Annotated in this window: 60 protein-coding genes, 1 tRNA gene, 2 rRNA genes and 1 pseudogene; 49 read left to right on the forward strand and 15 right to left on the reverse strand. The window is 71.4% G+C overall.

Translation table 11 applies throughout. The annotated features are described in order from the left end of the window. The 3 genes from IRX98_RS18660 to IRX98_RS18670 form a co-directional block, all read left to right on the forward strand. A 23S ribosomal RNA gene (locus IRX98_RS18660) occupies positions 1-102 on the forward strand; the annotation flags it as partial. Between the two features lie 161 nt (positions 103-263). Next, a 5S ribosomal RNA gene (gene rrf / locus IRX98_RS18665) occupies positions 264-381 on the forward strand. A gap of 198 nt (positions 382-579) precedes the next feature. Next, entirely contained in the window at positions 580-942 is a 363-nt protein-coding gene (locus tag IRX98_RS18670; RefSeq protein WP_224279322.1) for a single-stranded DNA-binding protein, read from the forward strand. Here IRX98_RS18670 and IRX98_RS18675 read toward each other — a convergent pair. Continuing rightward, a complete protein-coding gene (locus IRX98_RS18675; RefSeq protein ID WP_224279324.1) occupies positions 917-2,035 on the reverse strand; it encodes a DUF1015 family protein in 1,119 nt (372 codons plus the stop codon). The genes IRX98_RS18670 and IRX98_RS18675 overlap by 26 nt on opposite strands. Positions 2,036-2,110: 75 nt before the next feature. On the opposite strand from IRX98_RS18675, the gene IRX98_RS18680 reads away from it, so the two are divergent. The 9 genes from IRX98_RS18680 to IRX98_RS18720 are packed head-to-tail and all read left to right on the forward strand — an operon-like array spanning position 2,111 to position 11,200. Continuing rightward, a complete protein-coding gene (locus IRX98_RS18680; RefSeq protein ID WP_224279326.1) occupies positions 2,111-3,103 on the forward strand; it encodes an HAD-IIA family hydrolase in 993 nt (330 codons plus the stop codon). A gap of 10 nt (positions 3,104-3,113) precedes the next feature. After that, positions 3,114-3,380, forward strand: a complete 267-nt coding sequence (locus IRX98_RS18685; protein WP_224279329.1) for a hypothetical protein — start codon at positions 3,114-3,116, stop codon at positions 3,378-3,380. A 5-nt stretch (positions 3,381-3,385) separates the two neighbouring features. Continuing rightward, complete coding sequence (locus IRX98_RS18690; protein WP_224279331.1) at positions 3,386-4,225, forward strand: TlyA family RNA methyltransferase; 840 nt, start codon at positions 3,386-3,388, stop codon at positions 4,223-4,225. A 32-nt stretch (positions 4,226-4,257) separates the two neighbouring features. Then, on the forward strand, positions 4,258-5,172 hold the full coding sequence (locus IRX98_RS18695; protein ID WP_235745956.1) for an NAD kinase: 915 nt from the start codon (positions 4,258-4,260) through the stop codon (positions 5,170-5,172). Next, positions 5,126-6,937: a DNA repair protein RecN gene (recN, locus tag IRX98_RS18700; protein WP_308045459.1), complete on the forward strand. Its 1,812-nt coding sequence runs from the start codon at positions 5,126-5,128 to the stop codon at positions 6,935-6,937. The genes IRX98_RS18695 and recN overlap by 47 nt, the downstream gene beginning before the upstream one ends. 15 nt (positions 6,938-6,952) lie before the next feature. After that, positions 6,953-8,149, forward strand: coding sequence for a putative cytokinetic ring protein SteA (gene steA / locus IRX98_RS18705; protein WP_224279334.1), 1,197 nt, complete (start codon positions 6,953-6,955; stop codon positions 8,147-8,149). Continuing rightward, positions 8,146-9,036 carry a copper transporter gene (locus tag IRX98_RS18710; RefSeq protein ID WP_224279337.1) on the forward strand — a complete coding sequence of 297 codons (891 nt, stop codon included), beginning with the start codon at positions 8,146-8,148 and terminating at the stop codon, positions 9,034-9,036. The genes steA and IRX98_RS18710 overlap by 4 nt, the downstream gene beginning before the upstream one ends. A gap of 11 nt (positions 9,037-9,047) precedes the next feature. Beyond that, on the forward strand, positions 9,048-10,739 hold the full coding sequence (gene pyrG, locus IRX98_RS18715; protein WP_224279339.1) for a CTP synthase: 1,692 nt from the start codon (positions 9,048-9,050) through the stop codon (positions 10,737-10,739). Between the two features lie 2 nt (positions 10,740-10,741). After that, complete coding sequence (locus IRX98_RS18720) at positions 10,742-11,200, forward strand: hypothetical protein (protein WP_224279340.1); 459 nt, start codon at positions 10,742-10,744, stop codon at positions 11,198-11,200. Positions 11,201-11,280: 80 nt separating this feature from the next. Here the strand turns inward: IRX98_RS18720 and pepN are convergent, their stop codons facing one another. Continuing rightward, positions 11,281-13,755 carry an aminopeptidase N gene (pepN, locus tag IRX98_RS18725; protein WP_224279341.1) on the reverse strand — a complete coding sequence of 825 codons (2,475 nt, stop codon included), beginning with the start codon at positions 13,753-13,755 and terminating at the stop codon, positions 11,281-11,283. A gap of 19 nt (positions 13,756-13,774) precedes the next feature. Between pepN and IRX98_RS18730 the strand changes: the two genes are divergently transcribed. From IRX98_RS18730 to der, 14 genes are all read left to right on the forward strand, one after another. After that, positions 13,775-14,407, forward strand: coding sequence for an NUDIX domain-containing protein (locus IRX98_RS18730; RefSeq protein ID WP_224279342.1), 633 nt, complete (start codon positions 13,775-13,777; stop codon positions 14,405-14,407). Positions 14,408-14,485: 78 nt separating this feature from the next. After that, the gene (gene ald / locus IRX98_RS18735; protein ID WP_224279343.1) at positions 14,486-15,601 is read left to right on the forward strand and encodes an alanine dehydrogenase; all 1,116 of its coding nucleotides are present in this window, start codon (positions 14,486-14,488) and stop codon (positions 15,599-15,601) included. After that, a complete protein-coding gene (gene xerD / locus IRX98_RS18740; RefSeq protein WP_224279344.1) occupies positions 15,598-16,530 on the forward strand; it encodes a site-specific tyrosine recombinase XerD in 933 nt (310 codons plus the stop codon). Before ald ends, xerD begins: the two co-directional genes overlap by 4 nt. A 47-nt stretch (positions 16,531-16,577) precedes the next feature. After that, entirely contained in the window at positions 16,578-19,202 is a 2,625-nt protein-coding gene (locus IRX98_RS18745; RefSeq protein WP_224279345.1) for a DEAD/DEAH box helicase, read from the forward strand. Between the two features lie 367 nt (positions 19,203-19,569). Then, positions 19,570-20,475 carry a ParA family protein gene (locus IRX98_RS18750; RefSeq protein WP_308045466.1) on the forward strand — a complete coding sequence of 302 codons (906 nt, stop codon included), beginning with the start codon at positions 19,570-19,572 and terminating at the stop codon, positions 20,473-20,475. Then, positions 20,460-20,807: a hypothetical protein gene (locus IRX98_RS18755; protein WP_224279347.1), complete on the forward strand. Its 348-nt coding sequence runs from the start codon at positions 20,460-20,462 to the stop codon at positions 20,805-20,807. Before IRX98_RS18750 ends, IRX98_RS18755 begins: the two co-directional genes overlap by 16 nt. Next, positions 20,804-21,700 carry a segregation and condensation protein A gene (locus IRX98_RS18760; RefSeq protein WP_224279349.1) on the forward strand — a complete coding sequence of 299 codons (897 nt, stop codon included), beginning with the start codon at positions 20,804-20,806 and terminating at the stop codon, positions 21,698-21,700. The genes IRX98_RS18755 and IRX98_RS18760 overlap by 4 nt, the downstream gene beginning before the upstream one ends. Then, positions 21,697-22,437, forward strand: coding sequence for an SMC-Scp complex subunit ScpB (gene scpB, locus IRX98_RS18765; protein WP_224279351.1), 741 nt, complete (start codon positions 21,697-21,699; stop codon positions 22,435-22,437). The genes IRX98_RS18760 and scpB overlap by 4 nt, the downstream gene beginning before the upstream one ends. Continuing rightward, a complete protein-coding gene (locus IRX98_RS18770) occupies positions 22,434-23,237 on the forward strand; it encodes a pseudouridine synthase (RefSeq protein ID WP_224279353.1) in 804 nt (267 codons plus the stop codon). The genes scpB and IRX98_RS18770 overlap by 4 nt, the downstream gene beginning before the upstream one ends. 25 nt (positions 23,238-23,262) lie before the next feature. Then, a complete protein-coding gene (gene aroH / locus IRX98_RS18775; protein WP_224279355.1) occupies positions 23,263-23,640 on the forward strand; it encodes a chorismate mutase in 378 nt (125 codons plus the stop codon). Continuing rightward, on the forward strand, positions 23,633-24,718 hold the full coding sequence (locus IRX98_RS18780) for a prephenate dehydrogenase (protein WP_224279357.1): 1,086 nt from the start codon (positions 23,633-23,635) through the stop codon (positions 24,716-24,718). The genes aroH and IRX98_RS18780 overlap by 8 nt, the downstream gene beginning before the upstream one ends. An 11-nt stretch (positions 24,719-24,729) precedes the next feature. Next, positions 24,730-25,413 carry a (d)CMP kinase gene (gene cmk, locus IRX98_RS18785; RefSeq protein ID WP_224279360.1) on the forward strand — a complete coding sequence of 228 codons (684 nt, stop codon included), beginning with the start codon at positions 24,730-24,732 and terminating at the stop codon, positions 25,411-25,413. Continuing rightward, a complete protein-coding gene (locus IRX98_RS18790) occupies positions 25,410-26,141 on the forward strand; it encodes a lysophospholipid acyltransferase family protein (RefSeq protein ID WP_224279362.1) in 732 nt (243 codons plus the stop codon). Before cmk ends, IRX98_RS18790 begins: the two co-directional genes overlap by 4 nt. Positions 26,142-26,158: 17 nt before the next feature. Then, a complete protein-coding gene (gene der, locus IRX98_RS18795; protein ID WP_224279364.1) occupies positions 26,159-27,514 on the forward strand; it encodes a ribosome biogenesis GTPase Der in 1,356 nt (451 codons plus the stop codon). 27 nt (positions 27,515-27,541) lie between these two features. On the opposite strand, the gene IRX98_RS18800 is transcribed toward der, so the two are convergent. Continuing rightward, positions 27,542-28,216, reverse strand: a complete 675-nt coding sequence (locus IRX98_RS18800; protein WP_308045471.1) for a M23 family metallopeptidase — start codon at positions 28,214-28,216, stop codon at positions 27,542-27,544. Positions 28,217-28,402: 186 nt separating this feature from the next. Here IRX98_RS18800 and IRX98_RS18805 point away from each other — a divergent pair. Beyond that, positions 28,403-28,476: transfer RNA gene (locus IRX98_RS18805), tRNA-Pro, on the forward strand. On the opposite strand, the gene IRX98_RS18810 is transcribed toward IRX98_RS18805, so the two are convergent. Then, complete coding sequence (locus IRX98_RS18810; protein ID WP_224279366.1) at positions 28,468-28,863, reverse strand: Rossmann-fold NAD(P)-binding domain-containing protein; 396 nt, start codon at positions 28,861-28,863, stop codon at positions 28,468-28,470. The genes IRX98_RS18805 and IRX98_RS18810 overlap by 9 nt on opposite strands. A 248-nt stretch (positions 28,864-29,111) precedes the next feature. On the opposite strand from IRX98_RS18810, the pseudogene IRX98_RS23780 reads away from it, so the two are divergent. Beyond that, positions 29,112-29,348, forward strand: a pseudogene (locus IRX98_RS23780) (winged helix DNA-binding protein); the annotation flags it as partial. Between the two features lie 13 nt (positions 29,349-29,361). Next, positions 29,362-29,574: a winged helix DNA-binding protein gene (locus IRX98_RS18820; protein ID WP_224279451.1), complete on the forward strand. Its 213-nt coding sequence runs from the start codon at positions 29,362-29,364 to the stop codon at positions 29,572-29,574. Here IRX98_RS18820 and IRX98_RS18825 read toward each other — a convergent pair. From IRX98_RS18825 to IRX98_RS18850, 6 genes are all read right to left on the reverse strand, one after another. Beyond that, positions 29,571-30,164 (reverse strand): DUF6518 family protein, encoded by a 594-nt coding sequence (locus IRX98_RS18825; RefSeq protein ID WP_224279368.1) that lies wholly within the window; start codon positions 30,162-30,164, stop codon positions 29,571-29,573. The genes IRX98_RS18820 and IRX98_RS18825 overlap by 4 nt on opposite strands. A 119-nt stretch (positions 30,165-30,283) precedes the next feature. Further along, a complete protein-coding gene (locus tag IRX98_RS18830) occupies positions 30,284-31,258 on the reverse strand; it encodes a DUF5996 family protein (RefSeq protein ID WP_224279370.1) in 975 nt (324 codons plus the stop codon). 22 nt (positions 31,259-31,280) lie between these two features. Continuing rightward, positions 31,281-32,012, reverse strand: a complete 732-nt coding sequence (locus IRX98_RS18835; protein ID WP_224279372.1) for a flavodoxin family protein — start codon at positions 32,010-32,012, stop codon at positions 31,281-31,283. Between the two features lie 8 nt (positions 32,013-32,020). Continuing rightward, complete coding sequence (locus IRX98_RS18840) at positions 32,021-32,335, reverse strand: GNAT family N-acetyltransferase (protein ID WP_224279374.1); 315 nt, start codon at positions 32,333-32,335, stop codon at positions 32,021-32,023. Between the two features lie 151 nt (positions 32,336-32,486). Further along, a complete protein-coding gene (locus IRX98_RS23635) occupies positions 32,487-33,644 on the reverse strand; it encodes a helix-turn-helix transcriptional regulator (RefSeq protein ID WP_224279376.1) in 1,158 nt (385 codons plus the stop codon). After that, on the reverse strand, positions 33,641-35,227 hold the full coding sequence (locus IRX98_RS18850) for an AAA family ATPase (protein ID WP_224279378.1): 1,587 nt from the start codon (positions 35,225-35,227) through the stop codon (positions 33,641-33,643). The genes IRX98_RS23635 and IRX98_RS18850 overlap by 4 nt, the downstream gene beginning before the upstream one ends. A 291-nt stretch (positions 35,228-35,518) precedes the next feature. Here IRX98_RS18850 and IRX98_RS18855 point away from each other — a divergent pair, with 291 nt between their 5' ends. The 6 genes from IRX98_RS18855 to IRX98_RS18880 are packed head-to-tail and all read left to right on the forward strand — an operon-like array spanning position 35,519 to position 40,759. Continuing rightward, a complete protein-coding gene (locus IRX98_RS18855; protein WP_224279380.1) occupies positions 35,519-36,397 on the forward strand; it encodes an ABC transporter ATP-binding protein in 879 nt (292 codons plus the stop codon). Positions 36,398-36,447: 50 nt separating this feature from the next. Next, positions 36,448-37,167, forward strand: a complete 720-nt coding sequence (locus IRX98_RS18860; protein WP_224279382.1) for an ABC transporter permease — start codon at positions 36,448-36,450, stop codon at positions 37,165-37,167. A 54-nt stretch (positions 37,168-37,221) separates the two neighbouring features. Next, positions 37,222-38,061, forward strand: coding sequence for an alpha/beta fold hydrolase (locus tag IRX98_RS18865; protein WP_224279385.1), 840 nt, complete (start codon positions 37,222-37,224; stop codon positions 38,059-38,061). A gap of 4 nt (positions 38,062-38,065) precedes the next feature. Next, positions 38,066-38,473, forward strand: coding sequence for a DUF4260 domain-containing protein (locus IRX98_RS18870; RefSeq protein WP_224279387.1), 408 nt, complete (start codon positions 38,066-38,068; stop codon positions 38,471-38,473). Then, positions 38,466-39,500, forward strand: a complete 1,035-nt coding sequence (locus tag IRX98_RS18875; protein ID WP_224279445.1) for an extracellular catalytic domain type 1 short-chain-length polyhydroxyalkanoate depolymerase — start codon at positions 38,466-38,468, stop codon at positions 39,498-39,500. Before IRX98_RS18870 ends, IRX98_RS18875 begins: the two co-directional genes overlap by 8 nt. Further along, the gene (locus tag IRX98_RS18880; RefSeq protein WP_224279389.1) at positions 39,497-40,759 is read left to right on the forward strand and encodes a glutaminase; all 1,263 of its coding nucleotides are present in this window, start codon (positions 39,497-39,499) and stop codon (positions 40,757-40,759) included. Before IRX98_RS18875 ends, IRX98_RS18880 begins: the two co-directional genes overlap by 4 nt. A gap of 11 nt (positions 40,760-40,770) precedes the next feature. Here the strand turns inward: IRX98_RS18880 and IRX98_RS18885 are convergent, their stop codons facing one another. Then, a complete protein-coding gene (locus tag IRX98_RS18885) occupies positions 40,771-41,676 on the reverse strand; it encodes an alpha/beta hydrolase family protein (RefSeq protein ID WP_224279391.1) in 906 nt (301 codons plus the stop codon). 98 nt (positions 41,677-41,774) lie between these two features. On the opposite strand from IRX98_RS18885, the gene IRX98_RS18890 reads away from it, so the two are divergent. Both IRX98_RS18890 and IRX98_RS18895 read left to right on the forward strand, forming a co-directional pair. Further along, positions 41,775-42,329, forward strand: a complete 555-nt coding sequence (locus IRX98_RS18890; protein ID WP_224279393.1) for a TetR/AcrR family transcriptional regulator — start codon at positions 41,775-41,777, stop codon at positions 42,327-42,329. Positions 42,330-42,502: 173 nt separating this feature from the next. Further along, on the forward strand, positions 42,503-43,981 hold the full coding sequence (locus IRX98_RS18895) for a phospholipase D-like domain-containing protein (protein WP_224279395.1): 1,479 nt from the start codon (positions 42,503-42,505) through the stop codon (positions 43,979-43,981). A gap of 9 nt (positions 43,982-43,990) precedes the next feature. On the opposite strand, the gene IRX98_RS18900 is transcribed toward IRX98_RS18895, so the two are convergent. From IRX98_RS18900 to IRX98_RS18915, 4 genes are all read right to left on the reverse strand, one after another. Next, positions 43,991-44,917 carry a threonine/serine dehydratase gene (locus tag IRX98_RS18900; RefSeq protein ID WP_224279397.1) on the reverse strand — a complete coding sequence of 309 codons (927 nt, stop codon included), beginning with the start codon at positions 44,915-44,917 and terminating at the stop codon, positions 43,991-43,993. A 19-nt stretch (positions 44,918-44,936) separates the two neighbouring features. Then, positions 44,937-45,197, reverse strand: coding sequence for a hypothetical protein (locus tag IRX98_RS18905; RefSeq protein ID WP_224279399.1), 261 nt, complete (start codon positions 45,195-45,197; stop codon positions 44,937-44,939). A gap of 87 nt (positions 45,198-45,284) precedes the next feature. Further along, positions 45,285-46,022, reverse strand: coding sequence for an SLC13 family permease (locus IRX98_RS18910; RefSeq protein WP_224279401.1), 738 nt, complete (start codon positions 46,020-46,022; stop codon positions 45,285-45,287). A 5-nt stretch (positions 46,023-46,027) separates the two neighbouring features. Continuing rightward, positions 46,028-47,512, reverse strand: a complete 1,485-nt coding sequence (locus IRX98_RS18915; RefSeq protein WP_224279403.1) for a sulfatase family protein — start codon at positions 47,510-47,512, stop codon at positions 46,028-46,030. Positions 47,513-47,751: 239 nt separating this feature from the next. On the opposite strand from IRX98_RS18915, the gene IRX98_RS18920 reads away from it, so the two are divergent. The 12 genes from IRX98_RS18920 (at position 47,752) to IRX98_RS18975 (ending at position 55,971) form a co-directional block, all read left to right on the forward strand. Continuing rightward, a complete protein-coding gene (locus IRX98_RS18920) occupies positions 47,752-49,125 on the forward strand; it encodes a hemolysin family protein (RefSeq protein WP_224279405.1) in 1,374 nt (457 codons plus the stop codon). Then, a complete protein-coding gene (locus IRX98_RS18925) occupies positions 49,115-50,179 on the forward strand; it encodes a hemolysin family protein (RefSeq protein WP_224279407.1) in 1,065 nt (354 codons plus the stop codon). Before IRX98_RS18920 ends, IRX98_RS18925 begins: the two co-directional genes overlap by 11 nt. 20 nt (positions 50,180-50,199) lie before the next feature. Then, positions 50,200-50,799 (forward strand): cardiolipin synthase ClsA, encoded by a 600-nt coding sequence (gene clsA / locus IRX98_RS18930; protein WP_372456097.1) that lies wholly within the window; start codon positions 50,200-50,202, stop codon positions 50,797-50,799. After that, positions 50,792-51,697 (forward strand): DUF881 domain-containing protein, encoded by a 906-nt coding sequence (locus tag IRX98_RS18935; RefSeq protein WP_224279409.1) that lies wholly within the window; start codon positions 50,792-50,794, stop codon positions 51,695-51,697. Before clsA ends, IRX98_RS18935 begins: the two co-directional genes overlap by 8 nt. After that, positions 51,694-52,026, forward strand: a complete 333-nt coding sequence (locus IRX98_RS18940; RefSeq protein WP_224279411.1) for a small basic family protein — start codon at positions 51,694-51,696, stop codon at positions 52,024-52,026. Before IRX98_RS18935 ends, IRX98_RS18940 begins: the two co-directional genes overlap by 4 nt. After that, on the forward strand, positions 52,019-52,294 hold the full coding sequence (locus IRX98_RS18945) for a hypothetical protein (protein ID WP_224279413.1): 276 nt from the start codon (positions 52,019-52,021) through the stop codon (positions 52,292-52,294). Before IRX98_RS18940 ends, IRX98_RS18945 begins: the two co-directional genes overlap by 8 nt. Before the next feature lie 69 nt (positions 52,295-52,363). After that, entirely contained in the window at positions 52,364-52,792 is a 429-nt protein-coding gene (locus IRX98_RS18950) for a DUF881 domain-containing protein (protein WP_224279415.1), read from the forward strand. Positions 52,793-52,858: 66 nt separating this feature from the next. After that, positions 52,859-53,245: a glycine cleavage system protein GcvH gene (gcvH, locus tag IRX98_RS18955; protein ID WP_224279417.1), complete on the forward strand. Its 387-nt coding sequence runs from the start codon at positions 52,859-52,861 to the stop codon at positions 53,243-53,245. A gap of 130 nt (positions 53,246-53,375) precedes the next feature. Continuing rightward, a complete protein-coding gene (locus IRX98_RS18960; protein ID WP_224279419.1) occupies positions 53,376-53,888 on the forward strand; it encodes a zinc-ribbon and FHA domain-containing protein in 513 nt (170 codons plus the stop codon). 3 nt (positions 53,889-53,891) lie between these two features. Then, positions 53,892-54,632 (forward strand): transcriptional regulator FtsR, encoded by a 741-nt coding sequence (gene ftsR, locus IRX98_RS18965; protein WP_224279421.1) that lies wholly within the window; start codon positions 53,892-53,894, stop codon positions 54,630-54,632. Between the two features lie 43 nt (positions 54,633-54,675). Next, positions 54,676-55,146 carry a bifunctional nuclease family protein gene (locus IRX98_RS18970; protein ID WP_207081427.1) on the forward strand — a complete coding sequence of 157 codons (471 nt, stop codon included), beginning with the start codon at positions 54,676-54,678 and terminating at the stop codon, positions 55,144-55,146. A 255-nt stretch (positions 55,147-55,401) separates the two neighbouring features. Next, on the forward strand, positions 55,402-55,971 hold the full coding sequence (locus tag IRX98_RS18975; RefSeq protein WP_308045490.1) for a MerR family transcriptional regulator: 570 nt from the start codon (positions 55,402-55,404) through the stop codon (positions 55,969-55,971). Positions 55,972-56,019 lie beyond the last annotated feature (48 nt).

Below are 56,019 nucleotides of genomic sequence, written 5' to 3' on the forward strand. Positions count from 1 at the left end.
GTAAGTGGGTAAGGCCCCCCACAGAACATGGGGTTGATAGGCCGGAGGTGTACAGCAGTAATGCCCAGCCGACCGGTACTAATAGGCCGAGGGCTTGTCCCAACACCGTACAAGAACACACACAATGATCTGTACGACCCACACGCGCACACGTAACGAACACAGCTATGAAGCTTGTTCGCGTCCACTAGGCAGTTCCCAACCAACACACCCAACCCAAAACCAGCCGAGCTGGTCGGGGGTGTGGATGAGGTTGAAAGAGTTACGGCGGCCATAGCGAAACGGGAAACACCCGGTCCCATACCGAACCCGGAAGTTAAGCCTTTCAGCGCCGATGGTACTGCAACCGAGAGGTTGTGGGAGAGTAGGACGCCGCCGGACATACATTGTGAAAGTGGGGTCACCTTCGGGTGGCCCCACTTTTGCGTTCCCAAAGGCATCAAGTCGCCTGGAGGCGTAGTGGTCGTGGGCCATGTGTTGTCCACAGGCAGCCCTCTAGCGTTCCTGTCCACAGGGACGGCGCCATCGCCGAGCCGTTGTCGGCCGGCAGGAGAATGGTGTGGTCGCAGGAGGTGCACTGTGACCAAGACACAGACGAAGGACCCGGGCGACATCGATGTCGCCCTCAACGACGTACGACTGGTGGGTCGACTCACCAGCGCGCCCACGACCGTGGAGCTCCCGAGCGGTGACGCCGTGATCACGTTCCGGGTCTCGGTGCCCAGGGCTGGCGCTGTCACCGGTCAACGCGTGGACTCGGTGCCCTGCGCTGCGTGGAGTGCCCGTGTGCGCCGCAGCGTGCTCACCTGGCGGGTCGGTGACCTCGTCGAGGTCGAGGGCGCCGTGCGGTGCCGCTTCTACCAAGCAGGCGGGGCAACCCGCTCGCGAGTGGAGGTCGAGGCGTCGGCCGCGCGGATCATCCGCCGGTCACCGGGCGCATGAGCACTCCCAGGCTGGGCTTGGGCTGGAACGACGTTGCCTTCTCCGGGAGGAGGTCGCCGGACTCGACCAGGGCTCGCACCTGCTCGAAGTCGGGGCTGGGCAGGAGGACTGCCGGTGCAGCCTGACCTGCTGCAGCCAGCGCTTCGTCGACGGTGTGGTGGTGCACCACGCGGAGGTCCGGTCGGCGCAGGCGCGGAAGGACGGCGTCGTGCACCCAGGAGACCGGGGCATGCTGGGGGAGCGCCGGCGGCGTCACCACGTGCCAGGTCCCTCCGTCGGTCAGCACGAAGTGCGTGCTGTCCAGTGCGAGCAGTGCCTGGTGGCGCCCATGAGGAGTCACGCGTGCGCCTGCCGCTCGCGAGGAGTCGAGGAGATCGTCGAGCGTGGTGCCCGGGAAGGTCCGGTGGATGGCCCCGAGGAACAGGGGAGTGTCGTCCTGGTCGACGAGCATGGCCAGGCCCGTGTCCCACGACGTACCGGGGTGCTCCTCCTGCAGGCGCAGGTAGGCGGCGTACCGGTGGTGACCGTCGGCGAGGAGGCAGCGCGTCGTCGCGAGGAGTCCGGCGATCGCTCCGAGGGTCTCCGGGTCGCGGATCGCCCAGATGCGCTGGCGCTGGCCAGTGCGGTCGAGGTAGCGCCAGTCGGGTGCGCCCTGACTGACAGACGTGACGATCTCCCGAAGCTCGGAGCGGCCGTGGTGCACCAGCAGGATCGGGGCAGGGTTCAGGTCCATCTGCAGCATCCGGTCGGCGAGCTCGCCGGCCTGCTCGGGGTGGATGGCCTCGTGCGGCCACACGGCGCGCTCGTCGAAGGTCTCCGCTCGACGCGCCATCGACAGCGCGCCGACGAGGCCGCGCACCGTCAGGCCACCGACGGTGTACTCGTGGAGATAGATCGCGGGTGCGCTGTCGGCCGTGGCGCGACCCTGCGCGATCCACTGCTCCAGACGGGCTGCGACGTCGCGGTAGGGTCGCGCCAGCGCCCTGGCCGACGCGGGATCCCCGACCCGCTCGGGGGCCAGCATCACCGCACGGAACGGCAGGAGCTCGAGCGGCGTCGCGACGTACGGCGGCACGACGCTGGCGGGTTCCATCGGAGCATCGTAGGGGGACGCTCGTCACAGCCCGGAGAGGGGTGCAGCATGCTCGAGGAGTGCAGGACTCCGATCGTGGACACGTATGACCTGGTGATGTTCGACCTCGACGGTGTGGTCTACGTCGGGACCGATGTCATCGAGGGCGTCGCGGAGAAGGTGGATCGGATCCGCGCCAGCGGTCGGCACGTCGCGTTCGTGACCAACAACGCCGCCCGCACCCCCGACCAGGTGGCGGAGAAGCTCGTCGGGATGGGTGTCCATGCCGAACCAGCCGACGTCGTGACGTCTGCTCAGGCGGCTGCCCGCGTGCTTGCGGACGCCCACGGGGAAGGCGCGAGGATCCTCATGCTCGGAGGGGACGGTCTCCGAGCGGCGCTCGTCGAGGCGGGTCTCGAGCCGGTCGAGGATCCGGATGGTGCGGTCGCGGTGGCCAGCGGCTACGGACCGGACGTGCGGTGGCGCGACATCATGCGCGTGGCGAGCCTGGTCCGCGACGGGCTGCCCTACGTGGCGAGCAACGCCGACATGACCATCCCCACCGCCTACGGCCTGGCACCCGGGCACGGCGTACTGGTGCAGACGATCACCGGCTTCGCCGGCGTCGAGGCCACCGTGGCAGGCAAGCCAGAGAAGCCGCTGATGGAGGAGACGGTCCTGCGTGTCGGCGGGGACCGGCCGATCATGGTCGGGGACCGGCTCGACACCGACATCGAGGGCGCGCACGCGATCGGCGTACCGAGCCTGCTGGTGCTCACCGGTGTGACGTGGCTCGAAGAGCTCGCCACCGCAGGCTCGGAGCTGCGGCCGACCTACATATCACCCGACCTGGCGGGGCTGTTCGAGCCCCATGCCGCGCCCGCGGTCGACGGGAGTCGCGCCGAGCTGGGCGGCTGGTCCGGGAACGTGGTGGACGGCCGGCTGGAGGTCGACGGCACAGGGAGCGACGCCGACTGGTGGCGCGTGGCCGCGACGGCGTGCTGGCTCTACCTGGACCATGCCGGCGAGCCTGCTGACGTCACCGACACGGTGCCTCCCGGACCGGCCCGACGCCTCGGCGCCGAGTAGGGTCGCACCCATGGACGAGCAGCGCGGCGCCCCGGCGTACGAACTGGGCGCGAACGTCGCGGACGAGCGCGTCGACGTCGTCGCCCACCGTGAGGCGCCGAGCTACGAGCCGACCGGGGTCGACGCCGTGGACCGGGTCCTGGCCGACGTCGCCGCAGCGGTCGGCTCGCCGCTGCGCGAGCACGTGCGGATCTTCGAGCAGGCGCACGAGCAGCTGCGTCGTGCCCTCGACGCACAGCCCGCGTCCGCGGGGCAGCCCGACGACGAGGGTTCCTGACACCCGTGCCCCCACGACGACTTCGCCTCGACCAGGAGCTCGTCCGCCGCGGTCTGGCCCGATCGCGCGAGCACGCCAGCGAGCTGGTGGCGGCCGGCCGCGTGAGGGTCTCCGGCGCTGTGGCGACCAAGCCTGCGACCGGCGTGACCACGGACGTGGCCATCGTGGTGCGCGAGGACCCGACGTCGGTCGACTACGTCTCGCGCGGTGGGCACAAGCTCGCAGGAGCGCTCGAGGCCTTCGCGGCCCACGGCGTCAGCGTGGACGGCAAGCGGTGCCTCGACGCCGGCGCCTCGACCGGCGGGTTCACCGACGTGCTGCTGCGGGCCGGTGCGCGGGAGGTGGTCGCGGTCGACGTCGGCTACGGCCAGCTGGCCTGGTCGTTGCAGAGCGACGAGCGCGTGCAGGTGCACGACCGCACCAACATCCGCGACCTGACCCTCGATCTCATCGGCGACCCGGTCGACCTCGTCGTCGGGGACCTCTCCTTCATCTCGCTGGCCCTGGTGCTCGACCCGTTGCTGTCGGTGACCCGCAGCGACGGCGAGCTGGCGCTGATGGTCAAGCCACAGTTCGAGGTGGGCAAGGAGCGCGTCGGCAAGGGCGGCGTCGTACGTGATCTCGGACTCCGGGCCGAGGCGGTCACCGCTATCGCGGACCTCGCGGCTGCGCGCGGCTGGGGCGCCGTCGCGGTGACGGTCAGCCCGCTGCCGGGACCGTCGGGCAACGTCGAGTTCTTCCTGCTGCTACGCCACGGTCCGGCAGCGATCGGCGCCGACGACATCACGGCGGAGGTGCAGCGCGCCGCCTCACTGGGGGTGGCGGGTGAGAGGGTGGTCCCGTGACCGTCGAGAGCCCCGTACGCCGCGTGCTGGTGATGGCCCACACCGGACGGGCGGACGTACGTGACGTTGCTCGTGCGTGTGTGCAGCAGCTGACCGAGCACGGGATCGCCGTACGCCTGCTGGCGGACGAGGCGGCCGACCTCGGCCTCGCCGACGCCGACGGCCTCGTCGAGACGACCCTGCCCGACCACGTGCCCGGGGAGGGCTGCGAGCTGGTGCTCGTCATCGGTGGGGACGGGTCGATCCTGCGGGCCGCCGAGCTGACCCACGAGACCAGCACGCCACTGCTCGGCGTCAACCTCGGCCACGTCGGGTTCCTCGCCGAGGCCGAGCAGGAGGACGTCGAGTCCACGATCGCCGCGATCGTCGAGCGCAACTACACCGCCGAGGACCGGCTGACGCTGGACGTGCGGGTCAAGGTCGGGCAGGACACCCTGTTCTCCACCTTCGCCCTCAACGAGGCCAGCGTCGAGAAGGCGGCCCGGGAGCGCATGCTGGAGGTCGTCGTCGAGGTCGACGACCGTCCCCTGTCGCGCTGGGGCTGCGACGGCGTGGTGTGCGCGACCCCCACGGGTTCGACCGCCTACAACTTCAGTGCCGGCGGCCCTGTCGTCTGGCCCGAGGTCGAGGCGCTGCTGATGGTGCCGCTGAGCGCGCACGCGCTCTTCGCCCGACCCATGGTGGTGGCGCCCACGTCCGTGCTCGCGGTCGAGGTGCTGGCCAACACCGAGGGCTCGGGCGTGCTCTGGTGCGACGGCCGACGGACCGTCGACCTGCCGCCCGGTGCTCGCATCGAGGTGCGCCGCGGTGCCCGCCCGGTCCGTCTTGTCCGCCTGCACCAGGCGCCGTTCACCGATCGGCTGGTGGCGAAGTTCGGGCTGCCGGTCGAGGGCTGGCGAGGTGCGGCGGAGCGTCGCCGCCGCGACGGCGGTGACCACGATGCTTGAGGAGCTGCGGATCAGCTCGCTGGGCGTCATCGACTCCTCGACCCTCGAGCTCGGGCCCGGCCTCACGGTGATCACCGGTGAGACCGGCGCTGGCAAGACCATGGTCGTCACCGCCCTCGGGCTGCTGCTCGGCGGCCGTGCGGACCCCGGCGCCGTCCGCTCCGGGATCGCGCAGGCGCGCGTCGAGGGCGTGGTGTCGACCAGCGACCTGTCCGGCTTCCGGGAGGCCGTCGAGGAATCCGGGGGCATCGTCGAGGACGACCGGGTCGTGCTGGCCCGCAACGTCGCAGCGCAGGGACGTTCGCGCGCGTGGGTCGGCGGAGCATCGGTACCCGTCACCACGCTGGCCGAGATCGCCGAGCCGCTCGTCGCCGTGCACGGCCAGTCCGACCAGCACCGCCTGTTGAAGTCCGGTGCGCAGCGCGCCTCGCTCGACCGGTTCGCCGGTGACGCGCTCGCGAGGACCGCGGCCGACTACGCCGGGTGCTACGCCGAGCTCGCTGCGACCGAACGCACCCTCGCCGAGGTGATCGGGTCCGCCCACGAGCGAGCCCGCGAGGCCGACCAGCTCCGTTTCGGGCTCGGCGAGGTCGAGGCGGTCGACCCGAGGCCGGGCGAGGACCTGGAGCTCGCCGCCGAGGAGACGCGCCTCGGCTTCGCCGACACGCTCCGCACCGCAGCCGAGACTGCCCGCGAGGCACTCTCGAGCGAGGACGGCGCACCCGACGCGATGGGCACCACGAGCGCTGCCCGCCAGGCCCTCGACGGTGTCCGTCAGCACGACGCGACCGCGGGGGAGCTCGCCGACCGCATCGCCGAGCTCGGTCACCTGCTGGTCGACGTCGCGGGCGACGTGGCGTCGTACGCCTCGAGCCTGGAGACCGACCCGTCACGGCTCGCGCACGTGTCCGAGCGCCGGGCCGCGCTGACCGCCCTGACCCGCAAGTACGGCGAGACCATCGACGAGGTGCTGGAGTGGGCCGAGGACGGCGCCAAGCGGCTGCTCGACCTCGAGGACGCCGACGGCAGCATCGCCGAGCTGGAGGCTCGACGCGACCGCCTGCGCGCAGAGCTGGGTGCGCTCGCCTCGAAGCTCAGCAAGCAGCGTACGAAGGCGGCGGTGCGCCTCGGCAGGGCCGTCAGCGACGAGCTCACCTCGCTGGCCATGCCGCACGCGGTCGTGAGCATCGCGGTGACGCAGTCCGAGGTGGCGGCGCCGGGCGTCCCGTCCGGTCCGGTGCTGGACGTGGACGGACGCTGGCTGCGCGCGACCTCCTCCGGCGTGGACGAGGTGGAGTTCCTGCTCGCCGCCAACACCGGCGCCGACCCGCGGCCGCTGCACAAGGGAGCGTCCGGCGGTGAGCTGTCGCGCGTCATGCTCGCCCTCGAGGTGTCGCTGGCCGAGACCGGCTCGGTGCCGACCTTCGTCTTCGACGAGGTCGACGCCGGCGTGGGCGGCAAGGCCGCCATCGAGGTCGGGCGTCGCCTCGCTGCGCTGGCCCACTCCTCGCAGGTGCTCGTGGTCACACACCTGCCGCAGGTGGCGGCGTACGCCGACCGCCACGTGGTCGTGCACAAGTCCAGCGACGGCTCGGTCACCACCTCGGGCCTGGTCGCCCTCGACGAGGACGCGCGCGAGCGCGAGCTGTCGCGGATGCTGGCCGGCGTGGAGGACTCCGACAGCGCCCGCGCCCATGCCCGCGAGCTGCTCGCCGCCGCCGCGCCCGACCGGGCGTGCCTCCCTGAAGGGCAGGGTCGCGGCTGAGAGCATGGCGCGGTCATGAAGTTCGCAGTGCGCTCCCGCCCAGCCCCCGCTCTCCCCGGTGTCCACGGCCCGGCCAGGATCCACCGCCGCACGGCCAGCCTGCTCGGGCGCCTGCACGTCGGTGACGTCGCGGTGCTCGACCACCTCGACATGGATCGCGACACCGCGCAGGCGTTGATCGACGCCGGCGTGGTCGCCGTGGTGAACAGCGGCCCCATGGTGTCGGGCCGGTTCCCCAACCTCGGACCCGAACGGCTGGTCGAGGCCGGCGTCCTCGTGGTCGACAACGCGGGTCCGGAGGTCTTCGACCGGCTCCGGGACGGCACCGACGTCCGCATCGACGCAGGTGTTCTCCACGCCGGCGACACCCTCGTCGCGACCGGGCGCGAGGTGACCGCCGACCTGGTCCGCTCCGAGATGGGGCGCGCCCGCAGCGGGCTGAGCGCCCAGCTGGAGAGCTTCACCCACAACAGCACCGAGTTCCTGCGCCGCGAGCAGGACCTGCTCCTCCACGGCCACGGCGTGCCGCGGACCGCGACGGACATGGCGGGGCGGCCCGTGGTGGTCACGGTGCGCTCGCACGGCTGGCAGGACGAGCTGCGCGGCATCAAGCCCTTCGTGCGCGAGCAGCGCCCCGTCCTCGTCGGTGTCGACCACGGGGCGGATGCCCTCGTCGAGGCCGGCCACCGTCCCGACGTCGTGGTCGTCAGCGGCGCCGACGACCTGCCCAGCGCTGCCGTGCTCCGCAAGGCCCGCGACGTGGTCGTCCTGGTCGAGCGAGGTGCGCCACGCAGCGCGACCGAGCAGCTCGAGCGGCTCGGCATCCGGCCGTTGCGCTTCGAGACCACCGCCACCGCGGAGGACGCAGCCCTGCTGCTCGCCTCGGCCCGCGAGGCCTCGCTCATCGTCGGCGTCGGCATGCACGCCACGCTCGACGAGTTCCTCGACCGCCGTCGCGCCGGCCTGGCGAGCACCTTCCTGACCCGGCTCAAGGTCGGACCCGACCTGGTGGACGCGAGCGCCGTCCCGCAGCTCTACGACGGCGCCGTACGGCCACGGCACCTCGTCGGCGCTCTTGTCGCCGGCGTGCTCGCCGTGGCCGCCGCGGTGTCCGTCACCCCCGTCGGCCAGCAGTGGGTCGACGACCTCTCGCCGGCCGTCACGAGCAGCACGACCGACCTGATCGACAACGTCCGAGGAATTCTCCCGTGATCACCCTGCGTCACCACGTCCTGACCATCGTCGCCGTCTTCCTGGCGCTGGCCGCCGGCATCGTCCTCGGGGGAGGCCCGCTGTCCGACGTGGGCACCACGGTGACGGCCGCGAGCCGCGACGACGCCGCGCCGGCCGACGACGGAGGCAAGGCGGACTACTCCGAGCGCTTCGTCTCCACGCTCGCACCCCCGGTGATCGCCGGGCGCCTCGCGGACCGATCGGTGGCGGTCGTCACCGTCCCTGGTGCTGACGAGCAGCTCGTGACCGCGCTGACCGAGCAGGTCGGCGCTGCCGGTGGCACCGTGAGCGCCCGCTACGACCTGGGCGCGGACCTCCTGGACCCCGACCAGAAGTCGCTGGTCGACACCCTCGGCAGCCAGCTGCTCACCCAGCAGGCCACCGACGACGTCGCCGCCGACGCGTCGACGTACGACCGGATCGGCCAGCTGCTCGGCCTCGCGATCGCCACGAAGGAGGCCGAGGGCCAGGACGTGAGCGGCAAGGCGCGTGCCGTGCTCGACGCCGTCAGCGGCGCCGGCCTCATGGCCGAGCAGGCAGACGTCGAGCGTCGAGCGCCCCTGGTGCTGCTGGTGCTGGGCACCGACGCCGGGGACGAGGGCTCCGACGCCGTGCTCGCCGGACTGGTCGACGGCCTCGCGGCACAGGCGGCCGGTGTCGTGGTCGCCGGGGTGACCGCGGACGGGGGAGAGGGCCAGCTCGGACGGCTGCGCGCCGACCCCGCCACCGCCTCGGTCGCGAGCGTGGACGGCATCGACACCGCTGCCGGCCGGGTCACCGCGATCATGACCCTCCAGCGCTCGCTGACCACACCCGGCGGCGCCTTCGGTGCGTCGGGTGCCGACGGACCCGTCCCACTCGGGTAGGATCGAAGCCCGTGAAGAGCCGCACGCCGACCAAGCACGTTTTCGTCACTGGAGGCGTCGCCTCCTCCCTCGGCAAGGGGCTCACCGCCTCGAGCCTGGGCCAGCTGCTGAAGTCGCGCGGTCTCCGCGTGACGATGCAGAAGCTGGACCCCTACCTGAACGTGGATCCGGGCACGATGAACCCGTTCCAGCACGGGGAGGTGTTCGTCACCAACGACGGCGCCGAGACCGACCTGGACATCGGGCACTACGAGCGCTTCCTCGACACCGACCTCAACCAGATCGCCAACGTGACGACCGGTCAGGTCTACTCCACGGTGATCGCCAAGGAGCGCCGCGGGGACTACCTCGGCGACACCGTCCAGGTGATCCCGCACATCACCAACGAGATCAAGGACCGCATCCTCGCGATGGGCGGACCCGACATCGACGTGGTGATCACCGAGATCGGCGGCACCGTCGGCGACATCGAGTCGTTGCCGTTCCTCGAGGCCGCCCGCCAGACGCGGCACGAGATCGGTCGCGACAACTGCTTCTTCATCCACGTCTCGCTCGTGCCCTACATCGGGCCGTCGGGTGAGCTGAAGACCAAGCCCACCCAGCACTCGGTGGCCGCCCTGCGCTCCATCGGCATCCAGCCCGACGCGATCGTGTGCCGCGCGGACCGCGAGCTGCCCGACAGCATCAAGCGCAAGATCGCGCTGATGTGCGACGTCGACGACGACGCCGTGGTCACCGCGGCCGATGCTCCGTCGATCTACGACATCCCGAAGGTGCTGCACCGCGAGGGCCTCGACGCCTACGTCGTACGCCGTCTCGACCTGCCGTTCCGCGACGTCGACTGGACCACCTGGGACGACCTGCTGCGTCGCGTGCACCACCCCTCGGAGGAGGTCACGGTCGCGCTGGTCGGCAAGTACATCGACCTGCCGGACGCCTATCTCTCGGTCAGCGAGGCGCTGCGCGCCGGCGGCTTCGCCCACGAGGCCAAGGTCAACATCCGCTGGGTCGCCTCCGACCTGTGCGAGACCGACGCGGGCGCCGCCAAGCAGCTCGGCGACGTCGACGCGGTGCTGGTGCCCGGCGGCTTCGGCGTGCGCGGCATCGAGGGCAAGCTCGGGGCACTGCGCTACACCCGCACCCACGGCATCCCCACCCTCGGCCTGTGCCTCGGCCTGCAGTGCATGGTGATCGAGTACGCCCGCGACGTGGCCGGCCTGACGAGTGCCGGGTCGACCGAGTTCGACCCCGACACGGCCGAGCCGGTGATCTCCACGATCGAGGAGCAGAAGAAGTTCGTCGACGGCGCCGGCGACCTCGGCGGCACCATGCGCCTGGGCCTCCAGAAGGCCGAGCTGCTCGAGGGCAGCGTCGTGCGGGCGGCGTACGGCGCGGACGTGATCGAGGAGCGTCACCGCCACCGCTACGAGTTCAACGACGCCTATCGCCAGACCCTCGCCGACGCCGGTCTCGTCTTCTCCGGCATCAACCCCGAGCTGGGCCTGGTGGAGTTCGTCGAGCTCCCTGCCGACGTGCACCCCTACTACGTCGCGACCCAGGCGCACCCCGAGCTGCGTTCGCGCCCCACCCGTCCGCACCCGCTCTTCGCGGGCCTCGTCGGCGCCGCGATCGAGCGGCAGCGCTCCGAGCGGTTCCCGCTCGACGAGTCGGGGCTGCGCCGCAAGGACGACGCGGAGGACTGAGGGTGCTGGAGGCGGCGGGGACCTACCGCCGCACCGACCTGGAGCGACGCGACCAGCAGGTCTCGTGGGAGCGCCCCGACAAGGCGTTCTTCGCCGCGGGCGCGTGCCACGTGCTGGCGTGGGCGTGCCTTGAGGTGCACGCCGGCAGGTCCCTGCGCCTCGCTGCGATCCGGACGCCGGGCGCCCAAGAGGTCTGGCACACGTACGCAGTCTGGGGAGACCACGCGTTCGACGCCTCGGGCTGGCACCTCGAGCGGGAGCTGCTGAGGGCGAACGAGGCGTTCGAGGGCCGTGCCCTCGAACGGGTGCCGGTCGAGGCCTCCTTCGAGGACTTCTGCGTCGAGCACCACCACCGGCCGCCGCGAGACTTCTGGGCCGACCCGCGGCCGCGCGCGCAGGACTACGTGCGACGCTTCGTGCCGCCGTGGGGGCGCGACGAAGTGCCCGGTCAGTGCGCCTGAGCGCGAGGAAGTGCCCGGTCAGTGCGCGTGAGCGCGAGGAAGTGCCCGGTCGGAGGGCCTGAGCGCGAGGAAGTGCCCGGTCAGCGCTGGCGGGCCTGCAGGATCCGGCCCAGCACGAACGAGTTCGAGCGCAGCTGGTTGCGGGCGTACGCCATCAGGCTGGTGTCGTCGGCGGCCGCCTCGGCGGCGGCGAGGAAGTCCGCGTCGCCTGCACCGAGGGGGTACATCGCGCGGATCGTCAGGCCCTGGTTGAGCAGGCCGCCCTTGAGCGTGTGCAGCTCCTCGAGGTAGCGGTGGGTGAACGGCGCGAGCAGCTCGGCCTGGCCGGGGCGCCAGAAGGTCGAGCCGAGCACGAGCGTCTCGCGGCTCGCCGGGACGGTGTAGTCGACGAAGAAGGCCTGCCAGACCTCCTCCTTGGCCTCGAGGTCGGGCCGCGCGGCGAGGACCGCGAGGCGGCGCATGCCGGCGTCGGGGTCGGGGTCGGCCTCGAGCAGGCGCGCGACGCGGTCCTCGTCGTAGTCGCCGAGCTCGGAGCGGCGTACGGCCATGCGCCAGGCGAGGTCGAGGTCGGTGGCCTTCTCGGCGGCGGCCTCCAGGACCGACCAGTGGTCGTCGGTCGAGGCGGAGGCGGCCAACGTCCGCAGCGCCGCCTGGCGGGCGTCCGGCACGTCGACCAGACCGACGACGGCGTCGGCGAGCCCGCGGAGCAGGTCGGGCGACTCGGCAGCGGGGGCCCAGCGATCGGCGACGATCAGGGCCTGGCTGAGGAAGGGCTCGATCAGCGCGGGGCTGGTCTCGGCCCGCAGCGCGGTCGTGAGAGCGGCGGCGACGTCGCGCGGCGCGACGTCGCCGAGCAGCAGCAACTGTCCTGCCGTGGCGGCCACGAGCGCCCGGTCGAGCGGGTCGTCGAGCTGGTCGATGCGGTGCAGCATGTGCTCCAGCGAGGTGGCGTCCGGCTTGATCGCTGCGAAGGTGTAGTCGCCGGCGTTGACCAGGCGCAGGTCACCTGGGGGGAGCTGCACGGGGGTGCGCAGGCCGTCGACCTCGTGCGAGGACCGACCCACGGGCGCGAGGGTGTCGCCGGACGTGTCGAAGACCGCGATGTCGAGCCGGTGCGGGCGCGGCTCCTGCCCGTCGGTCGTCTCGACCACCAGCTCGTCGTCGACCAGCGAGATGACGTCGGTGCCGGCCTCGTCGAGCCAGGCCTTGGTCCAGGCGGACAGGTCGCGCCCGGAGGCGCGGGAGTAGCAGTCCATCAGGTCGTCGAGACGCGTGTTGGAGAAGGCGTAGCGGCTGAAGTAGTCGCGCAGACCCTCGACGAAGGCGTCCTCGCCGATGAAGGCCACGAGCTGGTGCAGCACGCTCTGGCCCTTGACGTAGGTGATCGCGTCGAAGTTCGACATCGCGGCAGAGACGTCCGGCACGTCGCTGCGGATCGGGTGGCGCGCCGGGCTCATGTCCATCTCGTAGGCGGTGCGCTTGGACACCGCCAGGAAGGTCGCCCACTGGTCGGTGAACTCGCTGGACCCGGCCATGCCCCAGTTGGCCGCCCACGACGCGAACGCCTCGTTCAGCCAGAGGTCGTCCCACCACTGCATGGTCACCAGGTCGCCGAACCACATGTGCGCCATCTCGTGGAAGATGAACTCGGCGCGGACCGCGCGCTGCGCGTGGGTCGGGGGCGTGCGGAAGAGCTGGCCGTCGCCGTAGGTGACGCAGCCCCAGTTCTCCATCGCACCGCCGAGGTTGGGCACGAACACCTGGTCGTAGCGCTCCTGCGGGAACGGGTATCCGAAGCGCTCGCCGAAGAACGCCAGGCCCTGACGCGTGAGGGTGACCATCTCGTCGAGGTCGCGCTCGAGGATCGGCACGAGCGACTGGCGGCAGTAGAAGCCGAGGTCGTAGCCGTCGTGCTGGCGGCGCACCTCGTGGAAGGGGCCCGCGTTGACCACGACGACGTACGTCGACAGGCGCGGGGTGTCGGGGAACGTCCAGGTCCGCGTGTCGGAGGCGTCGGCGTCCTCGACCGACTCCGGGGCACCGTTCGAGGTCACCAGCCACGAGGAGGGTGCGGTGACGACGAAGCGGTGCGGCGCCTTGAGGTCGGGCTGGTCGAAGCACGCCCACACCCGGCGCGCCTCGTCGGGCTCGAGGCTGGTCCAGACGTAGACGAGCTCGTCGGTCGGGTCGACCGTGCGGAGGATGCCCTCGCCGGTCGCGGTGTTGGTCGTGCTGGCCTCGACCACCAGGACGTTGTCGGCGGCCAGGGAGGGCAGGGGCAGCCGCCCGTCGGCGACCGTCGTGACGTCGAGGTCCTCACCGTTCAGGGTCGCGCGCGCGACGTCCATCGCGACGTCGACGAAGGTCGACGCGCCGGGCTCGGAGCAGGTGAAGGTGATGGTGCTGACCGAGGCGAAGACCTCGCCCTCCAGCAGGCCCGTCATGTCCACCGCGATGTCGTAGCGCTGGACGTCGAGGAGGCCCGAACGGGTGGCTGCTTCGTGCTTGGTGAGCGTCGACAACGTCATGAGGGTGACCGTACTCACTGTGTCCATCCGCGCTAGCGTGCGGGTCATGGACACCCCGACCGGCGCCCGGCCCGCAACTCCTCCTGCCGAGCTGCCCGCGGACCGGCCGATGTCCTGGCCCGTGGTCTCCAGCCGCTACCTCCACCGCGACGACTGGGTGGTGGCGCTGCGTGAGGACGTCATCACCCGTCCCGGGCACCCCGAGCAGTTCAGCCGGATCAGCCTCGAGCACCCGGGCGCGGTGATCGTGATGGCCGTCGACGAGCACGAGCGGGTCAGGTGCCTGCGGCAGTACCGGCACACCAGCGGCCACGAGTTCGTCGAGCTGCCGGCCGGCCTGCGCGACGCCGCGGACGAGCCCCCCGTCGAGACGGCGAAACGTGAGCTGCGCGAGGAGGTCGAGCTCGAGGCGAGCGACTGGCGGCTGCTGCTGAGTACGTGGTCCAGCGCAGGGATCAGCGACGAGGTCCACGACATCTTCCTCGCGCGCGGGCTCTCGCACGCGCCTCGCGGCGACTTCGAGATGCGGCACGAGGAGGCCGAGATGGAGGTCTTCTGGACCCCCGTCACCGACCTGCTCGAGGCGGTGCTGCAGGGCAGGGTCCGGCAGGGTCCGCTCGCCCAGGCCGTGCTCGCCTACGAGGTGCTCCGGCAGCGGGGGACCCTGGAGGCGCACTGACCTCCCGCGGGAGTAGTCTCGCTCCCGCTGTGAGGGGCGACACACAGTCGTGCGCCCCCGGACCATGAGGAGCTAGGCATGAAGGTCGGCGTACCCAAGGAAGTCAAGAACCGCGAGTACCGCGTGGCCCTGACCCCGATCGGCGTGCACGAGCTGGTCCAGCACGGTCACGACGTCGTGGTCGAGAAGTCCGCCGGCCAGGGCTCGCAGATCCCCGACGAGGAGTACGTCGCCGCCGGTGCCACGATGCTGGACACGGCCGACGACGTGTGGGGCAGCGCCGACATGATCCTCAAGGTCAAGGAGCCCGTCGCCGAGGAGTACCACCGGATGCGGGAGGGCCAGACCCTCTTCACCTACCTCCACCTCGCCGCCGACAAGCCCCTGACCGAGGAGCTCATGGCGCGCAAGGTCACCGCGATCGCCTACGAGACCGTGCAGCTGCCCTCCGGCGGCCTGCCGCTGCTCTACCCGATGTCGGAGGTCGCGGGCTGCCTCGCACCCCAGGTCGGGGCGTACTCGCTCATGAAGGCCAACGGAGGCCGCGGCGTCCTCATGGGCGGCGTCGGCGGCGTGGCCAACGCCAAGGTCGTCATCATCGGTGCCGGCGTCTCCGGCCAGAACGCCGCCAACATCGCGCTCGGCATGGGCGCGGACGTGACGCTCCTCGACACCGACCTCGACAAGCTGCGGATGTCGTTCTGGCGCTACAACAACCGGGTGCACGGCCTCGCCTCCTCCAAGCTCGCGATCGAGCAGCAGGTGATGGAGGCCGACATGGTGATCGGCGCGGTGCTGATCCCCGGCGCGGCGGCGCCCAAGCTGGTCAGCAACGAGCTGGTCTCACGGATGAAGCCGGGCTCGGTGCTCGTCGACATCGCGATCGACCAGGGCGGCTGCTTCGAGGACTCCCACGCCACCACGCACGACGACCCGACCTACGAGGTCCACGACTCGGTCTTCTACTGCGTGGCCAACATGCCCGGCGCGGTGCCCAACACCTCGACGTACGCCCTGACCAACGCGACCCTGCCCTACGCCGTCGGGCTGGCCGACAAGGGCTGGGCGCAGGCCCTGCGCGACGACCCGAGCCTGGCGCTGGGCCTCAACACCCACGACGGGCAGCTCACCAACGCGCCGGTCGGCGCCGCCGTCGGCCTCGACTCGGTGGGCCTCGACAGCGTCCTGGCGTGAGCCCTGGGGTCACGCTGCGGCGGGCGGTGCGCACGTACCTCGACCACCTCGCGGTCGAGCGCGGGCTGGCCGCCAACACGCTCAGCTCCTACCGGCGTGACCTGGGGCGCTACGACGAGTTCCTGACCCGCGAGGGCATCGACGACCTGGACGCGATCACCGAGGCCACGGTGGCCGCGTTCCTGGTCAGCCTGCGCGAGGGCAGCGACGCCCACCCGCCGCTGAGCGCGACCTCGGCCGCGCGCACCGTCGTGGCCGTCCGCGGCTTCCACAAGTTCGCCGTCTCCGACGGGCTCGCGCTCGCCGACCCGGCGGCGGCGGTGAAGCCCCCCACCCCGGCCAAGCGGCTGCCCAAGGCGCTGCCGCTGTCGGACGTGGAGGCCATCCTGGAGGCGGCGGGCGCACCCGACACGGTGCTCGCCCTGCGGGACCGCGCGCTGCTGGAGGTGCTCTACGGCACGGGCGCGCGGATCTCCGAGGCGGTGGGCCTCGACGTCGACGACCTCGACCAGGTGGACGGCACGGTCCTGCTGCGAGGCAAGGGCGGCAAGGAGCGGCTGGTGCCCGTCGGCGGCTACGCCCGTGACGCGGTGGAGGCCTACGTCACCCGGGCGCGACCCGAGCTCGTCGGCACCGGCCGGGGAGGTCCGGCCCTCTTCCTCAACTCGCGGGGCGGGCGGCTCTCACGCCAGAGCGCGTGGGCGGTGCTGGTGAAGGCCGCCGAGCGGGCCGGCGTGACCGCCTCGGTGTCTCCGCACACGATGCGCCACTCCTTCGCCACGCACCTGCTCGACGGGGGCGCGGACGTCCGCGTCGTGCAGGAGCTGCTCGGGCACGCCTCGGTGACCACGACGCAGGTCTACACGCTCGTCACGGTGGACAACCTGCGTGAGGTCTTCGCGACCGCGCACCCCCGCGCGCGGGACTGACCGGCTCCGGCCCCCGCCGGCCGGGGCGCAGGTGGTTGGATCGACGCATGCCGGACGCCGTACGCCTCGACACCCGGGTGCCGACGGGCGCCGACCCGGACGCCGTCTACGACGCCTTCACCGGCTGGGTCGTCGACCAGGGGCTGGACCTCTACCCGCACCAGGACGAGGCCGTCATCGAGCTGCTCGGTGGCAACCACGTGATCCTCGCGACGCCCACCGGGTCGGGGAAGTCGTTGGTCGCCATCGGCGCCCACGTGGCGGCGCTGGCGGAGGACAAGGTCAGCTTCTACACCGCGCCCATCAAGGCGCTGGTGAGCGAGAAGTTCTTCGCCCTCATCGAGGTCTTCGGTGCCGACAACGTCGGCATGCTCACCGGTGACGCGGCGGTCAACCCCGACGCCCCGATCATCTGCTGCACCGCCGAGGTCCTGGCCAACATCGCGCTGCGCGAGGGCCGCGGCGCCGACGTCGGCCTCGTGGTGATGGACGAGTTCCACTTCTACTCCGAGCACGACCGCGGCTGGGCCTGGCAGGTGCCGCTGCTGGAGCTGCTCGACGCCCAGTTCCTGCTGATGTCGGCCACCCTGGGCGACGTCTCCTTCTTCGTCGAGGACCTCGGGCGGCGCACCGGTCGCGACACCGCCGTCGTGGACGACGCCGAGCGCCCTGTGCCGCTGAGCTTCCGCTGGTCGATGGAGCCGCTCGACGACACCCTCGAGGAGCTCGTGACGACCGGTCAGGACCCCGTCTACGTCGTGCACTTCACCCAGGCGGCCGCCGTCGAGCACGCGACCAACCTGCTCAAGTCGCGTCTCGCGGCCAGCGGCGGGGGACTGAAGGTCGACAAGGACGCGATCGCCGAGCGCATCGGTGGCTTCCGCTTCGGCGCGGGCTTCGGCAAGACGCTGTCGCGGATGGTGCGCAGCGGCATCGGCGTGCACCACGCGGGCATGCTGCCGAAGTACCGCCGGCTCGTCGAGACGCTCGCCCAGGCCGGGCTGCTCCGGGTCATCTGCGGCACCGACACGCTCGGCGTGGGCATCAACGTCCCGATCCGCACCGTGCTCTTCACCGGCCTGGCCAAGTTCGACGGCACCAAGCAGCGGGTGCTGAGGACCCGCGAGTTCCAGCAGATCGCCGGCCGCGCCGGCCGCGCGGGCTACGACACGGCCGGCTACGTCGTCGTACAGGCACCGGACTTCGTGATCGAGAACGAGCAGGCCAAGGCCAAGTCGGCCGCGCGGGTCGCGGCGGGGAAGAAGAAGTCCAAGGCCCAGCTCAAGAAGGCCCCCGAGGGCACGGTGGTGTGGACCGAGCAGACCTTCGACAAGCTCGTCGCGGGCGTCCCGGAGCGGCTGACCAGCCGGATGAAGGTCGACAACTCGATGCTCGTCAACGTCGTGTCGCGCGAGGAGGACGCCTTCGCGGTGATGCGTCGCCTGGTCACCGACAACCACGAGGAGCGCCGCGCCCAGCTCCGGCTCGCCCGACGAGCCCTGCGCCTGTCGCGCTCGCTCGTGCGCACGGGCATCGTCACCCGGCTGCCCGAGGTCGACCGGTTCGGGCGCCGCTACGTCCTGGCCGTCGACCTGCCCGAGGACTTCGCGATCAACCAGCCGCTCGCGCACTTCGCGCTCGCTGCCTTCGACGTGCTCGACCCCGAGTCGGAGACCTACGGCCTCGACGTCGTCTCGATCGTCGAGTCAGTCCTCGAGGCGCCCCGGCAGATCCTGATGGCCCAGCAGCACGCCGCACGCGGCGAGGCGATCGGGGAGATGAAGGCCGACGGCCTGGAGTACGACGAGCGGATGGCGCTGCTCGAGGAGATCACCTGGCCGCAGCCGCTGCGCGAGCTCCTCGAGGCGCTCTACGCGACCTACCAGCAGACCCATCCCTGGCTCCCCGACGACGCCCTGGGGCCCAAGTCTGTGGTGCGGGAGATGTGGGAGAACGGGATGGGGTTCACCGACTTCGTCGGCCGCTACCAGCTCGCCCGCTCCGAGGGCCTGGTGCTGCGCTACCTCACCGACGCCTACCGGACCCTGCGCCACTCGGTCCCCGAGGCGCACCGCGCTCCCGAGGTGGAGGACGTCATCGAGTGGCTGGGGGAGACGGTGCGCCAGACCGACTCCTCCCTGCTCGACGAGTGGGAGGCGCTCTCGGATCCGGCGCACGTGCCGGGCGCCGTCTCGCACCACGAGCCGCCGCCCCCGCCTCGCCCCCTCACCCGGCAGGAGCGCCCCTTCCGGGTCATGCTGCGCAACGCGATGTGGGCGCGCGTCGACGCGGTCTCGCGCGACGACCTCGACGTCCTGGTCCGCCTGGAGCGGGCGGCGGCCGACCGCACCGACCCGCCGCGACAGGTCGTCGTCGGACGGTCCGTGTGGGACGCGGCGCTCGAGGCCTACTACGCCGAGCACGACCGGGTGCTCACCGACGGCGACGCCCGCGGCCCGGACCTGCTGGTCGTGGGCGAGGAGCGCACCGGTGAGCCGGTGGGGGCCGAGGAGGGCACCGAGGCGCGGCTGCGCGACGTACGCCAGACGATCCACGACCCCGAGGGCGACCACGACTGGGTGATCGAGGCCGTCGTCGACTGCGACGCCACCGACAGCGCCGGCGAGCTGGTGCTGGCGACGGTCGCGATGCGGCGCCTCGGCGACCTCTGAAAGGGCCGTCGAGGGCTTCCGGCGAGTTCGCACAGGTTTGTGCACAGGCGGCCTCCGCCTGTGCAGGGGACCGTGGCTCCGTGCACAGATCTGGTCCGCGGCCTGTGGGACCGGGGCCCGGTGTTGTGGGGTGTCCGCGACGGACCTAGAGTCGCGCCGAGCCGTTCTCGGAACTGTCGACGTGTCGACAAAATTCGGGGCCTTCGGCGTGATCCAATCGAAGCCCAGGTCGACGTGTGGAGGAGCGGACATGAGCGGTGCGGGACGTCCCGGTCAGGGCTTCGGCAGCAGTGCCTCCGAGATGCCTCCTCTCGTCCGACCACCCCAGCCGCAGCAACCCGCCCCTCCATCTCGAGACGAGTACGACGTGACCCAGCCGATCCCCTTCGAACGACCGATCGCCGAAGCGGACACCCAGCCGTCCGCCGTCGTGCCGCTCGGTCCCACGGGGCGCCCGATGCCGGTCTTCCCCGACCCGGCCCCGCTGACCGTTCGCGGCCGCGCGCGGGTGGTGTCGATGTGCAACCAGAAGGGCGGTGTCGGCAAGACCACCACCACGATCAACCTCGGTGCGTCGCTGGCCGAGTTCGGGCGCAAGGTGCTGCTCGTCGACTTCGACCCGCAGGGGTCGCTGTCGGTGGGCCTGGGGCTCAACCCCCACGAGATGGACGCCACCATCTACAACCTGCTGATGGACCGCGAGACGACCCTCGACGAGGTCGTGGTGCCCTCCGGCATCGCGGGCATGGACCTGCTGCCGTCCAACATCGACCTGTCGGCCGCCGAGGTGCAGCTGGTGCACGAGGTGGCGCGCGAGCAGACCCTCCAGCGCGTGCTGGCGCCGGCGCTCGAGCACTACGACGTCATCCTCATCGACTGCCAGCCCTCCCTCGGCCTGCTCACGGTCAACGCCCTCACCGCCTCCGACGGCGTGATCGTCCCGCTGGAGTGCGAGTACTTCGCGCTGCGCGGCGTGGCGCTGCTGAAGACCACGATCGACAAGGTCCGCGAGCGGCTCAACCCCAAGCTCGAGATCGACGGCGTCCTCGGCACGATGTTCGACGGGCGCACCCTCCACAGCCGCGAGGTCATGGAGCGTCTGGTCTCGGCGTGGGGCGACACCGTCTTCCACACCGTCATCCGGCGCACGGTGAAGTTCTCCGACGCCACCGTCGCGGGCGAGCCGATCACGTCGTACGCGTCGTCGTCGACCGGTGCCGACGCCTACCGCCAGCTCGCGAGGGAGGTGCTCACCCGGTGGCCCGCCGAGTGAGCATGCCGGCCGCGGACGACCTGTTCCGGCCGACCTCCGACGCCGAGAAGGCCGCCGCCGAGCGCCCGCGCCGCGTGCGGGCGGTCGCCGACGAGGCCGAGGCCGGTCCCAAGCGGCCGAGCGGGCGGATCCGCCACGACGAGAAGATGACCGTCTACGTCACCGCCGACGAGCTCCTCGACATCGAGCACGCCCGGCTCACCCTGCGCCGCGAGCACGGCCTCGCGGTCGATCGTGGCCGCCTGGTCCGCGAGGCGCTGGCCCTGGTGCTGGCCGACCTCGAGGGTCAGGGCGTCGACAGCCCGCTGGTCCAGCGACTGCTGGACGAGTGAGCGGCGCCACCGACCTGGCCGAGCCGGGGAGCGAGGCCCCAGCGTTCGCCGTACGCCTGGACAACTTCGAGGGACCCTTCGACCTGCTGCTCGGCCTGATCGCCAAGCACAAGCTCGACATCACCGAGGTCGCGCTCTCGCAGGTCACCGACGAGTTCATCGCGCACGTCAAGAACCTCGGCGGGGCGTGGGACCTCGAGCAGACGACGTCCTTCCTCGTGGTCGCCGCGACCCTGCTCGACCTCAAGGCGGCCCGTCTGCTCCCGCAGGGCGACGTCGAGGACGAGGAGGACCTCGCGCTCCTCGAGGCGCGCGACCTGCTCTTCGCCCGGCTCATGCAGTACCGCGCCTTCAAGCTGGTGGCCTCGGTGCTCGAGGAACGCATCGCCTCGGAGTCGCGCAGCCACCCGCGCGCAGTCGGGCTCGAGGAGCGCTTCGCGACCCTGCTGCCCGAGGTCCTCATCGGGATCGGGCTGGACCAGTTCGCCCAGCTCGCGGCCAAGGCGATGGAGCCCAAGCCGGTGCTGGAGGTGTCGCTGCACCACATCCACGCCGCCAGGGTCAGCGTGCGCGAGCAGGCGCAGCTGGTCGTCGACCGGCTGCGACGCAGCGGCACGATGACCTTCCGCGCGCTGTGCGGCGACTCGCCGGACCGGCTGACGACGGTCGCGCGCTTCCTCTCGCTCCTCGAGCTCTTCCGCGAGGGGGCGGTGTCCTTCGACCAGGTCACGCCGCTGGGCGAGCTGACCGTGCGCTGGACCGGCGCCGAGGACGGCGACGTGGAGATCCACGACGAATTCGACGGGGCCCCGCCGCCCGACGAGGATGGCGGCACCGGGACCGACGACCGCACGTCCGACGTCCCGGCCCCGGACCCCCAGGAGGACGAGTGAGCGAGCACCCCGCGACCGCACCGGGCGACGTGGAGACCCTCGAGGTCGCCGTCGCCGAGCTGCGGCCCGCCCTCGAGGCGATCCTCATGGTCTGCGACGAACCGCTCGACGAGGTGCGCCTCGCCTCGGTGGTGGGGCACCCCGTCGCCGACGTGCAGGCCGCCCTGGGTGCCCTCGCCGCCGAGTACGCCGAGCAGGGCCGGGGCTTCGACCTGCGGTCCGTCGCCGGGGGATGGCGCTTCTACTCCCGCCCGGAGTACGCCGCGGTCGTCGAGTCCTTCGTGCTCGAGGGCCAGCAGGCCCGGCTCACCCAGGCGGCGCTCGAGACGCTGTCGGTGGTGGCCTACAAGCAGCCCGTGTCCCGCGCCCGGGTCTCGGCGATCCGCGGGGTCAACGTCGACGGCGTCATGCGCACGCTGCTCACCCGTGGGTTGGTCGAGGAGGCCGGACAGGACGAGCAGAGCGGCGCCAACCTCTACCGCACCACCTCCTACTTCCTCGAGCGCATCGGCATCACCTCGCTCGAGGACCTGCCCGAGCTGGCGCCGTACCTCCCCGACATGGACGACCTCGAGGACGAGCTCGCGAGCGTGGCCGGCCTCGACGCCCCGCCGCCGGACCCCGCGCCGGAGAGCTCACCCGAGTCGCAGCCGGCCGCGTCCGGCACACCCCCCACCCACGCCTCGCCGCACAGCGGCGCCGGCACCGAGCCCGACGGCGGGACCGAGATCGCATGAAGCCCCACGACGCCCCCGACAACGACCAGCCGAACTCCCAGCGCCCCGAGACCGACGAGGACGGGCTGATCCGCCTGCAGAAGCTGCTCGCCCAGTCCGGGGTCGCGAGCCGGCGCAAGTGCGAGGAGCTGATGCTCGACGGGCTCGTCGAGGTCGACGGCGAGGTGGTCACCCGCCTCGGCACCAAGGTCGACCCCCGCACCGCGGTCGTGCGCGTGGAGGGCAAGCGGCTGCCGCCGATCAGCGACAAGGTCTACCTGGTCCTCAACAAGCCCCGCGGCGTCGTGTCGACGATGTCCGACCCCGAGGGTCGCCGCACCCTCGGCGACCTCGTGGCCGACCGTGCCGAGCGGCTCTTCCACGTCGGGCGCCTCGACACCGACACCGAGGGCCTGATCATCCTCACCAACGACGGCGACTTCGCCCAGCACCTCGCCCACCCCTCCCACGAGGTCGACAAGACCTACGTCGCCGAGGTCGAGGGCGGGGTGCACGTCCGCACCGTGCGCCAGCTCCTCGCCGGCGTCGAGCTCGACGACGGCCCGGTCACGGTGAGCGCGGCGCGCGTGCTCGGCGGCGACCCCCGGCGTGAGGGCAGCAACCGGTCGATCGTCGAGCTCACCATCCACGAGGGCCGCAACCGCATCGTGCGCCGCCTGCTCGACCACGTCGGCCACCCGGTGCGCCGACTGACCCGCACCCAGATCGGCCCGGTGACGCTGTCCCGGCTGCGGTCGGGGGAGATGCGCGAGCTCACCGTGGCCGAGCTGGGCGAGCTGATGGACAGCGCGCAGCTCTGAGCCGCAGCGCCGTTAGGGTTCTCCCGTGGCAGTGAGGGCAGTGAGGGGCGCGACGCAGCTCGAGGAGGACACCCGCGAGCACATGCTCGCGCGGGTCGCCGAGCTCGTGACGGACGTGATGGAGGCCAACGAGCTCGAGGTGGACGACTTCATCTCGATCATCTTCACCGCCACCAGCGACCTCACCAGCGAGTTCCCGGCGTACGCCGCACGGCAGCTGGGCTTCTCCGACGTCCCGCTGGTGTGCGCGCGGGAGCTCGAGATCGAGGGGTCGATGCCGCGCGTGGTCCGGTTGATGGCGCACGTCGACACCGACCTGCCGCGCTCGGACGTCACGCACGTCTACCTCCACGGGGCCGCCAACCTGCGACGCGACCTCACCCGGACCACGAGCCATGACTGAGCGGCCTCTCCCGGCCCTCACCGGCCCGGTGGAGGTCGTCGGGGCCGGTCTGATCGGTGCCTCGATCGCGCTGGTGTGCCGGCGCCTCGGCCTCGACGTGGTGCTGCGCGACACGTCCGTGGAGCACCTCCGGACCGCCTCCGGGCTCGGTGCGGGGCGCGGAGCGTCGTCGCACGAGCGTCCCCAGCTCGTCGTGGTCGCGGTGCCCCCGGCGGCCATACCCGACGCCATCGTGGCGGCGCTCGGACGATCCGACGCGGTGGTGACCGACGTCGGCAGCGTGAAGGCGGCACCGCTGGCCGCGGTCGCAGGCCGGGTCAGGCCGGCGGACCTGGCGCGCTACGTCGGGTCGCACCCGATGGCCGGCAGCGAGCGCTCCGGCCCCCTCGCTGCGAGCGCGGCGCTCTTCGACGGGCGCCCCTGGGCCATCACACCGCACGACGCGGCCGCCCCCGACGCGGTGGGCCTGGTGGAGTCGCTGGTGCTGGAGTGCGGTGCCTCGCCCCGGCTGATGGCACCCGACGAGCACGACCGCGCGGTCGCGCGCATCTCCCACCTGCCGCACCTCGCAGCGGTCCTCGTCGCGGGGCGGCTCGCCGCCGCCCCCGAGGAGCACCTGGCCCTGTCCGGTCAGGGCGTGCGGGACGTGACCCGCGTCGCGGCCAGCGACCCGGCGCTGTGGCGGCAGATCCTGGAGGCCAACGCGGGCGCGGTCCTCGACCTTCTCGGTGAGGTGCGTGCCGACCTCGACGCCCTGATGACGGCCGTCGCGGACGACGCCGGACGCGACCTCGTCGAGATCCTGGAGCGCGGCAACGCCGGCACGGCGGCGATCCCGGGCAAGCACGGCGGTCCGGCGCGCCCGACCCGGTCGGTGTTCGTCTCCGTGCCCGACCACCCCGGCGAGCTCGCCCGTCTCTTCGGCGACGCCGGCGAGATCGGGGTCAACATCGAGGACGTCCACATCGACCACGACCCGGGCCGCCCGGTGGGCCTCACCGAGCTGGTGGTCGACCGGGGACGGGCCGAGCACCTGCTCGCCGCTCTCGAATCCCGCGGGTGGACGACTCACCGGTAATCTTCTCGCCCGTGAGCAGCGCCGAGACACCGTCCCTCGTCATCGCCGTCGACGGCACGTCCGGATCGGGCAAGTCGAGCACCTCGCGCGGCGTGGCCGAGCGCCTCGCCCTGCGCTACCTCGACACGGGTGCGATGTTCCGCGCGATGACCTGGTGGTTGCTGCGCGAGGGCGTCGACGTACGCGACGTGGAGGCGGTGGCTGCTGCCGCCGGACGACCGCGCATCGAGTCCGGCACCGACCCGCTCGCCCCGACCATCACGGTCGACGGCACCGACGTCTCGGTCGAGATCCGTGGCGAGGACGTGACCGCGGCCGTGAGCCCGGTGAGCGCCGTCCCCGAGGTGCGGGCCCTGCTGCTCGACCTCCAGCGCGAGGTCATCGGCGACGGCGGCATCGTCGTCGAGGGCCGCGACATCGGCTCGGTCGTGTGGCCCGACGCGGAGGTGAAGGTCTACCTCAGCGCCGACCCCGACGCCCGCGCCGTACGCCGTGCGGCCGAGCAGGGCGGCACCGACGTCGCCACCACCCAGCAGTCGCTCCTCGAGCGCGACCGCATCGACTCCGGGCGCGCGACCGCCCCGCTGACCATGGCCGAGGGAGCCGTCCACGTCGACAGCACGCACCTCACCCTCCCCGAGGTCATCGACCGCATCGTCGCGCTCGCCGAGCAGGCCGCGACGGAGCGGACGTGAGCAGGACCGACCTCCCCGCGAGCAGTTCGGAGCACCCGCCCACCTGGGTGCTCCGCGCCCTGCGTCCGGTCTCGGGCTGGCTGGTCCGGCGCCACTTCCGGGTCGCGGTGCACCACGCCGAGCGCGTGCCCGCCGTCGGCGGCGTGATCCTCGCCGCCAACCACGTCGGCATCGTCGACGGCCCGCTGCTGGCGGTGCTGTCCCCGCGCCCCGTGCACGCGCTGACCAAGCGCGAGATGTTCGACGGGCGGCTCGGAGGATTCCTGCGGCGCACCGGACAGATCCCGCTGGACCGCCTCCACGCCGACCCCGGCGCGGTCCGTTCGTCGCTGCGCGTGCTGCGCGACGGGGGAGTGGTCGGCATCTTCCCCGAGGGCACCCGCAGCAGCGGGAGGTTCGACCACTGCCACCCCGGTGCCGCCTACCTCGCGATGGTCACCGGCGCCCCGGTCGTGCCGGTCGTCTTCACCGGCACCCGCGGTGCACCCGGCAGCTCGCTGCCGGCCCGTGGCGAGGCCGTCGACGTGGTCTTCGGGCGCCCGTGGCGCACGCCACAGCAGCCCTGGCCCCGCACCCGGGAACAGGTGGGCGACACGGCGGCGTTGTTGCGGGAGCACCTGCTGTCCGAGCTGGACAGCGCCCTCTCGCAGACGCGCCGATCGTTGTCCGAGCCCTCACCTGCGGGACAATCCGAGGACGACCCCGAATCCGGGCTCGTCGAAGCATGAGAGAGCTGTGATCACGCATGAGTGACTACGACGTCGACAGCGTCGAGGCCGACAGCGGCCCGACCCCGGTCCTGGCCGTGGTGGGCCGGCCCAACGTGGGCAAGTCCACCCTCGTCAACCGCATCATCGGTCGCCGCGAGGCCGTCGTCGAGGACCGCCCCGGCGTGACCCGTGACCGCGTCTACTACGACGCCCACTGGGCAGGTCGCGCCTTCACCGTCGTCGACACCGGTGGCTGGGACCCCGACGCCCGCGGCATGGCCGAGAGCATCCGTGCCCAGGCCGAGGTGGCCGTGACCCTCGCCGACGCCGTGCTCTTCGTGGTCGACGCGACCGTGGGCATCACCGACGCCGACGAGGCCGTCGTACGGATCCTGCGGGCCTCGGGCAAGCCGGTCGTGCTGGCCGCCAACAAGGTCGACGACGCCCGCACCGAGGCCGAGGCCTACGGGTTGTGGAACCTCGGCCTGGGCGAGCCGTGGGCGGTCTCCGCGCTGCACGGACGCGGCTCCGGCGACATGCTCGACGCGATCCTCGCCGCGCTGCCGGAGACCCCGGCGCAGGGCTTCGACGAGGTCGGCGGGCCGCGGCGCATCGCGATCGTCGGCAAGCCCAACGTCGGCAAGTCCTCCCTGCTCAACATGCTGGCCAAGGAGGACCGCGTCGTCGTCGACAACGCCGCCGGCACCACCGTGGACCCGGTGGACGAGCTGATCACCCTCGGCGACCGCACGTGGCGCTTCATCGACACCGCCGGCATCCGCAAGCGCGTCAACCAGGCCTCGGGCCACGAGTACTACGCGTCCCTGCGCACCACGACCGCGATCGACCGCGCCGAGGTCGCCGTGCTGGTGCTCGACGCCAGCCAGATCGTGTCCGAGCAGGACATGCGCATCATCCAGACGATCCGCGACGCCGGCCGCGCCATGGTGATCGCCTTCAACAAGTGGGACCTGGTCGACGAGGAGCGCCGCCACTACCTCGAGCGCGAGATCGAGCGCGACCTCGTGCAGCTGACGTGGGCGCCGCGCATCAACTTCACCGCCCGCACCGGCTGGCACGTCGACCGGCTCGTCCCGGCGATCGAGAAGGCGCTGGAGGGCTGGGAGACGCGCATCGGCACCGGTGCTCTCAACACCTTCCTGGGCCGCCTGGTCGCCGAGCACCCGCACCCCGTGCGCAGCGGCAAGCAGCCGAAGATCCTCTTCGCCACGCAGCCCTCGACCGCCCCTCCGACCTTCGTCCTCTTCACCAGCGGCAAGCTCGACGCCGCCTACGAGCGGTTCATCGAGCGACGCCTGCGCGAGGAGTTCGGCTTCGTCGGCACGCCCATCATCATCAACCAGAAGCCGCGCGAGAAGCGCAAGCGCTGACGGTCGCAGCGTTGACGGGAGCAGCGCTCAGGGCGTGACGCCCTCGGCGCTGAGCCAGGCGAGCGGGTCCGTCGGTCCGCCCGCGCCGGGTCGAACCTCGAGGTGGAGGTGCGGGCCGGTGGAGTTGCCCGTCGAGCCCACGGTGCCGATCTGCTCGGCGACGTCGACCACCTGACCGGCGTACACCGACGTCTCTGCCTGGTGGCAGTACCAGACCTCGGTGCCGTCGGGGAGCGTCACGATGGTGCGCAGGCCGTACGGTCCGGCGTACGCCACCTCGGTGACGGTCCCTGCGGCGATGGCGACGATCGGCTCGCCCGACGACGCGCTGAAGTCCTGACCGCCGTGCTCGGCCTCCCACAGCGGACCGGTGAGGCCGTAGCCCGCGGAGACCCGGTACGACGCCAGCGGCAGCACGGCGCGGACCCGCTCGGGGTCTCCGTGGTAGCCGTACGCCGCGAGGACCGCCTTCCGGCCGAGGAGCGCCCTGTCCCGCGCGTCGGCGCGGCGGTTGAGGGTCATCAGTGTGCGCTGGCGCTCCCGGAGCTGCTCCTGGACCGCGATGGCCTGCTCGAGCGCCTCCGCCTGCGCACCCTGACGCACGGATGTCTCGGGTGCGGCCTCCGCCGGCACGGCGGCCAGGCACACCGTCGCGGCGACGACGGCGAAGACGATGCCGACTCGGCGCGGCAGTGATGACATGTGAACCCCCACGGTTGACGATTCATCTTCTGGCGCCGCCCGGCGACCCGGGCGGAAAGCGCGGCAAATGGCCCCAAGGGACTACGCGTCCACCCCTGTCCGGGCGGATGGGTGGGGCGATTCCGTTGCTGCGTGGGGGCTGCGGTAGTGTTCGGACCGCTCCGCAGGCCTCGCGCCGGGAGCGTTCGGGCTGTAGCGCAGCTTGGTAGCGCACCTGACTGGGGGTCAGGGGGTCGCAGGTTCAAATCCTGTCAGCCCGACCGAACCAGCAAGGCCCGGGCCCTGATCTGCACCTGCAGGTCAGGGCCCGGCTGGTTCTGTCCAGAGCCCCTCATGGCGTCGTGCGGGACCGGTTCTTGCGAACGCGTCGGTCGCGAACTGGGCGAAGGTCCGGGCCGGACGGCCGAGGACCTCCTGCACGGTGCGTCCACGACCGCCACCATGCCGCGGCGAATCCGGTCGTAGGCGCCGAAGTCGTTCTCACGGTCGAAACCCTCACGTCCGGCCAGGGCCTGTTCCATCGGAAGGTCGATGTATTCCACCGGCCTGCCGAGCGCCACAGCCAGGACGGAGGCGGTCTCGTCGAGGGTCAACTCCTCGGGTCCGGTGATGTCGAGCGTGCGGGCGTGCAACGCCGGATCCAGCATGGCTCGGGCTGCGACAGCGGCGATGTCCCGAGCGTCGATCCAGGCGATCCGCTGGCCATCGGACGGGAAGGGAGCCTGCCGGAGCGGATGTCGTCGAGCATGAAGCGCTCGTCGGCGAACACCTGGGAGAACCACCCCGGACGCAGGATCGTCCACGTGCGACCGCTGTCCTGCACCGCCCGCTCGACGCGCGGAGCCCAGTCGTCCGGCCCGAAGTAGCCGCCGTCGAGCTCCGAGAGCAGCACGACGTGGGTGCGCGGCGGTGTCCCGGCGATCAGCTCGCTGATGAGCTGGGGTGCGTCGGCACGGTCGGGGCGGACGACGAAGACGGCATCGAGTACGAGCAGGCTGCCCGGTCCGTCGGCCTGAGCAGTGCGCAGGCCTGCCTCCTCAAGGCCGTCGCCGACGGGCCGCGCACGATGGGCGACATCGCGACGACGTTGCTCTGCGACGCCTCCAGCGTCACGCAGCTCGTCACACGACTGGAGGCGAAGGGGATTGGTCCGCCGTCAGGCCGGCGCTGTCGACCGCCGCTCGCGCGAGGTCGTCATCACCCCCGCCGGCACGGAGCTCGACGCTGCCGCCTGGGCCGCGTTCGACTTCCCGGTCGAGCGCATCAACCGACTGCCGGCATCGGCGCGCGACACGCTCTCCGAGCTGCTCACCGCCCTCTCAGCCGACGCAGAGGGCCGCCCGCCGCGACAGCCCTAGCCCCGGTCGTTCAACCATGCCGAACCCGCGGTCAGCGCTGCGGTCGTGGCGAGGAACGTGGCGGCCATGATCGCGGTCGGTGGCAGTGAGCGAAGCCGCAGGGGGGTCGCAAGGACGGCAAGGATCCCCACCACGAGGACGGTGGTCCAGTAGACCGGGCTCGTGGTGTCCGCCACGACCGTGAGGCCGTAGATCCCGTCGGCGACCAGCACGCCGGCCAGGACCCCGGAGCCGAGCGCGACGGGCACGGAGCGCGTGCTGGCCGTCCCCGCGGCGGCGGCACCGATGACGGGCCCTGTGACCAGCCCGATCACGCACCAGAGCGTGGGATCGTAGGCGAGACCTCGCAGCTCGGAGCCGAGCGTGTATCCGAGGACGAGGCAGACGAAGCCGCCCGCGCCGAGCACGGCGCCCCACGGCAGTGTGGGCCTCGAGGACATGACCACCAGTGTCGTCATGGCAGCCCATCCGGACGGAGAGTTGGCCAACGGCGCCCACGCGTCAGGCAGGAAGCCCTGTGCCCACGACGTCACGGCTCCCAGCACGACGCTGACGGCGACGACCCTCAGGACGGGGCCGAGCGAGGTCACGGCCACGAGCGTTCGCAGGGGACTCGGTGTGGGACTGCGCCTCGCCCACTCATGTCTGGTTCTCGCCGCCGTCGACGTAGAAGTTCGTGCCGACCACGTAACTGCTGCGGCCGTCCGGCTCACCCATGGTCGCTTGCCTTCGTGGCCGTCCCGACGCGGTGTTGCGGCCACCGGTGCGGGTCGTCCTCCAGGCTCTGCCGGTCCCAGCCACCGAGGTCAGCGGCGGCCCGGTAGGTGGTGTGCAGGAACTCCGCCACGTCCCGGTCGGGGTTCTCGGCCTCCGCCACCGCCTCGTACGGCAGCAGGAACTGGCGGTTCTCGGCGCTGTAGTAAGCCGCGTCCGGACCGACGGGGTGGTCGGCGAAGCCGTCGGGCTCGGGGTAGGCGTAGGCGTAGAAGGCGCCCTCCTCGCCGCCGCCGGGCCAGAACCCGGCACTGCTCAGCTCGCGGGAGTACCCCTCGACCATGACCCAGTCCCCGCAGTTGGGCGCACCGCCGGGGTGTGCTGGGGCCGGACGTCCGGAGAAGCGGGTGCACGCCAGGTCCATCGCGCCCCAGAAGAAGTGGACGGGGCTGACCTTCCCGACGAAGTGGGAGCGGAACTCGCCCAGCACCCGGTCGGCGTCGACGAGCTGGCGCCAGAAGAGCTGCGCCGCGTCGCGGTCGTAGGTCGCGTTGTGATGGTTCTCGGCGAAGGGGATCGCCGGTTCCACCTCGTTGGGGCGGGCGTCGATCGTCGCGTCGATCCCCAGCGCCCCGAGCGCGCTCATGGTCTCGCGGTAGAAGTCGGCCACGGGGCGTGACGACAGGCCGACGCGACGTTCGCCGCCGTCGCTGGTGCGGATCCTGAGCTGGTGCTCGACGAAGTCGAGCTCGAGGTCGAAGAGCCCGCCGCGGTGGGGGATCGGGCCGGTGGTCATCCCGCGGGGGCTGACGTAGAGCGTGACCTGCCACCAGTGATTGAGGAGTGGGGCCTGCGAGAGCCGGATCTTGCCGACGATCTGGGTCCACATGTGCACGGTGTCGCGGGTCTCGGTCCAGTCGTCGACCCGCAGGCGCGGCCACGCGTGCGCACGGCCGGTGTGTGTCTGCATGTTCGAGCCTTTCTGGCGGTCTCTACCTGTGTTCGGGGTTGGCCTGGTCGGGGGCGCAGCCTGCGTCCCACTCGCTGCGCCGGTTCCCGTACGCCGGGATGCCCCCTGCGGCGCGCAGCAGCGCGGCGAGGTGCATCAGGTTGTAGGTCATGAAGGTGGTGTTGCGGTTGGTGAAGTCGTTGTCCGGGCCGCCGGACCCGGGGTCGAGGTAGGAGGGGCCAGGGCCGACCGCGCCGATCCAGCCGGCGTCGGCCTGCGGCGGGATGGTGAAGCCGAGGTGCTGGAGGCTGTAGAGCACGTTCATGGCGCAGTGCTTGATGCCGTCCTCGTTCCCGGTGATCACGCAACCGCCGACGCGCCCGTAGTAGGCGTACTGGCCGGCTTCGTTGAGCACGCCCGAGCAGCCGTAGAGGCGTTCGATGACTCGCCGCATCACCGAGCTGTTGTCTCCCAGCCAGATCGGCCCCGCGAGCACCAGGATGTCGGCGTCCATGATCGTGTCGAAGATCGCGGGCCAGTCGTCGGTCCTGGCGCCGTGGTCGGTCATGTCGGGTCGCAGGCCGACCGCGATGTCGTGGTCGACCGCGCGGATGACGTCGACCGCGATGCCGTGCTCCTCCATGATGCGAGTGCTGACCCGCATCAGCCCGTCGGTGTTGCTGGGCTCCGGAGAGGGCTTGAGGGTCGCGTTGACGAACACGGCTCTCAGGCCGTCGAACCGGGGCACGGTTGCGCCGTCCGCTGGCTTCGGCATGCTGGCTCCTAGTCGCTGACCCTGGACGGGGGCGCGTTGAAGAGAAGGTCCTGGTAGTCGGGGTGGGTGCGCAGCCAGCCGAGGATGAACGGGCAGATCACCAACGCCTTCAACCGGCGTTCGCGTACGTCGTCCAACGCGGCGCGGGCAAGGGCGCTGCCGATTCCCTTGCCCGCGAACGTCGTGCCGACCTCTGTGTGGGTCAGCACCACCAGCTCGCTGGTGTCCTGGTACTCGACGAACCCAGCGAGTGTCGTCTGGTCGACGATGGCCTCGTAGCGCTGCCGGTCCCGGTTGTTGGTCACGGTCACGTCGGTCGACATGGGGCCCTTTCCGTGTGTGTGCGTACGTCCATCGCACGTCCGTGCGACGGCTAGATGCTCCCCCGGCGGGCCGTGCCTTCGCGTCGGTGAACATCCCTGAGTCCCGACCAGTCGGGCGCCGGGTGGTGCCGGTGCCGGGCGTCCACGGTGCTCAGCTGAGATGAAGGTCCTTCAGCTGACGACGCGACGTGATGCCGAGCTTGCGGAAGATGTTGCGCAGGTGGGCCTCGATCGTGCGCGGACTGAGGAACAGCTGCGCAGCCACCTCCCGCGAGGTTGCTCCGGTGGCGACCAGGCGTGCGATCTGCACCTCGTGCGGCGTCAGGGCGTCGGTGGGTTGCGCGGTCCGTTTGCGAGGATGCTCGCCCGTGGCGCGCAGCTCGCGAGCGGCCCGGTCGGCGAACGCGTGCGCGCCCATCGCCGTCAGCTGCTCGTGGGCGGTGCGCAACTGGTTCCTGGCATCCTGACGGCGTCCCTCGCGGCGCAGCCACTCGCCGTAGACGAGAAGTGAGCGAGCAGCTTCACCCGCCATCCGGGACCGCCCCAGCTGCTCGATCGACTCGAGGTGGTGCTCCTCGGCGACCTGTCCGTCGCTGGTCAGCGCACGAGATCGTGCGGCGATGCCCAGCGCCCAGGACGTGTCGCAGGCGAGGGCGCGCGGACCGAGCTGCTCCATGGCGTCGGCTGCGACGTCCGGGTGGCCGTCGCGCACGGCCGCCTCGATGAGCTCCGGCAGGTAGACGTTCCTCGTCCCCAGCTCGTCGGTGTCACACGCCCGCTCCGCGGCGGCTCGGGCGAGCGCGTAGTTGCCGAGACCGTTGTGCAGCACGGCCGTCGCGTACTCGGCCACCGCGACTTCCCCACCTCCCGTGGAGTTGGCGCCGTCGCGGCGGGTGATGTCGAGGAGATGGGCGGTGCCGGCCTGATCACCGCGCCATGCAGCGAGCATGACCTGACCGTGTCGCAGGTGCGCCGCGCCGATGGCCTCGGAGATCGCGGTCGACTCGGCGGCAAGCTCTCCCGCCCGATCGAGCTCACCGGAGAGGGTCAGCACGGAGACCAGGAAGCTCAGGGCTGCTGGGAGTGTCGCCAACGCGCCGGTCTCGCGTGCCAGCCGCACGTGGTGGCTCGCCAAGCGGTGGGCGAGCTCGTCATCGAGGATCCCGACCGCCGTGCGGCTGGCCAGCCAGAGCCAGCGGTCGCTCCGGTCGTGCGCGGGGCCGCCGGTCAGCACGTCGTTCCCGAACGCCTCGACAGCGGGGCGGAGTGCCGAGACACCCGCGGCGTACCCGGCCGTGAACGTCGTCACGAAGCCGTCGAGGAGAAGGTCCGCAGGCCGCGGTGGCACACCGGCCGCGGGAGCTGCTCGTGCTGCTCGTGCACGCGCTCTGCTTCGCGTCCGCCGTTGACGAGCGCAGCGTCGAAGGCGTCCAGGTAGGTCTCGCGAGACAGCGCGGCGTCGAGCGGAGCCAACGTCCCGGCCGCCTTCAGCAGCATCGTCGGCGCGTCGCTGTCGCGGGTGAGGTGGAAGGCGATCTGGGCGCGCAGCAGCTCGAGCCGGGCGACCTGCAGCGCGTCCAGTGGTCCAGCCGCAGCGGTCGTCAACAGCTCCGAGGCGGCCTCCGACGCACCGGCTGCGTGCTTGGCCTGCGCGGCGATCAGCGCCCGGCTCGCACGCCGAGCAGGCTCTGGGGTCAGGTCGGCCGCCTGCTGCAGGAACGCGGCCGCCGCGGCCAGGCCACCGCGGGCACGCGCCCTTCCGGCCGAGCGTTCGAGCTCGGCGGCGGCTTCCTCGTCGGTGCCGAGCACCGCCCGCGCGCGGTGCCAGGCATGTCGGTCCGGGTCGACCTCGCGGTCGGTGGCGGTGGCCAGCGCGCCGTGCACCCGTCGACGGTCGGGTTCCGTGCAGGCGCCGTAGACGGCTGAGCGCACCAGCGGGTGCCGGAAACGCACCCGGCTGTCGATCTCCAGCAACCCCGCCTCCTCGGCGGGCTCAGCTGCGTCGGGGTCGATGCCGAGGGTCCCGGCGGCGCGCCACAACAGGGCGGCATCGCCGGTCGGGTCTGCGGCCGCGAGCAGCACCAGCAGCTGGGTCTCGGACGGCAGGTCCCTCGAGCGTCGGTGGAACATGTCCTCGATGCGGCGCGGCACGCTCAGCGCGTGCGGCAGCTCGAAGCCGCCGGCCAGCTGGCCGGGCTGGGCGTGGCCGGGCAGCTCCAGGAGCGCGAGCGGGTTGCCGCGGGCCTCGGCGACGATCCGGTCACGCACCTCGTCGTCGAGCGGTGTCCGCACTGCGGTGGCGAGCAGTGCACGGGCGTCGCGGTCGCTGAGACCGCCGAGGCGGAGCTCGGGCAGTCCGGCGTAGGAGCGAAGGTCGCCGTCGTCAGTGGGGTCCCGGGCGCACAGCAACAGGACCAGCCGCTCCGCTGCGACGCGTCGGGCCACGAAGGCCACCACTTGCGCCGAGGCCTCGTCCAGCCAGTGGGCGTCGTCGACGATGCACAGCAGTGGCTGCTCCTCGGCGACCTCGGACAGCAGGTTGAGGACGGCAAGCCCGACCAGGAAGCGATCCGGAGCCGTGCCGGCCTCCTCCCCGAACGCGGTGCGGAGGGCGGTCCGCTGCGGCTCGGGCAGCGCATCGAGGTGTCCCAAGAGCGGCGCGCACAACTGATGAAGGGCTCCGAAGGCGAACTGGATCTCGGACTGGAGACCGATCGCGCTCTCCATCCGGAACGCTGAGCGGGCCGCCGCCCGGCGGGCATGCTCGAGCAGCGCCGTCTTGCCGATCCCGGCCTCGCCCAGCACGGTGAGCGAGCCGCTTCGACCGGCACGTGCCTCAGCAAGCAAGCCTTCGACTGCCGAGCGCTCGGCGCGACGGCCCACTAGCTCCACCGGCCGCTCCTTCTCAGTTCCACCGGACTGGATGACTGTCGCTGATGCGATCGGCCCGCTGTCGGGGCTGGGCTCGCGGCCGGAGACAGGTCACAGAGGCACCTACAGGGTACGACACCGGGACTTTCACCGACGCGAGCCGACCGGGAGCTGGACGAACCTGATGACACGGCAGCAGCCAGGGCCGACCGGCCTGCCGGACCTCCTCGGCTCGGGGAGCGGGGGTTCCCCGGCCGAGGAGCGGGCTCTCCCGCGTGCCCAGGTGCTCATCACGACGAAGGGAATGACCCGATGCCCGACGCTCCCGTCATCGACGTCGACGGACTCACCGTGACCTACGGTGACTTCGCCGCCGTGCGTGACGTGTCCTTCCAGGTCCACCGCGGGGAGCTCTACGCGCTGCTCGGCACGAACGGAGCCGGCAAGACCTCCACGCTGGAAGTCGTCGAAGGTCACCGACGGGCCACCTCCGGCACGGTGCGGATCTTCGGCGCCAGCCCGCAGGATCGTCAGGCCATCCGGCCGCGCATGGGCATCATGCTGCAGGAGAGCGGCTTCTCCCCGGACCTGACGGTGGAGGAGTCGGTCGACCTGATCGGCTCCCTGAGCGGGCGGGTCGACTCCACCGAACGGGTGCTCGACGTCGTGGGTCTCACCCGCAAGGCAGGCACCATCGTCGCCCAGCTGTCCGGTGGCGAGAAGCGTCGTCTGGACTTCGCCACTGCGGTGTATGGCGGGCCGGAGCTGGTGATCCTCGACGAGCCCACCACGGGGTTGGACATCCAGTCCCGCGACGCGCTCTGGGATGCGGTGGACAGGCTGCGAGAGACCGGCTCGACGGTCGTCCTCACCACGCACTACCTGGAGGAGGCGCAGGAGCGGGCCGACCGCATCGGCCTCATGCACGAGGGCAGGCTCCACCGCGAGGGCACGGTCGCGGAGCTCACCCAGACCCTGCCGTCGGTCATCACCTTCGGGCTTCCTCCCGGTGCCCCCGAGCCGCCGACGGTCGGGGCACGCAACGGCGCCTTCCACATCGAGACGTTCCACCTCCAGGACGACCTCCACCGCCTCCTGGCATGGGCACACGAGCACGGCGTGGAGCTGGAGAAGCTGCAGGCCGGACCGACCCGCCTGGACGACGTCTTCCGCGCCCTCGACGCCACCTGAACCACGAGCAGGCCGCACCACGGCGCTCGCACACGAAAGGAACCTCGACCATGCTGGCCATCGCTCGCAGCGAGATGACCCAGATCTTCCGGAACCGGCTCGTCCTGGTCACCGGCCTCGTCATACCGGTCGCCATCAGCGGCTACTTCGTCTACGAGCACGAACGGTTCTCCGACCTGGGCAGCCTCGGCTACATCGCGGCGATCGTGATGTTCACCGTGCTGGCCTTCGGGCTCTACACCACCGCGGTGACCACTCTCGCGTCACGCCGGCAGAACCTCTTCCTCAAACGGCTGCGGTCCACCGCGGCCGGCGACGCCAGCATCCTCACCGGACTGGTGCTTCCGGCCACCGTCATCGCGCTCGTCCAGGTGGTCGTGATCCTGGTCGTGCTGGGAACGGTGACCACCCGGCCGGCGCAGGTCCCGCTGCTCGCGGTGGCGGTCCTCGCGACCACAGCCATGATGGTCGCCCTGGCCCTGGCCACCGTAGGGCTGACGAACTCGCCCGAGCACGCGCAGGTGACCACCCTGCCGGTGAGCCTGTCGGTCATCGCCGTGGCCAGCTGGGTGGGCATCACCGGCACCGAGGACCTCGCCCGGCTCAAGAGACTGCTCCCGGGTGGCTCTGCCACCGAGATGGTCGTCAACGCCTGGAACGGCGGCGTTCCCCTGCTCGACTCCCTTCCCCTCCTCGCCACCACGCTGGGGTGGGTGGCCGTCTCCGTCGCCCTGGCTGTCCGCCTGTTCCGCTGGGAACCACGGCGATGAGTCGTCGCGCGCACCAATGACCGCAACACCCACCACCAGGAAAGGAACCATGTCATGGGATTCATCACCGTCGGGGACGAGAACTCCACCCCGATCGACATCTACTACGAGGACCAGGGCGCTGGGCAGCCGATCGTCCTCATCCACGGCTACCCGCTGGACGGTCACAGCTGGGAGCGCCAGACGCGCGACCTGCTGGACCAGGGACATCGGGTCATCACCTACGACCGCCGGGGGTTCGGGAGCTCGTCGAAGGTCGGCAGCGGCTACGACTACGACACCTTCGCTGCCGATCTGAACGTCGTGCTGGAGACCCTCGACCTGCGCGACGTCGTGCTGGTCGGCTTCTCGATGGGCACCGGCGAGCTCGCCCGCTACGTGTCCACGTACGGCACGGAGCGGGTCGCCAAGCTGGCGTTCCTGGCTTCCCTCGAGCCCTTCCTGGTGCAGCGCGACGACAACCCCGAGGGTGTGCCGCAGAAGGTCTTCGACGACATCGCGATGGCGGCCAGGACCGACCGCTACGCCTGGTTCAGCCAGTTCTACCGCGACTTCTACAACCTCGACGAGACGCTCGGGACACGGATCAGCGAGGACGTGGTCCGGGCGAACTGGACCACCGCGACCGCCAGCGCCCCCGTCGCGGCGTACGCCGTGGTGCCGAGCTGGATCGAGGACTTCCGAGGCGACACCGAGGCTGTCCGCGCCGCCGGGCTGCCGACGCTGATCCTGCACGGCACGGCTGACAACATCCTGCCCATCGATGTGACCGCCCGGCGCTTCCGCGACCTGGTCCCGCACGCTGACTACGTCGAGGTCGAGGGTGCGCCGCACGGGTTGCTCTGGACCCACGCCGACGACGTCAACGCGGCGCTGCGCGCGTTCCTCGGCTGAGACGATGGCCAGCCAGGTCCGCGTCACCCAACGGGTCGAGGCGGGGGCGGTGGCCCTCATCGCCCTCGTCGCGGTCGTCACGCTGTATCCCAGGTGGTGGTGGATGGTCCTCGCAGCGTTCCTCGCCTTCGACCTCTCGATGCTGGGCTACGTGCGATCACCCGCCGTCGGTGCCACGACGTACAACGTGGTCCACAACTATGCGTTCCCGGCTCTGGCGGGGATGGCCGCGCTCGTCCTGGAGCCGGTCTCCGCGGTGGCGTCGACGGCGGCCGGGGTCCTCGCCTGTGCGTGGGCCTTCCACGTCGGCGTCGACCGCGCACTCGGGTACGGACTGAAGCTGCCGGACTCGTTCACGCACACCCACCTCGGCCGGATCGGCAGGGGAGGGGGCGGCAGTGGGCATGCGTGACCGGCGCCGTCGGCGATGGCCCCGGGTCGTCGCCGGCGTCGCTGCGGCGCTCGTGGTCGTGACCGGCGCGGCCACCGCGGTGTTCCACCACGGCCTCCCGTGGTGGGGCGACGACGGCGACCACACCCATGTCCACGAGAGCGACATCGGTTCCCAGCGGTACCAGGTCCACCTCCCGCCGCAGCACGACGGCACCACCGCGCTGCCGGTCATCATGGCGATCCACGGATGCGGGATGAGCGGCTTCGGATGGAACTCGATGAAGTCCACGACGCAGCTCAACGACCTCGCCGACCGCGAGGGCTTCATCGTCGTCTACCCGACGCAGCGACTGTTCCGCAGCGCCGTCAACTGCTGGAACTCGGCCGACCCACGCGAGCAGCACCGCCACACCGGCGAACCCGCGCTCCTCGCCGGAGTCGCCCGCGAGGTCATCGAGACGTACGGCGCGGACCCGGACCAGGTCCACGTCGCCGGCGCGTCCTCCGGTGCGGGCGCAGCGGTCATCCTCGCGGTGACCTACCCCGACGTCTTCGCGACGGTGACGTCCGTGGCGGGTGGTGAGTACGGGCTGAACCAGGTGGACCCCGACGACCCCGACGCGACGCCACCGGACTACACCGCACGCCAGGCCTGGTCCCAGATGGGGGACCGGGCACGACAGGTGCCGCTGCTCGTCGTCCAGGGCGAGAAGGACGAGGTCGTCCCGCCGGTCGTGGCCACGCGGCTGGTCCAGCAATGGAGAGCTGTGGGTGACCTCGTGGACGACGGCGTGCTCAACGACAGCCTGCGCGTGGTCGAGGAGACCGTGTCCGTCCCCGGGGACGAGGACATGCACGCCTACGTGCGCACCACCCTCACCACCCGGGCCGGTGGGTCCCTGGTCGAGTCCTACCTGGTCGAGGACATGGGTCATGTCTGGCCGGGCCCGTCCGGCGAGGGACTGTTCACCGATCACGCCGGTCCGGACGTGAGTGCCATCATCTGGGACTTCGCCCGTCACCACCCGAGAGGAACCCTGGAATGAGGTCGATGATCCCCGACTACCTGAGCGAGGCGCTCACGGACGTCACGTCGGACACCTCCGGCGCGCCGGCGGGATACATCCCGGAGCTCGCAGCAGCCGACCCCGATCGCCTGGGAGCGGCGTTCGCCACTGTCGACGGGGAGGTCTACGGCGCGGGCGACGTAGATGTCGAGTTCACCATCCAGTCGATCTCCAAGCCGTTCACCTACGCCCTGGCTCTCACCGACCGAGGCTTCGACCCCGTGCTGGCCAGGGTCGGTGTCGAGCCGTCGGGGGAGGCGTTCAACGAGATCTCCCTCGAGGACGGCTCCGGTCGTCCGCGCAATCCCATGATCAACGCCGGCGCGATCACGACGCACGCGCTCGCCGGGTCCTGGGACCTGGACCCGGGTGAGCGCCTGGAGCGCGTGGTGGCGGGACTCTCGGCGTTCGCCGGACGCCGGTTGGAGGTCGACGCGGCGGTCTGCGCCTCGGAGCTCGAGCACGCGCACCGCAACCTCGCGATCGCGCACCTGCTGCGCAGCCACGGGATCCTCGACGAGGACCCGACCGCCGTCGTGGCCGGCTACACCCGGCAGTGCTCGGTGCTCGTCACCGTACGTGACCTGGCCATGATGGCGGCCACCCTGGCGAACCGTGGCGTGAACCCCCGCACCGGCGAGCGTGTCGTGTCCGAGCCCGCGGTCCGACAGGTCCTGAGCGTCATGAGCACGTGCGGGATGTACGACGCCGCGGGGGACTGGGCCACCCAGGTCGGGATACCGGCGAAGAGCGGCGTGGCCGGCGGTCTGATCGGAGCCCTGCCGGGTCAGATCGGCATCGCGACGTTCTCACCTCGCCTGGACAGCCACGGGACCAGCGTCCGCGGGGTGTCGCTGTTCGAGCGGTTCTCCGCCGACATGGGCATGCACCTGATGGAGGTTCCGCCACCGGCGCGCTCCGTCGTACGGTCCAACCACGTCGTCCGGTCCGGACCGGACGCGATCCGGGTCCTGGAGCTGCAGGGCGGGATCCGGTTCGCCGGTGCCGAACGAGTCGTCCGGGAGGCTGTGGCGAGCGAGCCCGCAGCGGCGGGGCTGGCGCTCGACCTGACGATGGTCCACTCGCTCGACGACGTCGCGCGACGGATGCTGCTCGAGGTCGCGCGCCGTCTCACGCTGGACGGTCATGACGTCTACGTCGTCGACCCCGAGTCGGTCCTTCCCGACCCCGACCCGGGCGAGGGCGGGCGAGTCACCGTCCTCGACAGCCTCCGCTAGGCGCTTGGGGGTCAGCCCTTGTGGCTGAGCGTCACCTTCCGTGCGAGCGCGGCCTCGTCTCGGAAGGCGGACCAGGCGCCGGGGTCGACCTCGAGGGCCGAGAGGAGGTAGGTGCTGACGGCGTCTGCCACGAGTGCGACCCGGGCCGGATCGGTGTCGGTCGTCTCGCTCACGGCCTCCCCGGCGATCCCGCCGAGCGTGTGCTCACCGTCAGGGACCACCATGAGGCTCTTCGGTGCCGGGCTCAGCTCGTAGGCGTCCAGGAACCAGTCCGGTCCTCGAGTCGACATCTTCGACTGGTCCTTGTCTCCGGCGATGACGAGAGCAGGCGCGGTCATCGTGGTGTAGTCCGGCTTCATGAACGACAGGTGCTCCTGCGCGAAGGGAGTCAGGGAGTCGCCGGTCCCGGTCGCTGCGATGAGGACCCCGGCCCTGATGCCCTCGCGTGCAAAGTCCTCCGTGTCGTCACCCGCGGGGTCGAGCACGCGAGCGCCGAGGAGGGCGCCGACGGTCTGGGCGCCCCAGGAGTGGCCGGCCAGTGCCACTCGGGTGAGGTCGGCACGGCGGGCGAGGCCGGCCTCACCGACGACGTGGTCGAGGTGGTCGAGCACGGCGTGGAGGTCGGCGATGCGCACCCGCCAGATGGACTGGAACCGCGGGTCGTCGAACCCGATGGCATTGCGACGTGAGTCCAGGTGGGTGGGTTGGACGACGACGAACCCTGCGGCAGCCCACCGGTCGACGAGCGGCTCGTAGCCGTCCATCGACCACGCGTTGCCGTGCGAGAACACGATGACGGGCAAGGCGTTGCCCTGCCTGGGTGCGGTGACCTTCACCTGCAGGTCCACGTCTCGTCCGTCGAAGGGTACGGCGATCGGCTTGACCGCGATGATCTGCTTCTGGGCTGGAGTAGGCATTTCGGCTTCCTGTTCGGGATGACGTGCCGCATACTTGGCGGAACATCGTTCCGTCACATTAGCGGAACACTGTTCCGCAAACAAAGGAGGGGACTGTGGTGGGAGACGAAGGGGCCCGTGTGGCAGGCGCGCGACGTACCCGTGAGGCACTCCTGGAGGCAGCGGCCCAGGTGTTCGCGGAGCGTGGCGTCCAGGCCCCCGTGCGCGACATCGCGGGGCGCGCCGGAGTGGGCGTCGGCACGGTGTACCGACATTTCCCGGACAGGGCCGAGCTCGTGATCGCCGTCTACCGTCACCAGATCGACGAGTGCGCCGCGCTGGCCGAGGAGCTGACGGGCTCCCCCGAGCCGGGGCAGGCGCTCGAGAGATGGATCTGCGCCTTCGTCGAGTTCCTCGTGACCAAGCACGGCCTGGGGGTGGCGCTCCAGTCCGACGACATGAGTCTCCGCAGCCTGCACTCCCTCATGCTGGACACGTTGGTCCCCGCATGCGGCCGGCTGGTCGACGGTGCCGTCGCACGTGGCGAGCTGGACCCGGGGGTGACGGCGTACGCACTGATGCGCGCCGTGGGCAACCTCTGCCTCCTCGGGCCCGGCTACGACCGCGAGGACGCCCACGCCATGGTGGCCAGGCTGCTCGCCGGATGCCGGTAGTCGCACGGTGGTCAGTGACGCGGTGTTCTTGAGGCGGCGGGCTCCGTGACACGGCCCACGTGCAGGGGTCCCGCATCGCCGACAACTTTGTGTGTCCGGGGGGCGTCATTGACAGTGGTAGTGCATCCCTGTTGACGAACGTCGCCCACCACGGCGACCGGAAGGCTGAATTCGTGTCGAGATCGTTGGTCCTGCTGTCCCTGTGCCTGGTGCTGGGGGCCCCGCTGTCGGCGGCGCCCTCCGCGACGGCCGCCGATGCCGCGAGCAGTGGTGCGGTGGCGGGCGCCCAGCCGCGGACGGTGGCTGCGACCTCGGTGACGGCGAAGGTGGACCGCAAGCGGTGGAAGGCGCCGCAGGGCCCGTTCTTCAACGACCCGCGCCGCAAGAAGGGCTGGTTCCGCATCGAGCGGAAGGTCATCGACACGATCAAGCACACGCGCAAGGGCTCGACGATCCGGATCGCGGTCTACTCCTTCGACCGCATGCCGGTCGCCAGGGCGCTCATCGCCGCCCACCGGCGAGGCGTGAAGGTGCAGATGATCCTCAACGACCACCAGTACACCCGGGCGATGCGGGCGGTCCGCAGGGAGATCGGTGGCAAGCGCAGCCGCTCCAGCTTCATCTCCCGGTGCACCGCCGGCTGCCGCAGCAAGCAGAACCAGTACAACAACATGCACACGAAGTTCTACTCGTTCTCCCGGTCGGGCCGGTCGAAGGACGTGCTGGCCGTCGGGTCGGCCAACCTGACGCTCAATGCCGACAAGCACCAGTGGAACGACCTCTACTTCACCTCCGGCGACCACGAGCTGTTCCGGCAGTTCGTCGGACTCTTCAACGACATGCGCAAGGACTACGACACCCGGCAGCCGCCGATGTTCTTCTGCGGCACACCTGCCAACGCTGTTGCGTGCGACGACTCGGTCGACAAGCACACCGTCTGGGCCTACCCGAAGCCGTCGGGTCCGAGGAACGACCTCGTGCTGGAGACGCTCGGCAAGGTCCAGTGCCTGACCCCTGACGGCTCCGGCGGTCAGACGCGTAGCCGCATCGTGGTGTCGATGCACACCATGCGCGGCAACCGCGGGGACTACCTCGCCGCAGCCATCCGGCAGAAGTGGGCCGAGGGGTGCAAGGTGCGTGTGATGTACGGGCTGATCGGCTACCACACCAAGCGGGTCATCGGCGCTCCGACGGCGCGCGGGCGGGTCCCGCTTCGCTCGACCGGTCTGGACTTCAACCCCGACGACGACTACGACCTCAACAAGGACGGGGAGGACGACCTGATCCTGTCTGTCTACAGCCACCAGAAGTACGTCGCGATCCAGGGCAACTACAACGGCAAGCCCGACACGCACATGGTCGTGACGGGGTCGGCGAACTGGGCAAGCCTCAGCCCCGGCAACGACGAGGTCCGGATGACGATCCGCGGCAAGACGCTGACCCGCAAGTACGTCAGGAACTTCAACTACCAGTGGAGGAACAAGCGCAACTCGCGCAACGCCTACACCACGACGTACGTGAACTTCCGGGTCGCGCGGCAGGTGCGCGACGAGGACGGCTCCACGCGCACCGTCTGGCGCACGGTCCGCCGCCCCGTGGTGACCATCGAGCCGGACCCCTACCGCCCGGGGCCGTACTGGGAGAACGACTGAGGATGTGCTTCACGCCAGCGAGGTGAGGTCCGTGTTGGCGCCGCACACCACGACGGCCACCCGCTCGCCGGGAGTCGGCACGTAGGCGCCCGACAGCAGCGCCGCCAGCGCTGCGGCGGCGCCGTGCTCGGAGGCGATGCGGTGGCGCTGCCAGAGGTCGTCGCGCGCGGCGACGATGTGGTCGTCGTCCACCAGCACCGACACCGGGGCCTCGAGTCGGGCCGCAGCCAGCGCCAGGTCGCCGACGCGGCGGGCTCCCAGGGAGTCGGCGGCGATGCCGGACACCTCGACGTCGACGGGGTGGCCGGCCGCGATGGCGTCGTGGAGCGTGGGGATCCGTCGCGGCTCGACGGCGACGACCCGCGCCCTCCCGCGGACCGAGGCGGCGACACCCGCGTAGAGCCCGCCACCTCCCACTGCGACCACCAGGGTGTCGATGCCCGGCTCGTCGTCGAGCACCTCCTCGGCGAGGGTGCCGGCCCCGGCAGCCACCTCGGGCTGGTCGTAGGCGTGGGCGTACGCCGCCCCGTGCTCGCGGGCGAAGTCCAGGGCGGCCTGCTGTGCCTCGGCGTACTCGCGGCCGGCCAGGCGCACGTCGGCGCCGTAGCGGCGGATGCGCTCGACCTTCACCACCGGCGCGGTCTCCGGGACGAACACGGTCGCGCGGACGCCGAGCTCGCGCGCGGCGTACGCCTGCGCCAGACCTGCGTTGCCCCCGGACGCCACCACCACACCGGCGTCGCCGAGCTCACCGCGCTCGATCGCCGCGAGCTGGCGGTTGAAGGCGCCGCGGGTCTTGAAGACGCCGCAGTGCTGGAGGAACTCGCACTTGAGCCACAGGTCGTCGGAGGCCGACGGTGCCAGCAGGGGAGTGCGGCGCACCCGCCCGTCGATCCGTTCGCGGGCGGCCAGGACGTCGTCGCGGGTGATCGTCACCGCACCAGTATCCGGGTCGTCACCGGATGGTGAGCGTGGCGGCGGTGACGCAGAGCGTCGCGCACAACGCGCCCCATCCGGCGAGCCTCAGCAGCGGCACCTGCAGCCCGGCAGAGCGGCACCGTTGGAGCCACAGCAACGTGGCGAGCGACGCCCACGGGGTGACGAGTGCGCCGGCGTTGACGCCGACGAGCGTGGCGACGAGGCGGCGTACGTCGTCCGCGGCGGCCGGCTCGACCAGCAGGTAGGCCGGCAGGTTGTTGACCAGGTTGGCCCCCACTGCGGACGCCCCGGAGAGGTGGAGCAGGTCGAGGGGTCGTACGCCGGCGCCCACAGCCGGTGCGAGCCAGTCGAGCAGGCCCTCGGACTAGGCGGCACGCAGCAGTCCGGCGACGACCAGGAACGCTCCGGTCATCAGCCACGGGGCCCGGACCTCGCGCAGCAGTCCCGGAGCGCGCCAGAGGAGTGCGGCGAGCAGCACGGTGGCCGACGCCACCGACACGGCCGCCGGCTCGAGCCCGACCGCGAACAGCGGGCCGATGGCCAGGCAGGTGACCGCAGCGACGACCAGCAGCACGCGATCGTGCGGCGCAGCGGGCGGGTCGACGGCGTACGTCCCGCGCAGCGAGCGGCGCTGCAGCACCGCGATCAGCACCAGCGTCACGACGATCGCGGTCACGGCGGGCAGCGCGGCCGTGCGGACGTAGTCGCCGTGGTCGGCGCCGAGGTCCTCGAAGCGGTGCACGGCGAGCAAGTTGGTGAGGTTGGAGACCGGGAGGAGCAGCGAGCCGGTGTTGGCGATCCAGAGGGTCGTCAGGGCGAAGGGCATCGGTGCGATGCCGGTCTGCTGGGCGATCGCGAGACCGACAGGCGTGAGCAGGACCGCGGTCGTGTCGAGGCTGAGCACGATCGTGCAGGCCACGGCGAGGGCGGCGAAGGTCAGCCACAGGAGCAGCACCCGGTGGCGGGCGCGCCTCGCCATCGCGTGGGCGGCGACGTCGAAGACGCCGGCCAGCTGGGCGATCTCGGCCGTGACCGTGATCGCGAGGAGGAAGACCGCGACGGGCAGGACCTGCGCGACCACCGGGTGGAGGGCCTCGGGCACGTCGGTCAGGATGACGGATCGGGCAAGGGGCCGAAGACCTGGTTGCAGGTCCAGCCCGCGCAGCCGACCAGGTCGGCGCGTCGCCGCTCGAGCGCGGCCCGCACCTCGGCGTAGTCGGGGTCGTCGATGAGGTTGACGGTCTCGTCGGGGTCGAGGAGCCGGTCGTAGATGAACCCGTCGACGCCGTCCGTGCCGTAGAGGTAGCGATCGGTCCGCACGCCGCGGTGCGACCAGCCGTCCCCGAGGGTGCGCCCGGTCTGGATGAGCGTGGTGTCGCGGAAGAGCTGCTGCTCGCCGCGCAGCGTCGGCGCGAGCGAGGTGCCGTCGACGAGCCACTGCGGCGCCACGTCGGTCAGCGCGGCGAAGGTGGCGGGCAGGTCGACGAGGGTCACCGGCAGCGAGGAGGTCGAGCCCGGCTCGATGCCGGGTCCGCGCACCAGCAGCGGCACCTGGAGAGCCTCGTCGGTGAGCACGTCCTTGCCGACGAAGCGGTGCTCGCCGAGGGAGTAGCCGTTGTCGGAGGTGAACACCACGTAGGTGTCGTCGAGGACGCCCTGCTCCTCGAGGGTCTGCACCAGCGAGCCGACAGCGCGGTCGACGGACTGGAGCGAGCGGAGGCGGGCGGTGTTCTCCCGCGCCACCTCCTCGCGGGAGACGGGGGCGAGGCGCCGCAGGTAGGCCGGCTGGTCGCTCACGTCGGCCTCGTCGAAGGCGGGGGAGTCGAAGGCCGAGGGACGTTCGTCGGTGAACAGGTCCCGGTCCTGCGGCTCGGCGGGGGGCAGCCCGCGACCACCCTCGGCCGCGATCCGGTAGTGGGGTGCCAGGTGCCAGGCGTAGACGACGAACGGGTCGCCGCTGACGGCGAACTCGCGGATGTCGGCGTTGGTGCGCTCCTCGATCACCGTCGTGACGTAGCTGTCGGTGAAGCGCTCCGGGTCACCGTCCCCGCTCATCGTGAAGTCGACGTAGTCGTAGACGCCGCGGGTGAGGGCGTTCCAGTGCGTCCAGCCGGCAGGGCGTACGTCGCCGGGGTGGTAGCCGTTGAGGAACTTGCCCACGAATCCCGTGCGGTAGCCGCTGTCACGGAACCACGAGCTGGCCTCCTGGGTGGGGTCGAGCGCGCTGAAGCCGCCGTGGACGCCACGGTTGTGCTGCACGCCGTTGTTCTGCGCGTACTGCCCGGTGGCGAGCTGCGCCCGGGCCGGGCAGCACAGCGGGTGCGGGGAGATCGCGTCGGTGAACTCCATGCCCTCGTCCGCGAGGAGGCGGCGCGTGATCGGCATGTGGTCGAGGTCGTCGTCGCGCATGTCGTCGGTGAGGACGAACACGATGTTGGGCCGTGCAGCAGCCTCTCCCGGCGCCTGCGTCGTCTGGACCATCCGCACCGACTCGGAGCCACGCGCGTCGCCGTCGGATGCCGTCACGGTGGCGAGGGTGGCGACGAGCACCACCAGGAGTGCAGCCGTCACCGACTGTGCCCACGAACGCATCTGTGTCATTCCCCCGCCGGGACCGTCTCGGCCCTGTGTCTCGCCCCACGTGTGGGGGTCAGACTAGGGCGGGCGGGGGTGCCTCCCCAAAGCGACACGACGACTGGGGCGAAGCCGGTTCCGGCCGCTAGTCTGGGGACTCGCCGACGCCGATGCCACTGCCCCGAAGGAACCCACGCGCCGACCATGGACGACAGTCAAAGTCCCCGCACGACCGCACTGAATGACCGGTGCGCGTCGTGACCCCCCTTCTCCTGCTCCTTCTGTCGCTCGCCCTCGTGGCCGCCTGCGGCCTCTTCGTGGCCGCTGAGTTCTCCTTCGTCACCGTGGACAGGCCGAGCGTCGAACGCGCCGCCGCCGAGGGCGACGAGGGTGCGCGCGGCGTCCAGCTGGCCCTGCGGTCGCTGTCGACGCAGCTCTCCGGCGCCCAGGTCGGCATCACGGTCACCAACCTCGCGATCGGCTTCCTCGCCGAGCCCGCGATCTCCGACCTCATCGACGGCCCCCTCGCCGCCGCCGGCACCCCTGACTCGGTGGTCACGCCGCTGTCGCTGGCCCTGGGCCTGGCGCTCGGCACGGTGGTGACGATGATCTTCGGCGAGATGGTGCCCAAGAACATCGCCATCGCACGCCCGCTGCAGACCGCCCGCACCACGCAGGGCTTCATGCGCGGCTTCACCGCCCTCACCAAGCGCCCGATCCGGGTGCTGAACGGCTCGGCCAACTCGATCGTGCGGCGCCTCGGCATCGAGCCCCAGGAGGAGCTGCGCTCCGCGCGCAGCTCCCAGGAGCTGGCATCCCTCGTGCAGCGCTCGGCCGACCAGGGCACCCTGGACGCCGACACCGCCGAGCTCATGGAGCGCTCGGTCGAGTTCGGCACCCGCACCGCGGGCGAGATCATGACGCCCCGGGTGCGCACCACCACGGTGGAGGACGGCGACCGGGTGTCCTCGATCATCGAGCTGGCGCGCCAGACCGGTCACTCCCGCTTCCCGGTCCTCGACGCGGAGGACGCGGTCGTCGGGACCGTGCACGTCAAGCACGCCGTCGCGGTGCCCGTCCACGAGCGCGCCACGACGCGGATCAAGCACGTGATGGTGCGTCCGGTCGTCGTGCCCGACAGCCTGCGACTCGACCCGCTCCTCGCCCTGCTGCGCCAGGACGGGTTCCAGATGGCCATCGTGCTCGACGAGTACGGCGGCCACGCCGGGATCGTGACCCTCGAGGACGTCGTCGAGGAGATCGTCGGCGACATCTCCGACGAGCACGACCGCCTCGGCGCGCGCATCCGCCAGCGCCGCGACGGCAGCTGGACCCTGTCGGGCCTGCTGCGTCCCGACGAGGTCGAGGACGTCACCGACGTCGAGCTCCCCGACCACGAGGACTACGACACGGTCGCGGGCCTGGTGATGCGCGAGCTCGGCAAGATCCCCGCGCCCGGCGACCGCGTCGAGCTGCCCGTGCCCGACCGCAGCGAGCCGCACGAGCCGCGGGAGCGGCTGGTGACGCTCACCGTGGAGCGGATGGACGGACTGCGCATCGACCGCATCGAGCTCCGCGTCGTCCACACCGCGGAGCTGGCGACCCAGCAGGGGGCCTCCGATGAACAGTGACCTCTTCGGCGTCGGCCTCGCCGTCGTCCTGCTCGCGCTCAACGCCTTCTTCGTGGGCTCCGAGTTCGCGCTGCTCGCCGCCCGGCGCAGCCAGATCGAGCCGCGGGCCCAGGAGGGCTCGCGCGCGGCACGCACCACGCTCCGCGCGATGGAGAACGTCTCGCTCGTCATGGCCGGCGCCCAGCTCGGCATCACTGTCTGCTCGCTGGGCCTCGGCGCCATCGGTGAGCCGGCCGTCGCCCACCTGCTGGAGCCCCTGTTCCACGCGGCGCGGGTGCCCGACGACCTGCTGCACCCGGTCTCCTTCGTCGTGGCGATGTCGATCGTCGTCTACCTCCACGTCGTCCTGGGCGAGATGGTCCCGAAGAACATCGCCCTCGCCGGCGCCGACCGCGCTGCCATGGTGCTGAGCCCGCCGATGATGGTGATCGTGACGGTGCTCCGACCGGTCATCGCCGGCATGAACATGGTCGCCAACGCGGTGCTGCGCCTGCTGCGCATCGAGCCCAAGGACGAGGTCCACTCGAGCTTCACGCGCGAGGAGGTCGCGGCGCTGGTCGAGGAGTCGCGTGGCGAGGGCATGATCGAGGCCGACGAGTACGACCGCCTCGCCGGCGCCCTCGGCTTCACCGAGAAGTCGGTGGCCTCGATCGTCATGACGCCCGACGGTCTCGCGACCGTGGCGCCCGGCTCGACGGTCGCCGACGTCGAGGCCGTGTGCGCCGCGACCGGCTTCAGCCGCTTCCCGGTCGCCGCGACGGACGGCACGCTGCTGGGCTACCTCCACATCAAGGACGCGCTCGAGTCCGACGACGACAAGCGATCGCGGGTCATCGAGGACAAGTGGATCCGCCCCTTCGCCTCGGTGCACCCCGACGACCTGCTCCACGACGCGCTCGAGAGCCTGCAGGCCAAGGGCGCGCACATGGCGCGGGTGGTGCAGCGCGACGGTCAGGTCATCGGGCTCGTCACGCTGGAGGACGTCCTCGAGGAGCTGGTCGGCGAGATCCGCGACGCCGCGCACCACGACGTGTCCACCGTCGACGCCACCTGAGTGCTGGATAGGGTCTGAGCGTGTCCGAGGAAGCGTCCCGCGTCTGGACCGTGCCCAACATCGTCAGTGTGGTGCGGCTCGCCGGCGTACCCCTGTTCCTCTGGTTGGTGCTCGGACCCGAGGCGGACGCGATCGCGCTCGTCGTGCTGATGGTGGCGGGCTTCACCGACTTCCTCGACGGCTGGCTGGCGCGCCGGCTCAACCAGTACTCCCGGCTCGGGGAGATCCTCGACCCGGTCGCGGACCGCCTCTACATCCTCGCGGTCGTCGTCGGGCTCTACATGCGCGACATCATCCCGTGGTGGGTGGCGCTCGCGCTGCCGCTGCGCGACCTCCTCCTGTGGGGCCTGGTGCCGATCCTGCGCACCCGGGGCTTCTCCGCACTGCCGGTGCACTTCCTCGGCAAGGCGGCCACCTTCAACCTGCTCTACGCGTTCCCCCTGCTCCTCCTCGGCGAGGGCGACGGCGTGGTCGCCACGCTCGCGCGCAACTTCGGCTGGGCGTTCGCCTGGTGGGGGATCGGTCTCTACTGGTGGGCCGGGGTGCTCTACGCCTGGCAGGTGCGCACGCTCCTGCGCGACACACCACGGCGTACGTCGCCGGCGACCGACCATGGCTGAGCCGCGCCCGCACGGCGGACGGACGACCCAGGAGGCAGCGCGCCCCCTGCCCGAGCACGTCACCACGCCGCTGCTCTCCCTGATCACCGCGCGGTCGATGGACGAGGACTACGCCCACGTCGCGCAGAAGCGCGCCGCCGCCGGCCTCGAGCCTGCTCCGGGGCGGCCGCGCCCGCACTGGACGAGCATCGCGGCCATCGCGCTGCTGGGGGTGATGGCCGCCGTCGTCGCGGCGCAGACCGACCGGCAGGCGCCCGTCGACGAGCTCAGCCGAGCAGCGCTGATCGAGCAGATCGAGCGTCGCAGCGACACCCTCGACGCGCTCCAGGGCCAGGTCGGCGAGCTGACGCAGTCCAATGCCGAGACGGCCGTCACCAGCACCCGCACCCAGGGCCAGCTCGACGACATCCAGACGAGGCTGCGTCGTGTCGAGCTGGTCACCGGATTCTCCGCCGCCCGCGGCCCCGGCGTACGCCTCACGGTGGAGAACCGACCCGACGTCGACGTCAACGACGAGATCCGCGACGAGGACCTCGCGTTCCTGGTGGACGGGCTCTTCGCGGCAGGCGCCGAGGCGATCGCCGTCAACGACCAGCGGATCAACCTCCTGGGCGGGATCCGCAACACCCTGCGAGCCATCCACGTCAACGGTCGCCCGGTCAACCCGCCGTACGTCATCTCGGCCATCGGCGACCCGCAGACCCTCCAGGCGCGACTGCTCCAGACGAGCCAGGGGCAGGAGTGGTTCAATCGCGTCAACTTCTACGGTTTCGTCTACGAGGCCGAGAATGTCGACGACATCCGCCTGCCCGCTGCGCGCGAGCGCGTGCTGCGTGATGTGATCGAGCTGAACGCCGACCCGGACGGCGTACAGGATGGAGGGGGGAGCGCGCCGTGATAGCCGCCCTTGGCCTGTTCATCGGCATCCTCGCGGGGCTGGTGTTCGCCCCCGACGTGCCGCTGAGCCTGCAGAACTACCTCCCCATCGCGGTGGTGGCTGCGCTCGACGCCGTCTTCGGTGGTCTGCGGGCCTACCTCGACGGGATCTTCGACGACAAGGTCTTCGTGGTCTCGTTCGTCAGCAACGTGGTGATCGCGGCCGCGATCGTCTACCTCGGCGACCAGCTCGGCGTGGGCGCCCAGCTGACCACGGGCGTGGTCGTCGTGCTCGGCATCCGCATCTTCTCCAACGTCGCTGCCATCCGGAGGCACGTCTTCCATGCCTGAGCAGGAGCCCGACCCGCCGCGGAAGGACGCCGACCCCGACCCCGACCCGGGGCGCGACCGGCTGCGGGGTGCGCTGACCCGTCCCTCACGCCGTCAGGCGGTGGTGGCGGTGCTCCTCGCGGTCCTGGGGTTCGCCGTCGTGGTGCAGGTGAGGGACACCCAGACCAACGACACCTACGCCGGGCTCCGCGAGAGCGAGCTGATCCAGGTGCTCGACGGCCTGACCGGCACCGCCGAGCGGGCACGTCGGGAGGTCGAGCGCCTCTAGAGCCGCCGCGACGAGCTGCGCGACGAGAGCACGCGTCGCTCCGCGGCGCTCGACGAGGCGGAGCAGCGGGTGCGCACCCTCAACATCATCGCCGGGCTGGTGCCGGTCACCGGGCCGGGCCTGCGGGTGACGATCACGGAGTCGACGACCCGCGTGAGCGTGGGCTCCCTGCTCGACACCGTGCAGGAGCTGCGTACGGCGGGTGCGGAGGCGATGGAGATGAACGACTCCATCCGGCTCGGCGCCGACAGCTCCTTCGAGGACGCGATCGGCGGCATCGAGCTCGACGGCCAGCTGCTCGAGCCGCCCTACGTCCTCGAGGTGATCGGCGACACCGCCAACCTGCGCACCGCGCTGACGTTCTCCTCGGGCCCGGTGGAGACGCTGCAGACCCTCGACGGCGCCACGGTGCGCATCGAGGACCTCGAGCAGGTCGAGATCACCAGCGTCCGGGAGCCTGGCCGACCTGACTATGCGGAGTTCAGCGCGGGCCAGTAGCCTGCCGGGCAGTCCGCCGCAGCACCCCGACCGGCATCCAGCACCAGACAGCTCGAGGAGTCCCACGTGTATCCGGAGAACCTGAAGTACACCAGCGAGCACGAGTGGGTGCGCACCCCCGGTGACGCCGAGGGCTCGGTGCGTGTCGGCATCACCGACTTCGCGCAGGACGCGCTCGGCGACATCGTCTACGTCTCGCTGCCGCAGGTCGGCGACGCGGTGACGTCGGGGGAGACCTGCGGGGAGCTCGAGTCGACCAAGTCGGTCAGCGACATCTACGCACCGGTCACCGGCGAGGTCGTCGCAGTGAACTCCTCGCTCGACTCCACCCCCGAGCTGGTCAACAGCGACCCCTACGAGGCCGGCTGGCTGTTCGAGGTGAGCGTCGGCGACGCCTCCCAGGTCGAGGGCCTGATGGACTCCGCCACCTACCAGGCCAGCCTCACAGGCTGAGCCGTACGCCGATCCACCGCCGCCGTCCCCCATCGGTCCCGCCTGCCATCGCGGGGCTGATAGGTTCGGAACAACCGTCAACCTCAACCCTCGGCTGAGGGTTGGGTGTCGATCCGCCGAGGAGTCCCCCATGCCGTTCTGCACCGCCTGTGGCAAGCAGAACCCTGACGATGCCCGCTTCTGTGCCCAGTGCGGCACCAAGCTGCTCGTCGGGGAAGACACCGGGTCCAGCCCGGTCGAGTCCACCGCGACGATCACCTTCGGCGTGCCCGACCAGCGTGAGTCGTCGGACCGCCAGCTGAGCCCGGTGGACGCCGCAGCCGTCGACGCCCTCCCCGAGGGCCACGCCCTGCTGGTCGTCCAGCGCGGCCCGAGCGCCGGCAGCCGTTTCCTGCTCGACACCGACGTGGTCGGTGCGGGGCGTCACCCCGACAGCGAGATCTTCCTCGACGACGTCACCGTGTCGCGCCGGCACGCGGAGTTCCGCCGGTCCGGTGCCGGCTACAGCGTCGGCGACGTGGGCAGCCTCAACGGCACCTACGTCAACCGCGACCGCATCGACTCCGTCGAGCTCAACGACGGCGACGAGGTCCAGATCGGCAAGTACCGCCTGGTGTTCTTCTCCTCCCACCCGAACAGCTGATCCGTGAGTGCCCCGACGCCCTCGGCATCGAGTCGCGGCGCCCGCTTCAACATCGGGCAGGTCCTCGACCAGCTCCGCCCCGACTTCCCCGGGGTGACGATCCCGAAGATCCGCTTCCTGGAGGACCAGGGCCTGGTCAAGCCGGAGCGCACGGCGGCCGGCTACCGGAAGTTCTCCGGCGACGACGTCGCCCGGCTGCGCTACATCCTGCTGATGCAGCGCGACCACTACCTCCCGCTCAAGGTGATCGGCGACCACCTCGACGCGATCGACCGCGGCCTCGAGCCGCCGGCCATCGAGTCCGTCGTGCCGACCGTGCCGAAGGTGGCGCTGAGCTCCGACGGCCTGCCCAGCCCGGAGTCGTTCCGCCGCACCAGCGACCTGCGGCTCTCGCGCCGCGAGCTGCTCAAGGTCGCCGACATCTCCGAGGAGCTGCTCTCCCAGCTCGAGCAGTACGGCCTGGTGAGCGCGCGCACCGGGACGGGCCACTTCGACAGCGACGCCCTCGTGGTGGCGCAGACCGCTCGTGAGCTCGCCGACTTCGGCTTCGAGCCGCGGCACCTGCGGGCCTTCAAGACCGCCGCCGACCGCGAGGTCGGCCTGGTCCAGCAGGTCGTCGCACCGCTGGCCCGCGGTCGCGACGCAGCGGCCCGCGGGCGCGCCGAGGACGCCACGTCCGAGATCGCAGCCCTCTCCGTGCGCCTCCACGCCACGCTGGTCAAGGTCGGTCTCGACCGCGGCTGATCCCGCCCGGACCGGGTCAGGGGACCTGAGTAGGGTGGGGGACATGCGCGAAATGGACGTCGTCGGAGTCCGCGTCGAGATGCCCTCCAACCAGCCGATCGTGCTCCTGCGCGAGGTGACGGGGGAGCGGTACCTCCCGATCTGGATCGGGGCCGTCGAGGCCACGGCCATCGCCTTCGCGCAGCAGGGCGTCACGCCGCCGCGCCCGTTGACGCACGACCTGATGCGCGACGTGCTCGAGGCGACGGGTCAGCGCCTCGAGGAGGTGCGCATCGTCGACATGCAGGACGGGATCTTCTTCGCCCAGCTCGTGTTCGACGGCGGGGCCGAGGTCGGGGCCCGTCCTTCGGACTCGATCGCCCTCGCACTGCGCACCGGGACCCGCATCGTGTGCGCGGAGGCCGTGCTGGAGGAGGCCGGCCTCGCGGTGCCCGCCGAGCAGGAGGACGAGGTCGAGCGGTTCCGCGAGTTCCTCGACCACGTCTCGCCCGACGACTTCGAGGAAGCCCCCTGAGGGTCGACCCGACTGAGCCTCAACCCTGACCCTCATGCTGAGGTTGAGGGTTGCGACACGCCGCTGCGTGGATGGACAAGGCGAACTCCCGGGCTTACCTTGAACTGTCTCTGTTGTAACTCCACCGTTGTGGTTGTCGGCCCCGGCCGGCTCCGGGCGGGCCCTTCCCCCAGGAGTTACCGCTCAGCGGAGGAACTGACCTGGAGGGTCACTGTGGCTAGCAACGAGAACGAGCAGGGCGCCGACGCCGCCAGGATCAAGGCTGCGGCGGAGGCTGCCGAGACCGCCGAGGAACAGGGACTGCTCTTCAGCGACGACGTCTCGCCGCTGCCCAGCGACACCGGCTACCGCGGACCCACCGCCTGCAACGCCGCCGGGATCACCTACCGCCAGCTCGACTACTGGGCCCGCACCGGTCTCGTCGAGCCGAGCGTGCGCGGTGCGGCCGGCTCGGGCTCCCAGCGCCTCTACTCCTTCCGCGACATCCTGATCCTCAAGGTCGTCAAGCGCCTGCTCGACGCGGGGATCTCGCTGCAGCAGATCCGTACGGCGACCGCGCACCTGCGTGAGCGCGGCACCGACGACCTGACCCGCGTCACCCTCATGAGCGACGGCGCCTCGGTCTACGAGTGCACCAGCAACGACGAGGTCATCGACCTGCTCCAGGGCGGGCAGGGTGTCTTCGGCATCGCCATCGGCGGTGTCTGGCGCGAGATCGAGGGCACGCTCGCCGAGCTGCCCAGCGAGCGCACTGCCGGCGAGCCGGCCGCGCCGGTTGCGGGCGACGAGCTCGCCGCCCGTCGTGCGGCCCGCCAGACCGGCTGACCCCGCACCCACGACCCTCCGACGAGGCCGCCCGGACGTCCGGGCGGC

The organism is Nocardioides lacusdianchii (assembly GCF_020102855.1).
Lineage (GTDB): Bacteria > Actinomycetota > Actinomycetes > Propionibacteriales > Nocardioidaceae > Nocardioides > Nocardioides lacusdianchii.

Coding starts and splice junctions, on each gene's coding strand:
- IRX98_RS18885 (WP_224279391.1), bottom strand. CDS start 41,676: ATGCCTACTCCAGCCCAGAAGCAGATCATCGCGGTCAAGCCGATCGCC.
- IRX98_RS18970 (WP_207081427.1), top strand. CDS start 54,676: ATGCGCGAAATGGACGTCGTCGGAGTCCGCGTCGAGATGCCCTCCAAC.
- IRX98_RS18745 (WP_224279345.1), top strand. CDS start 16,578: ATGCCGGACGCCGTACGCCTCGACACCCGGGTGCCGACGGGCGCCGAC.
- pepN (WP_224279341.1), bottom strand. CDS start 13,755: ATGGACACAGTGAGTACGGTCACCCTCATGACGTTGTCGACGCTCACC.
- IRX98_RS18840 (WP_224279374.1), bottom strand. CDS start 32,335: ATGTCGACCGACGTGACCGTGACCAACAACCGGGACCGGCAGCGCTAC.
- IRX98_RS18695 (WP_235745956.1), top strand. CDS start 4,258: ATGGCCCACACCGGACGGGCGGACGTACGTGACGTTGCTCGTGCGTGT.
- IRX98_RS18925 (WP_224279407.1), top strand. CDS start 49,115: ATGAACAGTGACCTCTTCGGCGTCGGCCTCGCCGTCGTCCTGCTCGCG.
- IRX98_RS18770 (WP_224279353.1), top strand. CDS start 22,434: ATGAAGCCCCACGACGCCCCCGACAACGACCAGCCGAACTCCCAGCGC.
- IRX98_RS18810 (WP_224279366.1), bottom strand. CDS start 28,863: ATGCTGGATCCGGCGTTGCACGCCCGCACGCTCGACATCACCGGACCC.
- IRX98_RS18875 (WP_224279445.1), top strand. CDS start 38,466: ATGCGTGACCGGCGCCGTCGGCGATGGCCCCGGGTCGTCGCCGGCGTC.
- IRX98_RS18880 (WP_224279389.1), top strand. CDS start 39,497: ATGAGGTCGATGATCCCCGACTACCTGAGCGAGGCGCTCACGGACGTC.
- IRX98_RS18935 (WP_224279409.1), top strand. CDS start 50,792: ATGGCTGAGCCGCGCCCGCACGGCGGACGGACGACCCAGGAGGCAGCG.
- IRX98_RS18960 (WP_224279419.1), top strand. CDS start 53,376: ATGCCGTTCTGCACCGCCTGTGGCAAGCAGAACCCTGACGATGCCCGC.
- IRX98_RS18865 (WP_224279385.1), top strand. CDS start 37,222: ATGGGATTCATCACCGTCGGGGACGAGAACTCCACCCCGATCGACATC.
- IRX98_RS18685 (WP_224279329.1), top strand. CDS start 3,114: ATGGACGAGCAGCGCGGCGCCCCGGCGTACGAACTGGGCGCGAACGTC.
- steA (WP_224279334.1), top strand. CDS start 6,953: ATGAAGTTCGCAGTGCGCTCCCGCCCAGCCCCCGCTCTCCCCGGTGTC.
- IRX98_RS18830 (WP_224279370.1), bottom strand. CDS start 31,258: ATGCAGACACACACCGGCCGTGCGCACGCGTGGCCGCGCCTGCGGGTC.
- IRX98_RS18675 (WP_224279324.1), bottom strand. CDS start 2,035: ATGGAACCCGCCAGCGTCGTGCCGCCGTACGTCGCGACGCCGCTCGAG.
- der (WP_224279364.1), top strand. CDS start 26,159: ATGAGTGACTACGACGTCGACAGCGTCGAGGCCGACAGCGGCCCGACC.
- IRX98_RS18855 (WP_224279380.1), top strand. CDS start 35,519: ATGCCCGACGCTCCCGTCATCGACGTCGACGGACTCACCGTGACCTAC.
- IRX98_RS18870 (WP_224279387.1), top strand. CDS start 38,066: ATGGCCAGCCAGGTCCGCGTCACCCAACGGGTCGAGGCGGGGGCGGTG.
- IRX98_RS18945 (WP_224279413.1), top strand. CDS start 52,019: ATGCCTGAGCAGGAGCCCGACCCGCCGCGGAAGGACGCCGACCCCGAC.
- IRX98_RS18915 (WP_224279403.1), bottom strand. CDS start 47,512: ATGCGTTCGTGGGCACAGTCGGTGACGGCTGCACTCCTGGTGGTGCTC.
- IRX98_RS18780 (WP_224279357.1), top strand. CDS start 23,633: ATGACTGAGCGGCCTCTCCCGGCCCTCACCGGCCCGGTGGAGGTCGTC.
- IRX98_RS18730 (WP_224279342.1), top strand. CDS start 13,775: ATGGACACCCCGACCGGCGCCCGGCCCGCAACTCCTCCTGCCGAGCTG.
- IRX98_RS18860 (WP_224279382.1), top strand. CDS start 36,448: ATGCTGGCCATCGCTCGCAGCGAGATGACCCAGATCTTCCGGAACCGG.
- IRX98_RS18835 (WP_224279372.1), bottom strand. CDS start 32,012: ATGCCGAAGCCAGCGGACGGCGCAACCGTGCCCCGGTTCGACGGCCTG.
- ald (WP_224279343.1), top strand. CDS start 14,486: ATGAAGGTCGGCGTACCCAAGGAAGTCAAGAACCGCGAGTACCGCGTG.
- IRX98_RS18800 (WP_308045471.1), bottom strand. CDS start 28,216: ATGTCATCACTGCCGCGCCGAGTCGGCATCGTCTTCGCCGTCGTCGCC.